This is a genomic window from Sulfitobacter sp. AS59 (assembly GCF_038899995.1).
Taxonomy (GTDB): Bacteria; Pseudomonadota; Alphaproteobacteria; order Rhodobacterales; family Rhodobacteraceae; genus Sulfitobacter.
Genome location: NZ_JBBMQK010000001.1, coordinates 283,552 through 341,222, shown reverse-complemented (window position 1 = coordinate 341,222; position 57,671 = coordinate 283,552). Strand labels below are relative to the sequence as shown.

At 57.3% G+C, this 57,671-nt stretch carries 52 protein-coding genes and 3 tRNA genes (2 of these 55 only partly in view); 38 read left to right on the top strand and 17 right to left on the bottom strand.

All coding sequences use genetic code 11. The annotated features are described in order from the left end of the window. Positions 1–942: the 3' portion of an RsmB/NOP family class I SAM-dependent RNA methyltransferase gene (locus WNY39_RS01705; protein ID WP_342843539.1), read on the top strand. It extends 216 nt beyond the left edge of the window; 942 of the gene's 1,158 nt are visible here — the last part of the coding sequence; its start codon lies off the left edge, out of view; the stop codon is at positions 940–942. Between the two features lie 133 nt (positions 943–1,075). Next, entirely contained in the window at positions 1,076–3,340 is a 2,265-nt protein-coding gene (locus WNY39_RS01700) for an ATP-binding protein (protein WP_342843538.1), read from the top strand. On the opposite strand, the gene WNY39_RS01695 is transcribed toward WNY39_RS01700, so the two are convergent. Continuing rightward, positions 3,341–3,934 (bottom strand): gamma-glutamyl kinase, encoded by a 594-nt coding sequence (locus tag WNY39_RS01695; protein WP_342843536.1) that lies wholly within the window; start codon positions 3,932–3,934, stop codon positions 3,341–3,343. 206 nt (positions 3,935–4,140) lie between these two features. Here WNY39_RS01695 and recA point away from each other — a divergent pair, with 206 nt between their 5' ends. The 3 genes from recA (at position 4,141) to WNY39_RS01680 (ending at position 8,292) form a co-directional block, all read left to right on the top strand. Continuing rightward, complete coding sequence (gene recA / locus WNY39_RS01690; protein ID WP_341234522.1) at positions 4,141–5,211, top strand: recombinase RecA; 1,071 nt, start codon at positions 4,141–4,143, stop codon at positions 5,209–5,211. A gap of 131 nt (positions 5,212–5,342) precedes the next feature. Beyond that, on the top strand, positions 5,343–8,000 hold the full coding sequence (gene alaS, locus WNY39_RS01685) for an alanine--tRNA ligase (RefSeq protein ID WP_342843533.1): 2,658 nt from the start codon (positions 5,343–5,345) through the stop codon (positions 7,998–8,000). Positions 8,001–8,004: 4 nt separating this feature from the next. Beyond that, positions 8,005–8,292 (top strand): DUF1330 domain-containing protein, encoded by a 288-nt coding sequence (locus tag WNY39_RS01680; RefSeq protein ID WP_342843531.1) that lies wholly within the window; start codon positions 8,005–8,007, stop codon positions 8,290–8,292. Between the two features lie 191 nt (positions 8,293–8,483). On the opposite strand, the gene typA is transcribed toward WNY39_RS01680, so the two are convergent. The 7 genes from typA to WNY39_RS01645 form a co-directional block, all read right to left on the bottom strand. Beyond that, complete coding sequence (typA, locus tag WNY39_RS01675; protein ID WP_342843529.1) at positions 8,484–10,304, bottom strand: translational GTPase TypA; 1,821 nt, start codon at positions 10,302–10,304, stop codon at positions 8,484–8,486. Positions 10,305–10,432: 128 nt separating this feature from the next. Next, positions 10,433–10,762 carry an SMR family transporter gene (locus WNY39_RS01670; protein WP_341234518.1) on the bottom strand — a complete coding sequence of 110 codons (330 nt, stop codon included), beginning with the start codon at positions 10,760–10,762 and terminating at the stop codon, positions 10,433–10,435. Positions 10,763–10,898: 136 nt separating this feature from the next. After that, positions 10,899–11,507: a YitT family protein gene (locus WNY39_RS01665; RefSeq protein ID WP_341234517.1), complete on the bottom strand. Its 609-nt coding sequence runs from the start codon at positions 11,505–11,507 to the stop codon at positions 10,899–10,901. Between the two features lie 137 nt (positions 11,508–11,644). Further along, on the bottom strand, positions 11,645–12,859 hold the full coding sequence (locus WNY39_RS01660; RefSeq protein ID WP_342843526.1) for an NADP-dependent isocitrate dehydrogenase: 1,215 nt from the start codon (positions 12,857–12,859) through the stop codon (positions 11,645–11,647). A 91-nt stretch (positions 12,860–12,950) separates the two neighbouring features. Beyond that, positions 12,951–13,532 carry an HD domain-containing protein gene (locus WNY39_RS01655; protein ID WP_342843524.1) on the bottom strand — a complete coding sequence of 194 codons (582 nt, stop codon included), beginning with the start codon at positions 13,530–13,532 and terminating at the stop codon, positions 12,951–12,953. Beyond that, positions 13,529–13,768: a hypothetical protein gene (locus tag WNY39_RS01650; protein ID WP_342843522.1), complete on the bottom strand. Its 240-nt coding sequence runs from the start codon at positions 13,766–13,768 to the stop codon at positions 13,529–13,531. Before WNY39_RS01650 ends, WNY39_RS01655 begins: the two co-directional genes overlap by 4 nt. Beyond that, entirely contained in the window at positions 13,768–14,421 is a 654-nt protein-coding gene (locus tag WNY39_RS01645) for an alpha/beta hydrolase (RefSeq protein ID WP_341234513.1), read from the bottom strand. Before WNY39_RS01645 ends, WNY39_RS01650 begins: the two co-directional genes overlap by 1 nt. Before the next feature lie 177 nt (positions 14,422–14,598). Here WNY39_RS01645 and WNY39_RS01640 point away from each other — a divergent pair, with 177 nt between their 5' ends. From WNY39_RS01640 to WNY39_RS01590, 11 genes are all read left to right on the top strand, one after another. Continuing rightward, entirely contained in the window at positions 14,599–15,060 is a 462-nt protein-coding gene (locus tag WNY39_RS01640) for an Rrf2 family transcriptional regulator (RefSeq protein WP_341234512.1), read from the top strand. 96 nt (positions 15,061–15,156) lie between these two features. After that, complete coding sequence (locus tag WNY39_RS01635; protein WP_342843521.1) at positions 15,157–16,224, top strand: aminotransferase class V-fold PLP-dependent enzyme; 1,068 nt, start codon at positions 15,157–15,159, stop codon at positions 16,222–16,224. A 19-nt stretch (positions 16,225–16,243) separates the two neighbouring features. Continuing rightward, complete coding sequence (gene sufB / locus WNY39_RS01630) at positions 16,244–17,764, top strand: Fe-S cluster assembly protein SufB (protein ID WP_342843520.1); 1,521 nt, start codon at positions 16,244–16,246, stop codon at positions 17,762–17,764. A gap of 5 nt (positions 17,765–17,769) precedes the next feature. Next, positions 17,770–17,961, top strand: coding sequence for a hypothetical protein (locus WNY39_RS01625; protein WP_342843519.1), 192 nt, complete (start codon positions 17,770–17,772; stop codon positions 17,959–17,961). Beyond that, entirely contained in the window at positions 17,951–18,838 is an 888-nt protein-coding gene (locus WNY39_RS01620; protein ID WP_342843518.1) for a polysaccharide pyruvyl transferase family protein, read from the top strand. Before WNY39_RS01625 ends, WNY39_RS01620 begins: the two co-directional genes overlap by 11 nt. A 91-nt stretch (positions 18,839–18,929) precedes the next feature. Continuing rightward, positions 18,930–19,685, top strand: coding sequence for a Fe-S cluster assembly ATPase SufC (gene sufC / locus WNY39_RS01615; RefSeq protein ID WP_342843516.1), 756 nt, complete (start codon positions 18,930–18,932; stop codon positions 19,683–19,685). Then, the gene (locus WNY39_RS01610; RefSeq protein WP_342843514.1) at positions 19,685–20,968 is read left to right on the top strand and encodes a SufD family Fe-S cluster assembly protein; all 1,284 of its coding nucleotides are present in this window, start codon (positions 19,685–19,687) and stop codon (positions 20,966–20,968) included. Before sufC ends, WNY39_RS01610 begins: the two co-directional genes overlap by 1 nt. Then, on the top strand, positions 20,968–21,453 hold the full coding sequence (locus WNY39_RS01605) for a YIP1 family protein (protein ID WP_342843512.1): 486 nt from the start codon (positions 20,968–20,970) through the stop codon (positions 21,451–21,453). Before WNY39_RS01610 ends, WNY39_RS01605 begins: the two co-directional genes overlap by 1 nt. After that, on the top strand, positions 21,450–22,028 hold the full coding sequence (locus tag WNY39_RS01600; protein ID WP_342843510.1) for a Yip1 family protein: 579 nt from the start codon (positions 21,450–21,452) through the stop codon (positions 22,026–22,028). The genes WNY39_RS01605 and WNY39_RS01600 overlap by 4 nt, the downstream gene beginning before the upstream one ends. A 13-nt stretch (positions 22,029–22,041) precedes the next feature. Then, a complete protein-coding gene (locus WNY39_RS01595) occupies positions 22,042–23,262 on the top strand; it encodes a cysteine desulfurase (protein ID WP_342843509.1) in 1,221 nt (406 codons plus the stop codon). Positions 23,263–23,350: 88 nt separating this feature from the next. Next, a tRNA-Arg gene (locus WNY39_RS01590) sits at positions 23,351–23,427 on the top strand. An 11-nt stretch (positions 23,428–23,438) separates the two neighbouring features. On the opposite strand, the gene WNY39_RS01585 is transcribed toward WNY39_RS01590, so the two are convergent. The 4 genes from WNY39_RS01585 to WNY39_RS01570 form a co-directional block, all read right to left on the bottom strand. Then, positions 23,439–25,703 (bottom strand): response regulator, encoded by a 2,265-nt coding sequence (locus WNY39_RS01585; RefSeq protein WP_342843507.1) that lies wholly within the window; start codon positions 25,701–25,703, stop codon positions 23,439–23,441. A gap of 368 nt (positions 25,704–26,071) precedes the next feature. After that, positions 26,072–27,151, bottom strand: coding sequence for a dihydropteroate synthase (locus WNY39_RS01580; RefSeq protein WP_342843506.1), 1,080 nt, complete (start codon positions 27,149–27,151; stop codon positions 26,072–26,074). A 24-nt stretch (positions 27,152–27,175) separates the two neighbouring features. After that, positions 27,176–28,105, bottom strand: coding sequence for a methylenetetrahydrofolate reductase (locus WNY39_RS01575; RefSeq protein ID WP_342843505.1), 930 nt, complete (start codon positions 28,103–28,105; stop codon positions 27,176–27,178). 43 nt (positions 28,106–28,148) lie between these two features. Further along, positions 28,149–28,445, bottom strand: a complete 297-nt coding sequence (locus WNY39_RS01570; protein ID WP_342843504.1) for a virulence factor — start codon at positions 28,443–28,445, stop codon at positions 28,149–28,151. A gap of 263 nt (positions 28,446–28,708) precedes the next feature. Between WNY39_RS01570 and WNY39_RS01565 the strand changes: the two genes are divergently transcribed. The 11 genes from WNY39_RS01565 (at position 28,709) to WNY39_RS01515 (ending at position 38,549) form a co-directional block, all read left to right on the top strand. Next, entirely contained in the window at positions 28,709–29,824 is a 1,116-nt protein-coding gene (locus WNY39_RS01565; RefSeq protein WP_341234499.1) for a Ppx/GppA phosphatase family protein, read from the top strand. Beyond that, complete coding sequence (locus WNY39_RS01560) at positions 29,824–30,648, top strand: RlmE family RNA methyltransferase (protein WP_342843503.1); 825 nt, start codon at positions 29,824–29,826, stop codon at positions 30,646–30,648. The genes WNY39_RS01565 and WNY39_RS01560 overlap by 1 nt, the downstream gene beginning before the upstream one ends. A 237-nt stretch (positions 30,649–30,885) precedes the next feature. Further along, positions 30,886–33,747, top strand: a complete 2,862-nt coding sequence (locus tag WNY39_RS01555) for a monovalent cation/H+ antiporter subunit A (RefSeq protein ID WP_342843502.1) — start codon at positions 30,886–30,888, stop codon at positions 33,745–33,747. A gap of 1 nt (position 33,748) precedes the next feature. Next, positions 33,749–34,105 carry a Na+/H+ antiporter subunit C gene (locus tag WNY39_RS01550; RefSeq protein ID WP_342843501.1) on the top strand — a complete coding sequence of 119 codons (357 nt, stop codon included), beginning with the start codon at positions 33,749–33,751 and terminating at the stop codon, positions 34,103–34,105. After that, positions 34,102–35,745, top strand: a complete 1,644-nt coding sequence (locus WNY39_RS01545) for a monovalent cation/H+ antiporter subunit D (RefSeq protein ID WP_342843499.1) — start codon at positions 34,102–34,104, stop codon at positions 35,743–35,745. The genes WNY39_RS01550 and WNY39_RS01545 overlap by 4 nt, the downstream gene beginning before the upstream one ends. 1 nt (position 35,746) lies before the next feature. Continuing rightward, the gene (locus tag WNY39_RS01540; protein WP_342843497.1) at positions 35,747–36,238 is read left to right on the top strand and encodes a Na+/H+ antiporter subunit E; all 492 of its coding nucleotides are present in this window, start codon (positions 35,747–35,749) and stop codon (positions 36,236–36,238) included. Next, entirely contained in the window at positions 36,235–36,504 is a 270-nt protein-coding gene (locus WNY39_RS01535) for a K+/H+ antiporter subunit F (RefSeq protein WP_219580533.1), read from the top strand. The genes WNY39_RS01540 and WNY39_RS01535 overlap by 4 nt, the downstream gene beginning before the upstream one ends. Next, positions 36,497–36,859, top strand: a complete 363-nt coding sequence (locus WNY39_RS01530) for a Na+/H+ antiporter subunit G (protein WP_341234493.1) — start codon at positions 36,497–36,499, stop codon at positions 36,857–36,859. Before WNY39_RS01535 ends, WNY39_RS01530 begins: the two co-directional genes overlap by 8 nt. Before the next feature lie 164 nt (positions 36,860–37,023). Then, positions 37,024–37,100 (top strand) — tRNA-Asp (locus WNY39_RS01525). Positions 37,101–37,281: 181 nt separating this feature from the next. Continuing rightward, a tRNA-Asp gene (locus WNY39_RS01520) sits at positions 37,282–37,358 on the top strand. 267 nt (positions 37,359–37,625) lie between these two features. Beyond that, positions 37,626–38,549: a hypothetical protein gene (locus WNY39_RS01515; protein WP_342843493.1), complete on the top strand. Its 924-nt coding sequence runs from the start codon at positions 37,626–37,628 to the stop codon at positions 38,547–38,549. A 236-nt stretch (positions 38,550–38,785) separates the two neighbouring features. Here the strand turns inward: WNY39_RS01515 and WNY39_RS01510 are convergent, their stop codons facing one another. After that, positions 38,786–40,162 carry a M20/M25/M40 family metallo-hydrolase gene (locus tag WNY39_RS01510; protein ID WP_342843491.1) on the bottom strand — a complete coding sequence of 459 codons (1,377 nt, stop codon included), beginning with the start codon at positions 40,160–40,162 and terminating at the stop codon, positions 38,786–38,788. A 445-nt stretch (positions 40,163–40,607) separates the two neighbouring features. Here WNY39_RS01510 and hemA point away from each other — a divergent pair, with 445 nt between their 5' ends. The 5 genes from hemA (at position 40,608) to WNY39_RS01485 (ending at position 46,140) form a co-directional block, all read left to right on the top strand. Then, complete coding sequence (hemA, locus tag WNY39_RS01505; protein WP_342843489.1) at positions 40,608–41,831, top strand: 5-aminolevulinate synthase; 1,224 nt, start codon at positions 40,608–40,610, stop codon at positions 41,829–41,831. A 120-nt stretch (positions 41,832–41,951) separates the two neighbouring features. Further along, positions 41,952–43,187 carry a RodZ domain-containing protein gene (locus tag WNY39_RS01500; RefSeq protein ID WP_342843487.1) on the top strand — a complete coding sequence of 412 codons (1,236 nt, stop codon included), beginning with the start codon at positions 41,952–41,954 and terminating at the stop codon, positions 43,185–43,187. Positions 43,188–43,263: 76 nt separating this feature from the next. Then, positions 43,264–44,385 (top strand): flavodoxin-dependent (E)-4-hydroxy-3-methylbut-2-enyl-diphosphate synthase, encoded by a 1,122-nt coding sequence (gene ispG / locus WNY39_RS01495; RefSeq protein WP_342843485.1) that lies wholly within the window; start codon positions 43,264–43,266, stop codon positions 44,383–44,385. A gap of 64 nt (positions 44,386–44,449) precedes the next feature. Next, positions 44,450–45,604: a DNA cytosine methyltransferase gene (locus WNY39_RS01490; RefSeq protein ID WP_342843484.1), complete on the top strand. Its 1,155-nt coding sequence runs from the start codon at positions 44,450–44,452 to the stop codon at positions 45,602–45,604. After that, positions 45,601–46,140: a GIY-YIG nuclease family protein gene (locus WNY39_RS01485; RefSeq protein WP_342843483.1), complete on the top strand. Its 540-nt coding sequence runs from the start codon at positions 45,601–45,603 to the stop codon at positions 46,138–46,140. The genes WNY39_RS01490 and WNY39_RS01485 overlap by 4 nt, the downstream gene beginning before the upstream one ends. Before the next feature lie 123 nt (positions 46,141–46,263). Here the strand turns inward: WNY39_RS01485 and WNY39_RS01480 are convergent, their stop codons facing one another. After that, on the bottom strand, positions 46,264–47,022 hold the full coding sequence (locus WNY39_RS01480) for a DsbA family protein (RefSeq protein ID WP_342843481.1): 759 nt from the start codon (positions 47,020–47,022) through the stop codon (positions 46,264–46,266). A gap of 140 nt (positions 47,023–47,162) precedes the next feature. On the opposite strand from WNY39_RS01480, the gene WNY39_RS01475 reads away from it, so the two are divergent. From WNY39_RS01475 to WNY39_RS01455, 5 genes are all read left to right on the top strand, one after another. Then, positions 47,163–48,305, top strand: coding sequence for an aminotransferase class I/II-fold pyridoxal phosphate-dependent enzyme (locus tag WNY39_RS01475; protein WP_342843479.1), 1,143 nt, complete (start codon positions 47,163–47,165; stop codon positions 48,303–48,305). A 68-nt stretch (positions 48,306–48,373) separates the two neighbouring features. Further along, positions 48,374–49,588, top strand: coding sequence for an N-acetylmuramoyl-L-alanine amidase (locus WNY39_RS01470; protein WP_342843478.1), 1,215 nt, complete (start codon positions 48,374–48,376; stop codon positions 49,586–49,588). Positions 49,589–49,717: 129 nt separating this feature from the next. After that, positions 49,718–52,273, top strand: coding sequence for a penicillin-binding protein 1A (locus tag WNY39_RS01465; protein WP_342843477.1), 2,556 nt, complete (start codon positions 49,718–49,720; stop codon positions 52,271–52,273). 99 nt (positions 52,274–52,372) lie between these two features. Continuing rightward, positions 52,373–53,497: a peptide chain release factor 2 gene (gene prfB / locus WNY39_RS01460; RefSeq protein ID WP_342843475.1), complete on the top strand. Its 1,125-nt coding sequence runs from the start codon at positions 52,373–52,375 to the stop codon at positions 53,495–53,497. A 143-nt stretch (positions 53,498–53,640) separates the two neighbouring features. Further along, positions 53,641–55,044, top strand: a complete 1,404-nt coding sequence (locus WNY39_RS01455) for an amidase (RefSeq protein ID WP_342843473.1) — start codon at positions 53,641–53,643, stop codon at positions 55,042–55,044. A 4-nt stretch (positions 55,045–55,048) separates the two neighbouring features. Here the strand turns inward: WNY39_RS01455 and WNY39_RS01450 are convergent, their stop codons facing one another. From WNY39_RS01450 to WNY39_RS01440, 3 genes are all read right to left on the bottom strand, one after another. Then, complete coding sequence (locus WNY39_RS01450; protein WP_342843472.1) at positions 55,049–55,267, bottom strand: hypothetical protein; 219 nt, start codon at positions 55,265–55,267, stop codon at positions 55,049–55,051. Next, on the bottom strand, positions 55,255–56,412 hold the full coding sequence (locus tag WNY39_RS01445) for an aromatic ring-hydroxylating dioxygenase subunit alpha (RefSeq protein ID WP_342843470.1): 1,158 nt from the start codon (positions 56,410–56,412) through the stop codon (positions 55,255–55,257). Before WNY39_RS01445 ends, WNY39_RS01450 begins: the two co-directional genes overlap by 13 nt. 103 nt (positions 56,413–56,515) lie before the next feature. Beyond that, positions 56,516–57,310 carry a helix-turn-helix transcriptional regulator gene (locus WNY39_RS01440; RefSeq protein ID WP_342843469.1) on the bottom strand — a complete coding sequence of 265 codons (795 nt, stop codon included), beginning with the start codon at positions 57,308–57,310 and terminating at the stop codon, positions 56,516–56,518. Positions 57,311–57,508: 198 nt separating this feature from the next. Here WNY39_RS01440 and WNY39_RS01435 point away from each other — a divergent pair, with 198 nt between their 5' ends. After that, positions 57,509–57,671: the 5' end (the start) of a hypothetical protein gene (locus WNY39_RS01435; protein WP_342843467.1), read on the top strand. It continues 173 nt past the right edge of the window; 163 of the gene's 336 nt are visible here — the first part of the coding sequence; its start codon is at positions 57,509–57,511; its stop codon lies off the right edge, out of view.

The following is a 57,671-nucleotide window of genomic DNA, read 5'->3' as shown; positions in this document are numbered from 1 at the left end:
ATTGGTCTGTTGCGTGCGCAAGATGCTGACCTTGATGGTCTTTTCAACGGGGTGGGGCATGCGCCTCAGCCCCTAACCGAGGCAGAGCATGAACCCTCGGCCGAGGCTGATGAGGCAACGCTGTGGAACTTGCCAGACTGGATTATTCCGCAGTTCAAAGCATCGCTTGAGGGCCGCGCTAAGACCGTGGCCCTGGCGCTTCAGGCGCGCGCGCCGATCACGCTGCGGGTCAATACGGCCAAAACCACGCCAAGCGCCGCAGCGGCAGCATTGGCAGCGCAAGGTGTAGAGACGCGGGCCAACCCGCTGGCTGGAACCGCACTGACGGTGACGGCCGGTGAGCGTAAAATTCGTAACTCTGACAGCTATTTAGACGGGGCGGTTGAACTGCAGGATGCATCCAGCCAAGCCGTTGTCACCGCCATGCCAAATGGTGGCCGGGTACTGGATTACTGCGCGGGCGGTGGTGGAAAATCACTGGCGCTGGCTGTTGATCCGGCAACGGAAGTCACCGCCCATGACATTGACCCCCGGCGCATGCAGGATCTGCCAGCCCGTGCTGCGCGTGCTGGCCGTTCCATTCGCCAGATTGAAACGGATGATTTGAAAAATGAAACGCCTTTCGATGTGGTTCTATGCGACGCGCCATGTTCCGGCAGCGGGGCATGGCGGCGCTCGCCCGAAGGGAAATGGACCCTATCTGCCACGCGACTTCAAGAGTTGACCGCCATACAGGACAGTGTTTTGGACGATGCAACGGCGTTGACCGCCCCGAACGGATGTTTGGTTTATGCGACATGTTCGGTGCTAACCTGTGAAAATGAAGATCGGATTAACGCGTTCCTCCAGCGTCATCCTGATTGGTCCGTCGGATTTCAAAGACGGTTTGATGTAAATGACGATGGCGACGGATTCTTTACAGCGCACTTGAGGCGAAACTAGAACTGTGTATTATCAACCTATGCGTGTTTTTCGGGTTGTCATGAGCACATTCACACTACCTTAACCTTACTGCACGTAGATCGATTGCAAGTTCTATGTGGCGGGAGGGCCGTTTTTGTCAAAGCCGAACAGCGTGGCACAAGTTAGGCGCAAGCGGTTGCTGATCGTTGTTTTCGCTGCGATTGCTGCGGCTATTGCGGCGCAGGTGTCGCAAAACCATTCCCTGAGCGTTGTTTTTATGGCGGCTGCTGGTGCTTTTTTAAGTGTCGCTGCAATTGGTTTTGTTGCCGACGTCGTGTCGGTTAACCGGCGCGGCAAGGATCAGCGGGCGATCGTTGATTTTATCGCCAATGACGCCAGCCCAAGTGTATTTGCCACCGACGACGGGGTGGTGACGGCGCAAAACTTGGCCGCTGCGGCGCTTTGCAAGGTTAAACCGGCCAAAACCGTGACGTCATTTCTGTCAAGTCAATTCGCGAACCCGTCGGCCATTGTGTTCCGTCTGCAAGATCGCGCTGCGAAAAACGGTGCGGCGCGCGAGGATATCGTGACGCGGTCCGGCCATGTGCGTCTTTCTTTGCACCGGGTTGCTGACGGGTTTTTGTGGCGGGTGGAAACCATTCAGGAAAAAGGCCCCGCGCGGTCGCGTGATTATGAACAATCCTTGCCGATGATGATGGTCGGCCGGTCCGGTGCCGTGTTGTTCATGAACGAAGCGTCTCGGGGGCTTATTGGCAGCCGGGTCAAGACGCTGGACCGTGTGTTCAAAACATTGCCGGTGGCCCATGGCGATCTGGCCGAAGTCATGACCGCCGATGGCGAAATGACCATGTTGATCGGAGAGCTTGAGGCAGGAGCGGGGCGTAAGGCCTTGTATTTATTGCCTGCCCATGCGCCGCGGTCACAGGATGCGGAATGGCGCGGCTTTCATGAATTGCCCATCCCATTGATCAAGATCGCGCCAAATGGTGCAGTGTTGTCGTATAATCAGATGGCCGCAAATCTGGTCGGGCCGGGGTTGCAGCCTGACGCGCTTTTGGCGACGCTGATGGAAGGGTTGGGGCGGTCCATCAATGACTGGCTGACCGAAACGCTCGACGGGAAATTGCTGCAAAAATCCGAATTCTTGCGCCTAAAACGGGATGACCGAGAGGCATTCGTTCAGGTCACGTTAAGCCTTGTGACGGATCAGGGGGTGCCTGCATTAATTGCCGTTTTGAATGATGCCACGCAGTTAAAAACGCTCGAGGCGCAATTCGTGCAAAGCCAGAAAATGCAGGCGATCGGGCAATTGGCCGGCGGCGTTGCGCATGATTTCAACAACCTTCTGACCGCGATTTCTGGTCACTGCGACCTTTTGCTGTTGCGCCATGACCAAGGCGATCCGGATTATAGCGATCTGATCCAAATTAACCAAAATACCAACCGCGCGGCCGCGTTGGTGGGGCAATTGCTGGCCTTTTCCCGCAAGCAGACGCTGCGGCCGGAAACGCTGGATCTGCGCGATACGTTGGCCGATTTGACGCATCTGTTGAACAGGCTTGTGGGGGAAAAGGTGACCCTAAGCCTAAGCCACGATCCGGTACTAAAGCCCATACGCGCCGATAAAAGGCAGCTGGAACAGGTTCTTATGAACCTGGTCGTTAATGCGCGCGACGCGATGCAAGACGGCGGAGAGATCAAGATCACGACCGAATGCTTGGACCTGAACGCGCCGCTTTCGCGCGACCGTGTGACCGTGCCGCCGGGCCAATATGTAACCTTGCAAGTTGCCGACGAAGGCGTGGGCATACCCGAGGATAAACTACAAAAGGTGTTTGAGCCGTTTTACACGACGAAACGCACGGGCGAGGGGACGGGTCTGGGGCTGTCCACGGCCTATGGGATCATCAAGCAATCAGGCGGTTTTATCTTTATTGATAGCACCGTCGGCGTCGGAACGGTCTTTACGCTTTATTTTCCTGTGTTAACAAGAACCATGACACAGACCCCGGATAAAACGGTCGCCCCAGCAGCGACGGCCACGAATTTCGACGATGGTATTATTTTGCTGGTCGAAGATGAAGCGCCGGTTCGGGCCTTTGCGAGCCGCGCCTTGCGGATGCGGGGTTACACGGTGCTTGAAGCCGAATCTGCGGAAATGGCGCTAAAAACCCTTGAGGATGAGACATTGAATGTCGATGTGTTCGTCACGGATGTGATCATGCCGGGGATGGACGGGCCAAGTTGGGTGCGTGAGGCGCTGAAAGACCGGCCAGGCGTGCCCGTCGTGTTCGTTTCAGGCTATGCGGAGGATAGTTTTGGCGCGGAACAAACCGCCATCCCAAATTCTGTTTTCCTGCCCAAGCCGTTCTCTCTGACTGATCTGACGAATACCGTCCACAGCCAGATGCGCTGATCAGGGAATGGAATCGTATAGCGCAAACTCCTCGTGAAATTTGCGGCGAAACCGTTGTTCCACGTCGGGTGACAAGGTTAATTCCATCTGGGGCGACACATTTTCTCGTTTAAGATCAAAGGTGACACCGAGCCGGTCAGATAGAAACGCCTGCAACCTGGCCTGATCTTCATATCTGAAATAATGGGTAATGTGCGTGCCGTTGGGCTGTGCAGCCATAAAATTTAGCTGGCTGCCCACATCTGCGAACCCAGGTTTTTTGCCCTTCATATAGGCCAAGATAAACTCGTCAAAGCTGATGTCGAAAGTGGCGTTTGGTTTGCCCTGCATAAAGGGCCGCTGGCGATAGCGATACCAACTGCCCAGCCAGCTGATCGGCTCGCGCATGACGGCCATCAGCTCCATCTCGGCGTCGCATACCTTTAAAAACATTGGCCGAATGAATCGGTTGTATCGATAGACGGGCGCATGTTTCAGCATCGGTGGTTCCGAAATAACCATATCCGCCCGCGGGGCCAAAGCGGTCTCATAAGCGGTGGACCCCGTCTTGGGGACCGATAAAAAAGCAAGCCGTTCTTTAAAGAAAACAAGCATATAGACGATATCCCACGTTTAGTTCCTACGGCCCGGCCATTGTAAATCTGATGTTAATCACTTCGGATAAAAGATGGAATATGAAACAAATAGATTGAAATGTTCTGCTTTTGGTCTCATATGGAACATATAAAGAACAAAACCCGATTGGCGCATGCAGCGATTGCGGCTTCGACACCACTGTGACAGTAAAGGGATACCCTCAAATGGCAACGGCAGATCTTTTGACAATGGACAACAAGAAACAAGCTGAAAAGCAAAAAGCCCTTGATAGCGCGCTGGCACAGATTGAACGCCAGTTCGGCAAGGGGTCGATCATGAAACTGGGTGCCGAAGGTGCCATTCAGGACATTAAATCCAGCTCGACCGGCTCTCTTGGTCTTGATATCGCGCTTGGCATTGGCGGCCTGCCGATGGGCCGGATCATCGAGGTTTACGGTCCTGAAAGCTCGGGCAAGACCACGTTGACGCTGCATTGCGTTGCTGAGCAGCAAAAGCAGGGTGGCGTCTGTGCGTTCGTCGATGCGGAGCACGCGCTTGATCCGCAATACGCCAAAAAACTTGGCGTCGACATTGATGAATTGCTGATCTCTCAGCCGGACACTGGCGAGCAAGCGCTTGAAATCGTTGATACTTTGGTGCGTTCAGGCGCTGTTAACATGGTTGTTGTCGATTCGGTTGCAGCGCTCACACCGAAATCCGAGCTCGAAGGCGACATGGGCGACAGCTCCGTCGGGGTTCAGGCGCGGTTGATGTCGCAAGCGATGCGGAAACTGACCGGCTCGATCTCTCGGTCGAACTGCATGGTGATCTTTATTAACCAAATCCGGATGAAGATTGGCGTGATGTTCGGCTCCCCCGAGACGACATCAGGCGGCAACGCGCTGAAATTCTACTCCTCTGTGCGGCTTGATATTCGCCGGATCGGCGCGCTTAAGGATCGTGACGAGGTGGTCGGGAACGCCACACGGGTCAAGGTCGTAAAAAACAAGGTCGCAGCGCCGTTCAAACAAGTTGAATTCGACATCATGTATGGCGAAGGCATCTCGAAAATGGGCGAGCTTTTGGACCTCGGCGTCAAGGCTGGCGTGGTTGATAAATCGGGATCATGGTTCAGCTATGGCGACGAACGGATCGGGCAGGGGCGTGAAAATGCCAAAACCTTCCTGAAAGAAAACGAGGCCATGGCGATGGAGATCGAAGACAAAATCCGCGCTGCCCATGGGCTTGATTTCGATGGATCCGAAAAAGACGATATCGATATTCTCGAGGCGTAAGCCGGTTTTGAATAGCAATTACGGGGCGTGCCACTGGGCGCGCCCTTTTTCGTTTGGCGGAACGGTGGACAGTGCCCCGCCGCAAGGCTATTTGAGGGCAACACTTTTTTGCCCCTCGAAAGGCCCCGCATATGAAGACGCTAAACGATATCCGATCCACCTTTCTGGGTTACTTTGAAAAGAACGGGCACTCCGTTCAGCCCTCCAGCCCGCTGGTGCCGCGCAACGACCCCACATTGATGTTTGCCAACTCGGGCATGGTGCAGTTCAAAAACCTGTTCACCGGCGTCGAAACCCGCGATTACAAACGCGCGACCACGGCGCAGAAATGCGTACGGGCCGGCGGCAAACATAACGATCTGGACAATGTCGGCTATACGGCGCGTCACCATACGTTCTTTGAAATGTTGGGAAATTTCAGCTTTGGCGATTATTTCAAGGCCGAGGCGATTGCATTTTCATGGGAGCTGATCACCAAGGAATTGGGGATCGATCCCAAGCGGCTGTATGTCACCGTTTACCATACCGATGACGAGGCTGCGGACATCTGGAAAAAGGTCGCAGGCCTGCCCGATGACCGCATCATTCGCATCGCAACCGATGACAACTTTTGGATGATGGGGCCGACCGGTCCTTGCGGTCCGTGCTCCGAGATTTTCTATGACCACGGCGATCACATCTGGGGCGGCCCTCCCGGTTCTCCTGAAGAAGACGGCGACCGGTTTGTTGAGATCTGGAACCTCGTTTTCATGCAATACGAGCAGTTCGAGGATGGCACCCGCAAGCCGTTGCCGAACCAGTCGATTGATACGGGCATGGGAATTGAACGTGTCGCGGCCTTGTTGCAGGGTACCAATGACAACTATGCCACGGACCTGATGCGCAACCTGATTGTTGCCAGTGCCAACGCGTCGAACACCGACCCCGACGGGCCGGGCAAAACCCACCACCGCGTGATCGCCGATCACCTCCGGTCGACCTCGTTCTTGATCGCCGATGGTGTGATGCCTGCAAATGACGGGCGCGGTTATGTCTTGCGCCGGATCATGCGTCGGGCCATGCGCCACGCGCATTTGCTGGGTATCCAAGACCCGCTGATGCATCGTTTGGTGCCAGAACTGGTCCGCCAAATGGGCGGGGCCTATCCTGAATTGGGTCAGGCGCAGTCGCTGATCACCGAGACGCTCTTGCTTGAAGAAACCCGTTTCAAGAAAACCCTGGACCGTGGCCTCAAGCTGTTGGACGACGAATTGCGCGATCTGCCTGCCGGTGAAAACCTGTCGGGTGCGGCGGCGTTCAAGCTTTATGACACCTATGGTTTCCCCGTCGACCTGACCCAGGACGCCCTGCGCGAAAAAGACCGCGGCGTTGATCTGGACGGCTTTAACGAAGCGATGGACAAGCAAAAAGCACAGGCCCGCGCGGCGTGGTCCGGCTCTGGCGAGGCGGCAGATGCGACCGTTTGGTTCGACGTGGCCGAGGCCGGCGGCACCACCGACTTCTTGGGCTACGACACAGAGACCGCCGAAGGTCAGATCGTGGCATTGGTCCAAGACGGGGCCCAAGTTCAGACGGCTAAGGCCGGCGATAAGGTGCAGATTGCCCTGAACCAAACCCCGTTTTATGCCGAAAGCGGCGGGCAGGTGGGCGACACCGGGATCATCAAGACCGATAGCGGCAGCGTCTCGGTCACCGATACGCGCAAAACGGCTGGCGTCTTCATCCATTTCGGCGACGTGGTCGAGGGGACAGTGACCCCGGGTCAGGCCGCCGTGCTGGATGTGGATCACGCCCGCCGCACGGCCATTCGCGCCAACCACTCCGCCACCCATCTGCTGCACGAGGCCCTGCGCAACGCGCTTGGCGATAAGGTTGCGCAGCGCGGGTCGTTGAATGCGGCGGATCGTTTGCGCTTTGACTACAGCCACAATCACGCGATGACGCCGGATGAAATTTCGCAAGTTGAACAGGAAGTGAACGCCTATATCCGCCAGAATGCCCCTGTTGATACCCGGATCATGACGCCGGATGATGCCCGCGCTTTGGGCGCACAGGCGCTGTTTAGCGAAAAATACGGTGACGAGGTCCGCGTCGTGTCGATGGGCCGCGAGGCCGGGTCGGGCAAGGGCGCGGACAAAGAAACCTATTCGCTCGAACTTTGTGGCGGTACCCATGTGCGCCAGACCGGCGACATCGGCGCGTTTGTGATCCTTGGCGATAGCTCCAGCAGTTCTGGCATCCGCCGGATCGAAGCCTTGACCGGTGACGAGGCGCTGAGCTGGTTGCGCGCTCAGGAAAGCACCTTGTCCCGCGTGGCCGCCGAACTGAAAACCTCAACCGCCGATGTGCCCGACCGCGTGCGTGCCTTGATGGATGAACGCAAACAGCTGGCCAATGAGGTCGCGCAATTGCGCCGCGAACTCGCCATGTCCGGTGGCGGGTCCACCGCTCCCGAGGCGCGCGATATCGGCGGGATCAAATTCATCTCGCAGGTGCTGTCTGGTGTGACGGGCAAAGACCTGCCGGCGCTGGTGGATGAATATAAGTCCAAGCTGGGCAGCGGCGTCGTGCTGCTAATCGCCGATGCCGATGGCAAAGCCGCTGTTGCCGCCGGTGTTACCTCTGATCTGACTGCCAACACATCTGCCGTTGATATCGTCAAGGCCGTGGTCGCCGAACTGGGCGGCAAGGGCGGCGGTGGCCGTCCGGATATGGCGCAAGGCGGCGCAAAAGACGTTGCAAATGCTGACGCAGCCATCGCGGCTGCCGAAGCCATCTTGAAAGGATAACCCCATGCCAGCTCTCTGGATCGCCCATGTTACCGTCACCGACGAAGACGCTTACGGCCAATACGCCAAACTCGCGGGCCCTGCGATAGCAGACCACGGTGGCAAGTTTCTGGCCCGTGGCGGGCGCTTTGTGCAGCTTGAAGGCAAAGAACGCCCGCGCAATGTCGTCGCCCGCTTCCCCTCGCTAGAAGAAGCCGTCGCCTGCTACAATTCGCCTGCCTATCAAGAGGCGCTAAGCCACGCCAAAGACGCGTCTGAGCGTGAATTGATGGTTGTCGAGATCGAAGACTGATCTGAGGCCCCACCAGTCCCAAAATTCACCATAGGCCCGCCTCGGCGGGCCTTTTGGCGTTTCAAGCACCTGCGCACGACCGCATATCGCCGTCACAAGGCACAACAAAAAAAGAGGGCCGCAAAGCCCCCTTTTCCAAATGGTCTAAAATCCCGGGGGTCCGGGGGCTGGCCCCCGGTCCGGCATTTAAATCATGCAGACTTCGACATCCGCTTGCGCTCATGCGGGTCAAGATAGCGCTTGCGCAGACGCACGGCGTTCGGCGTCACTTCCACCAGCTCGTCATCATCAATATAGGCAATCGCCTGTTCCAGCGTCAGCGTGACTGGCGTGGTCAAACGCACAGCTTCATCCGTACCGGATGCACGCACGTTGGTCAGCTGCTTGCCCTTCAACGGGTTCACTTCCAGATCATTCTCGCGGCTGTGTTCACCAATGATCATACCTTGATAAACGGCTTCCTGAGCACCGATAAAGAATTTACCACGGTCTTCCAGCTTCCACAGCGCGTAAGATACCGACGTGCCATTCTCCATGGAGATCAGAACACCAGCGCGACGGCCGGGAATGGCACCTTTGTGCGGAGCCCAGTCGTGGAATACGCGGTTCAAAACGCCTGTACCGCGGGTGTCGGTCAGGAATTCACCGTGATAGCCGATCAGGCCACGCGATGGCACCAACGCGATGATGCGGGTTTTACCGGCACCGGCGGGCTTCATCTCGGACAGTTCACCCTTGCGGGGACCTGTCAGTTTTTCGATCACGGCACCGGAATATTCATCATCCACGTCGATGGTGACTTCTTCGATGGGCTCAAGACGCTCGCCGTTCTCGCCTTCGCGGAACAGAACCTGAGGGCGCGATACCGACAGTTCAAACCCTTCACGGCGCATGTTTTCGATCAAAACACCCATTTGAAGTTCGCCACGACCGGCGACCTCGAATGCTTCACCACCGGGGGTGTCGGTGACTTTGATCGCGACGTTGGATTCGGCTTCTTTCATCAACCGGTCACGGATGACGCGGGATTGAACTTTCTTACCGTCACGACCCGCAAGCGGGCTGTCGTTGATGCCGAATGTGATCGTAATTGTGGGCGGATCGATCGGCTGCGCGGGCAGGGCGGTGTCGACGGAGGTCGCCACGATGGAATCGGCCACGGTCGCCTTGGTCATGCCTGCGATCGATACGATGTCACCGGCTTCGGCAACCTCAATTGGTTGCTGCATCAGACCACGGAACGCCATGATTTTGGTCACGCGGAAGTTTTCGATCAGCTTGCCGTCACGCGACAGCGCCTTGACCTGCTCGCCTGTTTTCAACTGGCCGGTTTCAACGCGGCCTGTCAGCATACGGCCGATGAACGCGTCAGCGCCCAAAGTGGTGGCCAGCATGGTGAACGGCTTGTCGATGTCTTTCAGCTGCTTGGGGGCAGGGACGTGCTTGACGATCAGGTCGAACAGGGCCGTCAGATCTTTGCGCGGGCCGTCCAGTTCCATATCGGCCCAGCCGTTGCGGCCCGACGCGTACATGTGTGGAAAGTCGAGCTGTTCGTCATTCGCACCAAGGCTGGCGAAAAGGTCGAAACATTCGTCCAGTGCGCGGTCGGGTTCCGCATCGCCTTTGTCGACCTTGTTCAGGACAACGATTGGGTTCAGGCCCAGTGCCAGTGCTTTGGACGTCACGAATTTTGTTTGTGGCATCGGGCCTTCGGCCGCGTCAACCAGCAAGACAACACCGTCAACCATCGACAGGATACGTTCAACTTCGCCACCGAAATCAGCGTGGCCTGGGGTGTCAACGATGTTGATCCGCAGGCCTTTCCACTCAACCGATGTCGGTTTGGCGAAAATTGTGATGCCGCGCTCGCGCTCCAGATCGTTGCTGTCCATGGCGCGTTCAGTGGTCGCCTGGTTTTCACGGTAGGTGCCGGATTGTTTCAAAAGTTCGTCTACCAGCGTCGTTTTGCCGTGGTCAACGTGAGCGATAATTGCGATGTTGCGCATGTCCATTGGGGTATGCCTTTGATAGGAAAGAGGGCCGCGCGCACTGTTGCACCGCAGCATTTGCGCCGCGCATACCGTGGTGCGCGCCAGAAAGCCAGCCCTAATACCAATCCAAACGGTCGGTTCGGCGGGATTTAGTGCGTTGTGGTGTTCGAAAACAGGTGGATTACCAAAATACCCGCGACGATCATGAGCAATCCGATCACGGCGGGGAAATCCAGTTTTTGACCGAAGATAACGTAGCCGATCCCCGCGATGCACACGATCCCAAGGCCGGACCAGATCGCATAGACAATGCCCACCGGCATCACCTTGAGCGCGAGCGCCATGAAGTAGAACGAGATCAGATAAAATATCACCACCCCGACCGACGGCCACAGCCGCGTGAACTGTTGCGAAGCCTGAAGCGCCGTGGTGCCCATTGTCTCGGATACAATCGCGATCAACAACCAAAGGTAATGCATTGTGTTCAAATCCTTTTAGCTTACGGGGTGCCGGGCGGCGTTCGGAAATTGCCGAAGGTTCGCGGGGTCTTGTCCCTAGTCCTGAAGAATTTTAACGAGAATGACCAGCCCTTTGGTCGCGCAATTTTAGGTGGATCTAGGCCGCGATATAGCGGTCCCTGCGGTGGTTGAATGTGATGATCAGGTTCAGCACCACAGCCCCCAGCAGCGAATAGATCACGACCGAAGCGGGGAACAGGAACAGGGCCACGGCAAAGATCACAGCATCGGTGATCAGCTGCACCCAGCCCGCCTTGAAACCGGTGGTGTCCTGTACCAGCAGCGCGATGACGCCCAGCCCGCCCAAGGACCCGTTGTGCCGGAACATCGCCAGCAGGCCGAGGCCTACCAATGATCCGAAAATCACCGCGCCCAAGGCAGGATCAAGTCTTTCTATCGTAAAGCCCAAGGGCAGCAATGTCGTCACCACGGATAAAAGCGTGACCGAGATCAGGGATTTGATGGTGAATTCCAGCCCAAGCCGTTTGTAGGCGATAAAGTAGAACGGCAGGTTTATGGCGAAAAACACCAAACCAAAGGAATAGCCGCTGAGATAGGCGATGATCACAGCCAAACCGGCGGTCTGTCCGGTGATCAACCCGACCGAGGTCAGAACATGCATGCCCAGCCCGCATAGAAACACCCCAAGGCTAAGGCCTTGGATATCGTCGGTCAGATTATGGTCGGGGCTTAGCGGCTTTTTCATCCTTTTGAGATAGGACAGGTATGTTGACCTGTCTAGGGGCGCGCGCGCAGTTTATGCCGCGTTGCAGCGATACGTCGCGTAAATCTGCTGAACTGCACAAAAAAAGGGCCACACCGACTGGCGTGGCCCTTACTGGATCAGCCTTTGAGGGCGTTGTTCAGGTTCTCGTCTACCTTTTCAAGGAAGCCCATTGTGGTCAGCCAGCCCTGATCGGGCCCGACCAACAACGCGAGATCCTTGGTCATAAAGCCTGATTCCACCGTATCAACGACCGTTTTTTCCAGCGTCTCGGCAAAACGAGTCAGCGCCTCGTTGCCATCCAGCTTGCCGCGGTGCTTGAGCCCGCCTGTCCACGCATAGATCGACGCGACGGAGTTGGTCGATGTCTCCTCGCCCTTTTGGTGCTGGCGATAGTGCCGTGTGACGGTGCCATGGGCGGCCTCTGCCTCGACCGTGTTGCCATCGGGGGTCATCAGAACGGATGTCATCAACCCAAGCGAGCCGAACCCTTGGGCCACGGTGTCAGACTGCACATCCCCATCATAGTTCTTACAAGCCCAGACATAGCCGCCGTTCCATTTCATCGCACAGGCCACCATGTCGTCGATCAAACGATGTTCATAAGTGATGCCAGCCGCTTTGAATTTGTCAGCGAATTCAGTCTCGTAGATATGCTGGAACAGCTCAAGAAAACGACCGTCATACTGCTTGAGAATGGTGTTTTTGGTGCTCAGATACACCGGCCAGCCCAGGTTCAGGCCATAGTTCATCGACGCGCGGGCGAAATCGATGATGGATTTATCAAGGTTGTACATCGCCATTACGACGCCCGAATCCGGTGCGTCAAAGACTTCACGCTCGATCTCGGTGCCGTCTTCACCGACGAACTTCAACGTCAGCTTGCCCTTGCCGGGGAATTTGAAATCGGTGGCTTTGTACTGGTCGCCAAAGGCGTGACGGCCCACGACAATCGGCTTGGTCCAGCCGGGCACAAGGCGGGGTACGTTTTTGCAGATGATCGGCTGGCGGAAAATCACACCGCCCAGAATGTTGCGGATCGTCCCGTTGGGGGAGCGCCACATCTCTTTCAGGCCGAATTCTTCGACGCGCGCCTCGTCCGGGGTGATGGTCGCGCATTTAACGCCGACGCCATATTCCTTGATCGCATGGGCGGCATCGATGGTGATCTGGTCGTTGGTCTCGTCGCGGACCTCCATCCCCAGATCGTAATATTTAAGATCGATGTCGAGATAGGGCAGGATCAGCTTTTTCTTGATGAAATCCCAGATGATGCGGGTCATTTCATCGCCGTCGAGTTCGACAATCGGGTTGTCCACCTTGATCTTGGTCATGGGTGTTCGGTTCCTTTGGGGTTGGCTATCGATGGCTGGTCTATCAACATTGGTGTGTGCAGCATCAGGGTAAAAGTAAAGTAAATCAGATTTATGTATGTGCGGCAAACCATGCAGAAACGCGGGTCCGGACAAAGCGCCAGAGCCCCGGCGCGCCTGCTTTGATCTTGGTGCCGACTTTTTCGATGAACTGGTCCTCGGTCACATTGTATTCAATCCAGCTGCCGCCACCAGCGGCTAGGTTTTGAATGGGGGGCTGAAAGCGGTCAAGGGATTTGGCAAACTGCGCGGTTGGGGTTTGGTTGGCTTCAAATTCTTCCCAAGTTGCGCGCAGATCGGTGCCCAAGTCATTGGGAAGAAGGCCGAATATACGATCCGCCGCTGCTTGCTCCTGCACTTCCATATTAGAGATGTCGTGGGAGCCAAAGATCGGATTATCGCCCGCGTCGATCTCAACAAGATCATGCAGGATCAGCATTTTGATCACGCGGGTGATGTCCACGTTAGGCCCGGCCTGATCGGCCAGCACCAAGGCGTAGAGCGTCAAATGCCAGCTGTGTTCGGCGGAATTTTCAGACCGCGACGCATCACAGAGCAATGTTCCGCGCATGACCGACTTGAGTTTGTCCGCCTCGTTTAGAAAGGCGATTTGCTGCTCAAGTCGTTCTGTCATGGTCGGGGGGTCCTTGCTTGGTGGGCGGCCAGTGTCTTTTGCAGAAAGGCGCGGCCCTGTTCTGTCGCCATGTGAGTGCGAATGGCTGTCAAAAACGCCTCTTCCATGGTTTGGGAGGACGCCCCGAGAACGGAAGCGACCTCCATAAACAGGCGCTCGTTTCCGGTCTCGTGCTGAACGGACAGACATTCTTCGGCCAGTTGATTGGCCATGTCTGTGACGTTCTGCTCTGCCATTATCGTGTTGTCTCGGTCAGGCGGCGTTTGACGTAATCTGTCGTCGACGTGATCAGCGTATCCATATGCGGCTCTTCAAAGAAGTGGCCGGCACCCTCGATCTCTTGGTGGGTGATGGTGATGCCTTTTTGCTCGTGCAGCTTATTGACCAGATTAACCGTGTCCGCAGGCGGTGCGACGCGGTCAGCCGTGCCATTGATCACCAAACCCGAAGCCGGGCAGGGCGCGAGGAAGCTGAAGTCATACATATTGGCAGGCGGTGCGACGGAGATAAAACCGGTGATCTCGGGGCGGCGCATCAAAAGCTGCATGCCGATCCAAGCGCCGAACGAGAAACCCGCAACCCAGCAATGCTTGGAGTTGTTGTTCATCGATTGCAGGTAATCCAGCGCAGACGCGGCATCGGACAATTCGCCGATCCCCTGATCATATTCGCCCTGGCTGCGGCCAACGCCGCGGAAATTGAACCGAAGAACGGTAAAGCCCATGTTATAAAATGCGTAGTGCAGATTATACACGACCTTGTGGTTCATGTTGCCGCCAAACTGTGGGTGCGGGTGCAATAGAATGGCAATCGGCGCGTCGCGCTCTTTTTGTGGGTGGTAGCGGCCTTCGAGGCGGCCTTCGGGTCCGGGAAAAATAACCTCGGGCATGGGCATCCCTGCTTTGGGTCCTAAAGGTGCAGCGGTATAGTTGACGAATTCGCTAAGCTACCTTAGAACGGTTCTAACTTGTTTGATCCCAGCGTTTCTGGGTGTCAGGCATTGCACTTAGGCATTTCAGGCGTCGCCGTCAATCAAACAGGCGATTTTGACAAAGGGATCATTGCGATGAAGCTGTCAACCAAAGGACGGTATGCCATGGTGGCACTGACCGATATAGCGTTGCAACCCGGTGGGGCATTGGTGTCCTTGGGCGATATCGCCGAACGGCAGTCGATCTCTTTGCCCTATCTTGAGCAGCTTTTCGTCAAGCTGCGCCGGGCCGGGCTGGTGTCATCTGTGCGGGGTCCGGGGGGCGGGTATCGCCTTGGCCGGCCGGCATCTGACATTCGGGTGGCCGATATTCTGGTGGCTGTCGATGAAAAGGTCGACGCCATGCATGTGGGCGCGGGCGCGTCGGGCGGATCGTCGGGCAGTCGCGCGCAATCGCTGACCAACCGTTTGTGGGAGGGGCTAAGCGCGCAGGTCTATGTTTTCTTGCACCAAACGCGTTTGTCCGACGTGGTGGCCAACGAGCTGGCCCCATGCCCCGCGGTGCCGAACCTGTTTGCCGTCGTGGACGAGGAATGAAATTAAAGGCCGCGCTAGCGCGATTCCTTTTTTGATAGAAGATGAGGGACGCTGTCCCTCAAACTCCCTGGGATTTAGGACCATTTGGAAGCTGCTGTGAGAGTGTATCTGGATCATAACGCGACCACGCCTCTGCGGGCCGAAGCGCGGGCTGCGATGATTGCTGCGATGGATGTCGTTGGTAACCCGTCCAGTGTGCATTCCGAGGGCCGCGCGGCCAAGATGCTGGTGGAACGCGCCCGCGCGCAGGTGGCGCAATTGGTTGGGTGTAAAACCACGCAGGTGATTTTTACCAGCAGTGCGACCGAGGCGGCAGCTTTGGCTGTGGCCCAGAAGGGGCGGCATGGCGGTGTTTTCGGCGGGCTGGCGACGGAGCATGATTGTTTGGGCGTCTGGAGCGAGGTTGGCATTGATTTGGCGTCTGGCGATTTTGCGGGGGCCGGTTTGGTCGCGATTTCAGCGGCAAATAGCGAGACGGGGATCTTGGGGGATGCGGGCCGGGTGATTGGCAGCACGGCGCAATATTCTACCCTGTGTGACATCACGCAGTTGGCGGGCAAAATGCCTGTGCGCTATCAGGTCGAGACGCCATCCTATGCGATTTTATCGGCCCATAAGATGGGCGGGCCAAAGGGCGTTGGTGCCTTGATCAACTTTACCGCCAATGACCCCGAGCCGATTTTGCGGGGCGGCGGTCAGGAAATGAACCGCCGGTCAGGGACGGAAAATATCATCGGGATCGCGGGATTCGGGGCGGCGGCAGAGGCGGCGGGCCGGGATGTTGATGCTGGACGTTGGGAAGCGGTGGCGGCGCTTAGAAATAATCTGGAGCAGGCTATTGCGGCCGCGTCGGAGCAGACTATTTTTGTAGGCAAGGACCTGCCGCGCTTGCCGAACACCACCTGCATGTTGACCCCCGGTTGGAAGGGCGAAACGCAGGTGATGCAGATGGATTTGGCGGGGTTTGCAGTTTCGGCAGGATCAGCCTGTTCGAGCGGTAAGGTAAAAGCCAGCAAGGTCTTGCAAGCCATGGGATATAATGACACCGACGCCGCAAGTGCGATCCGTGTGTCATTGGGCCTGGAGACAACACAAGAAGATGTGCAGCGCTTTGCAGAAGCCTGGGCAATGAAATTCGAGAAACATCAGATGCGGGCGGCGTGATGCCCGAAGCGAGAGGAATATGAGCTTGGACACGACAATTGTAAAAGAAGGCGTCGATCAAGAGACAGTTGATGCGGTACGCGAAGTTGGCGGTGCCTATAAGCACGGCTGGTCCACTGATATCGAGATGGATTATGCGCCTCTGGGCTTGAACACCGATATCGTCAAGCTGATCTCGGAGAAGAACGAAGAGCCCGAATGGATGACGCAGTGGCGTCTGGACGCCTACGCTGTCTGGCTGACCAAGAAGGAGCCTGACTGGGCGATGGTAGATTATCCCGAGATCGATTTCCAGAACCAGTATTACTATGCGCGGCCCAAATCGATGGCGGTCAAGCCGAAGTCGTTGGATGATGTCGACCCCAAGCTGCTGGCGACCTATAAAAAGCTGGGTATTCCGTTGAAAGAGCAAGCGCTTTTGGCGGGTGTAGAAGGGGCCGAAGAGCTGACAGATGCGCCGCGCAAAGTGGCTGTGGATGCGGTGTTTGATTCCGTTTCCGTTGGTACGACCTTTCAAAAAGAGCTTAAGGCCGCTGGCGTTATCTTTTGTTCGATTTCCGAGGCGATCCGCGATCACCCCGAGCTGGTGAAGAAATACCTTGGCTCGGTCGTGCCGGTTAATGACAACTTTTACGCTACGCTGAACTCGGCCGTGTTTTCCGACGGGTCGTTTGTGTACGTCCCACCGGGCGTCCGTTGCCCGATGGAACTGTCCACCTATTTCCGCATCAACGCGGAGAACACCGGCCAGTTTGAACGCACGCTGATCATCGCCGACAAGGGGTCCTATGTGTCCTACCTTGAGGGCTGTACCGCGCCGCAACGCGACGAGAGCCAGCTGCACGCCGCCGTGGTCGAGATCATCATCGAAGAAGACGCCGAAGTGAAATATTCGACCGTTCAAAACTGGTACCCCGGTGATGAAAACGGCAAGGGCGGTATCTATAACTTTGTGACCAAGCGCGCCGATTGCCGTGGTGATCGGGCCAAGGTGATGTGGACGCAGGTCGAAACCGGGTCTGCCGTGACGTGGAAATACCCGTCCTGCATTCTGCGTGGCGACGATAGCCAGGGTGAGTTCTATTCCATTGCTATCGCGAACAACATGCAGCAGGCCGATACCGGCACCAAGATGATCCACCTGGGCAAGCGTACCAAGTCGCGCATTGTGTCCAAGGGGATTTCTGCCGGTAAAGCGCAGAACACCTATCGCGGGCTGGTGTCGATGCACCCCAAGGCCAAGGAATCGCGCAACTATACCCAATGTGACAGCTTGTTGATCGGGTCCGATTGCGGGGCACACACTGTGCCTTACATTGAGGTCAAGAATAACAGCAGCCGGGTCGAGCACGAGGCCACCACATCCAAGGTGGACGACGATCAGCTGTTCTATTGCCGTTCGCGCGGGATGGACGAGGAAGAGGCCGTGGCGCTGGTGGTAAACGGGTTCTGTAAGGACGTGTTGCAAGCCTTGCCGATGGAATTCGCGATGGAAGCCCAAGCGCTTGTGGCGATTTCCCTCGAAGGTTCGGTTGGATAAGCCAGATGATGCGTAAACTGACATGGGACGTGGCAATCGCCGCTGTGGTGTTCTGGGTGTTGATCACCTTTTTCAGAGCGGGTGGCATTTCGATCGAGGCGTTTAAATCGACGCTTCCTTCGGTGCTGATCTTTGCGATGATTTATGCCGCGATCCGTGTCGCTTTGGTGGTTTGGCGCAAGGGGAATGACGAATGATCCTGATAGCAACACAAACCATCGAAGGGCGCATGATGACGGTCTCAGGCATGGCGGTGCGGCCGGTCTGATGAACGCTGTGGTCGATACCAACCCCTTGTCCCTGCAGTGGTGGAAGGCGGTCCCGAATTTCGGGGACGCGATCAGCCCTGTGGTGGTGGCCCATGTGTCGGGCCGCAACGTGGTACATGCAGGTGTCCACAAGGCCGAGCTTTGGGGCATTGGGTCACTTTTGCAGGTGGTCAAGCGGGCCTATACTGCGCCAAAAGACCTACGTCCGGTGGTGTGGGGCACGGGGCTTTTGCATGCGGTGAATGGTACCGAGTTTACCAAAAATGTGGATATCGCGCTGCTGCGTGGCCCGATTACCGCCGCTTTGCTGAATATTGAAATGTCGCGCTTTGGCGATCCGGGGCTGGTGATCAGCGATGTTTGGCCACACGACCGCGCGTCCAACGGCAAGATCGGGATCGTGCCACATCATTCGTTGATGGATGATCCGGCGTTGGCCGCGTTGCTGGACAGCGATCCGAAATACCAACTGATCGACCCTCGGGGCGACGCCCAAGATGTCTGCGCTGCCATTGCGGCTTGCGATCATATCTTTGCGTCGTCTTTGCATGGGCTGATCGTGGCCGATGCTTATGGCGTGCCGAACACGTGGCTTGCCCCTCTGGGCCAGTCGCGCCTGAAATACCTGGATTATGCTGCCGCCGTCGGGCGCGCCATGCCGGCCCCCGTGATGATCAAGGATATTCCGATGATCGATCTGCCAAAACCGGGGGCCGCACTACCTTATCAAGCGGGCATTGATGCCTGCAAAGATGCCGTTTATGCAAGCTTTCCCAAGGCGTTACGCGCCGGAGGTGATGCATGAGCCACCCAAACAAAAGCGCCGCCATCGCGGACTTTTCATTCACCCTATTCACTGTCATTGCAGCGCAAAAGCGCAAGAAAAGGAGCCTCCCATGCTGAGCATCAAAGGCCTGAAGGTCAAACTCGAAGACGAAGACAAGCAAATCCTTAAAGGTGTCGATCTTGAGATCGAAGCCGGTAAGGTACACGCGATCATGGGCCCCAACGGCTCTGGTAAATCGACACTGTCCTATGTGCTGTCCGGCAAAGACGGCTACGAAGTGACAGGCGGTTCTGCCAGCCTTGAAGGTGTTGATTTGCTGGAGATGGACCCCGAAGAACGCGCCGCTGCCGGCCTGTTCTTGGCGTTCCAATACCCCGTTGAAATCCCTGGTGTGGGCAACATGACCTTTTTGCGCACCGCTGTGAATGCACAGCGCAAGGCCCGTGGCGAAGAAGAAATGTCTGCGGCCGAGTTCCTCAAAGTCGTGCGTGCCCGTGCGAAAGAGCTGAAGATCGACGCGGATATGCTGAAACGTCCGGTCAATGTCGGATTCTCGGGTGGCGAGAAAAAGCGCAATGAAATCCTGCAGATGGCCATGCTTGAGCCAAAGATGTGCATTCTGGATGAAACCGATTCCGGTCTGGATGTCGACGCGATGAAACTGGTGGCCGACGGCGTGAACGCGCTGCGCACCGAAGGGCGCGGTTTCTTGGTCATCACCCACTACCAACGTCTACTGGACCACATCAAACCGGATGTCGTACACATCATGGCAGATGGCCGTATCATCAAAACCGGTGGTCCTGAACTGGCGCTGGAAGTCGAAAACAACGGATATGCGGATATCCTTGCCGAGGTGGCGTAATGGCCGAAGCAGCTGTAAAACAAACCCCGACCGACGCGATGATTGCGACGCTCGACATGCCCCAAGGCGGGTGGTCGGACGCTGCACGTCGCGATGCGCTGGCGCGGGTGCAGGCCATGGGCTTGCCAGGGCGGCGCGACGAATACTGGAAATACACGCGGCCAGATACGCTTGTTCAGGCGCAGGCGGTTCCGGCCGCATTGCGCGACAGCGACGACACAGTGTTGTTTGGCGATGTGGACCGGCTGAAAGTCGTGTTCGTGGATGGTGTTTTTGACGCCGAAGCATCCGATGATCTGGCGCTCGAAGGGATCACGATCGAACGCCTTGCCGATGCGAACTCTGATCTGCATTGGGCGCGTGACCTCTATGGCGTGCTGGAAAACAACGGTCAGAACCCTGTACCGCGCCCCTTGGCCGCGCTGAACACGGCCTTTGCCGCCGATGGTGTGTTGATCCATGTGACGGGCAAACCGTCCAAGCCGGTTAACATCATCTATCGCCGCACATCGACCACAGCCGACGCGATGCTGCACCACTGCATCAAGCTGGACGCCGGGGCCGAGATGACCTTGCTGGAAAATGGCCCGGTCGCCGCGCGCTTTAACGGGGTGCTTGAGGTTGAAGTCGCTGACAAAGCCGCCTTCCACCACGTGCGCGCCCAAGGCCGCGATCATGAACAACGTGCCGCCACGCATATTTTTGCGCGTCTTGGCACGGAATCGACGTTCAAATCCTTTACCCTGACCGCCAATGGCGTGATGACCCGCAATGATTGCGTGATTGAACTGACCGGCGATGATGCGGCGGCCCATGTGGCGGGCGCTTGTGTCGGTGATGGCAGTGATTTCCACCACGATGACACGATCTTTATCACCCATGACGCTGTGAATTGCGAAAGCCGTCAGGTGTTCAAAAAGGTGCTGCGCAACGGGGCCACGGGCGTTTTCCAAGGCAAGATATTGGTCAAAGCCGGGGCGCAAAAGACCGATGGCTATCAGATCAGCCAGTCGTTGCTGTTGGATGAAGATAGCCAGTTCCTCGCCAAGCCCGAGCTTGAGATTTACGCCGATGATGTGGCCTGTTCGCACGGCTCGACCTCTGGCGCGATTGACGAGGATGCGTTGTTTTACCTGCGTTCGCGTGGGGTACCGCATAGTACGGCGACCGATCTGCTGACCTTGGCATTCTTGGCCGAAGCAGTGCTGGAAGTCGAAGACGAAGCCCTGCGTGAAGAGGTTACAGGTCGCCTTGCATCGTGGCTTGAGCGGCACGCGGCCTGATGACGGCAACGCGCGACATCGTTGTCAGTTATCGCAACCCGGTGGCCGTGATTTCGCGGCTGCTGGGGCAGGGCACCCGAGAAGATCGTAACCTGATCTATCTGATGGTGGCCTGCCTGATCTTTTTCGTCGCACAGACCCCACGTCTGGCCCGCGAGGCGTTCATTGATGGCACAGAGCTGAACATGTTGCTGGGGGCCGCGCTGATGGCGTGGCTCTTTATTGCGCCGCTTTTGCTATATGGCTTGGCGGCTGTGACCTATCTGGTGTTGAAGCTACTGCGTGGCAATCCAACCGGCTATTCCACCCGACTGGCGCTGTTTTGGGCGCTGTTGGCCTCCAGCCCGCTGGTCTTGCTACACGGTCTGACGGCGGGGTTCATCGGACCCGGCATTGAATTGCAGATCGTCGGCCTGATCTGGCTTTGCGTATTTTTGTGGTTTTGGATCAGTGGTTTGCGGGTCGCATATGGACAATCAAAATGAATCTATCTGATCTGCGCTTTTATCTGGCCGAACTGATCGTTCTATCGGTGCGCGATCCGCGCAAGGCGGCAGAACAAATTATGGGCTGGCACCTGAGCCGCGACATATTGTGGACGGGCCTCGCATTGGCGGCCGCGGTCAACACCTTGGTCTTTTCGCTGAGTGTTATGCTGCAACCCTCTGCAGCGATGCCGATGTTTTTCGCCAGCCCTCTGGCGATTTTTCTGTTGCTGGCAGGTGTCTTGGTCATCACCGTTCACGGGCTGTATTGGACCGGACGGGCCATTGGCGGCACGGGGGGATTAAGCGACGTTCTGTCGGTCATCCTGTTTTTGCAATTTCTTAGAATACTTGCGCAAATCATAATCTTCGTGGTGATGTTTGTGGCCCCAAGCCTGTCTTTCCTGTTGTCGGTGGTGACAGGCATTCTGGGGATCTGGATTTTGGCAAATTTCATCGCCGCCGCCCACAGGTTTGATAGTTTGGCCCGCGCAGTGGGAACCTTGCTGATCTCCATGGCCGTGATCGTGCTGGGGCTTAGCTTTCTTTTGTCCATAATCGGCATCTTCGCCTAAGGAGTAGCGCCAAATGTATGACGTCAACAAAATCCGCAGCGACTTTCCGATCCTGTCACGCACAGTGAATGACAAACCGTTGGTTTATCTGGACAACGGGGCCTCCGCGCAAAAGCCGCAGGTGGTGATTGACGCGATCAGCCATGCCTACAGCCATGAATATTCAAATGTTCACCGTGGCTTGCACTATCTTTCTAATCTGGCGACTGACAATTACGAATCCGTGCGCGGGACCATCGCCAAGTTTCTGAACGCGGCAGATGAAGACGAGATCGTGTTCAATTCGGGCACGACCGAAGGCATCAATCTGGTGGCATACGGCTGGGCCATGCCCAATTTCCAACCAGGTGATGAGATCATTCTAAGCGTGATGGAGCATCACGCGAATATCGTGCCATGGCATTTCCTGCGTGAACGTCAGGGTGTGGTGATCAAATGGGTCGATGTGGATGCTACAGGCGCGCTGGATCCGCAGGCCGTGTTGGACGCGATCACGCCCAAGACCCGGCTGATTGCAGTGACCCATGTGTCAAACGTGCTGGGCACGGTCGTGGATATCAAAGCGATCACCGCAGGTGCCCATGCTAAGGGCGTGCCGGTTCTGGTCGACGGGTCCCAAGCCGCTGTGCACATGCCGGTGGATGTGCAGGATCTTGGCTGTGATTTCTACGCGATCACCGGTCACAAGCTTTATGGCCCATCGGGGTCTGGCGCGATCTATATCAAGAAATCCCGCATGGCGCAGATGCGCCCGTTTCTGGGCGGCGGCGATATGATCCGCGAAGTCACCAAAGACAATGTGATTTACAACGACGCTCCGATGAAGTTCGAGGCGGGCACCCCCGGCATCGTCCAGACCATCGGCCTTGGCGTGGCGCTTGATTACATGATGGGCGTGGGGATGGAGAACATCGCCGCTCACGAGGCCAGCTTGCGCGACTATACGGTGAAACGTCTGGCAGGTTTGAATTGGGTTCAGGTGCAGGGCACAACGCCAGATAAAGCCGCGATTTTCAGCTTTACGCTGGACGGGGCAGGGCATGCCCACGATATATCGACCATTCTGGATAAAAAGGGCGTTGCCGTGCGCGCCGGCCAGCATTGCTGTGGCCCGCTGATGCAACATCTGGGCCAAACCGCCACCTGCCGCGCGTCCTTTGGCATGTATAACACCGAAGCCGAGGTTGACACGCTGATCGAGGCGCTTGAACTGGCACACGACCTGTTCGCGTGATGTCGTAAGGGTTTCAGGCCAACGGGTTTGAATTGGCTTAATTTTGTAATTGCAGGGGGCGGCGTGCCTAGCTATACCGCCCCTAGACGGACCCATAGCTCAGCTGGATAGAGCGCTGCCCTCCGAAGGCAGAGGTCGCTGGTTCGAATCCAGCTGGGTTCACCATTCTCCCGATATTATGTGCGATGTGTCTTTTCGGGCCCTTGTTTGCTATGCATCGACAGCCCCTTATTGACCGCCCGCACAAGGTCCTCCCGTCGAACGGGTTTCATCAGTCGGATATCTTCTGGTCGGAGGCCATTGCCGTGGACTGTCGCCTCGCTCGCATAACCCGACATGAACACGACAGGGAGATCGGGGCGCAATTTCCGCAGTGCTTTTGCAAGAGTTGTCCCCTGCAATTCCCCGGGCATGACGATATCCGTCAGCAGCAAGTCGATCTTGGGCTCAGAGGTGAAAATCTTGAATGCAGCGTCACCTGAGGTCGCTTGAATGACGCGATAGCCAAGTTTCGTCAGTGTCGTCTGAAGGGCCGTCAAGACGTCTGAATTATCCTCAACCAACAAGATGGTCGGGCCGCTCTCTACATCGATCTGAACGACTGGGTCTTGCGGTGCCGGCACGTTGACTTTGGCAACCTCGGAGGCCCTGAAATACAGTTTGAACGTGGTTCCAACCCCCAATTCAGAGTACACGCGAACCATGCCTTTGGATTGCGTCATGAACCCTTCAATCATCGAAAGCCCCAATCCAGATCCCGACCCAACAGGCTTGGTTGTGAAAAAGGGCTCGAAGACGTGTTTCAGGTTTTCGGTTGAGATGCCTTCGCCAGTATCACTGATGGCGACAAGCACATATTGACCGGGCTCGACCTCTTCATCGCGCAATTCCACATAGTCATCATCAATGATGACATTCGTCGTCTCAATCGTCAGGTTTCCGCCGTCTGGCATCGCGTCACGGGCATTCAAAACGAGGTTCAGAATACCTGCTTCAGCAGAGCTTGCATCGATCTCAGTTTCCCAAAGCCCGTCCAGAAGGGAGGTTTTGACGTCAATATTTGATGGTATCGTGCGCCCAATCCAATTTTTCATGTTCCGGATAAGGCTGTTGAGATCAACCGTTGTGGGTTCCAGCTGTGCCTTCCTTGCAAAGCTCAGCATGTTTCGCGTCAATTCAGCGCCCCGCAACGTCGAGGTGATGCTGTTGTTCAAAAGCTCCTTTTGATCCGCATCGGTAATCTCATCTTGAAGAAGCTCAAGATTTCCCAAGGTCACGGCGAGAAGATTATTGAAATCATGCGCAACACCACCTGTAAGATTCCCAATGGCATCCATTTTTTGACTTTTGAAAAGCTGCTCTTGGAGACGCTTTGTGTCTGTGATGTCTTGGCCAACGACCTCGTAAAGGTCGCACTCTTCATCTGATGCGTTGATCGGAGAGAAGATTTTTCGGAGCGTGCGAATTTCCCCATCAGGCATCACGTACCGCAGCTCACTAATGGCAGATTGCATTCCGTAAACCGTGTCCCGATCTGCAATGGCTTTCTGGCGGTCGTCAGGGTGAACGATCTTTCCGATCATATCGTCATCAATATCAAGTGACAAAATGTCGTCGACCTTCAGCCCGTGCATTTTTGCATAGGCTTCATCGCAGTCCACAATCTTGCCTGTTTTTCTATTGGAAACGCCGTAGCCAAGCCCGGCAAGCTCAGCCGAATGCGCGATTTGCGAATTCGTCCGGCTGAGCTGTTCATCTTTCTGTGCGATGCTTTTTATGATGTCGCTGCTTGACCTAAGCAGCGTGCCCCAATTGAAAACGTTCTGTTTCAAATATTCTGAGAACCGCGTTGGAGAGATCACATAGAAGGTCAAAATTGCCATACTATACGCAGTAGCGGTCAGCAGCTTGCCTGTCAGGCCGCCCGCGACCATTGCAATGACCTCTTTCGACGTGCCGAAAGCGATAAGAGGAAATGCAATGCCGTCTAGGCAAAGAATTGCAATGAATACGATTAAGTAGGCGATCAACCCTAGAATTGGCGACTGTGTGGCCCGCTTTATCAGCTCAAAAACATAAAGCATGATGCCCAATGCCAGAACGATCAACGTGCCACCTAAAATGATGAACGGGATTGATGTTGCAAACAGCGCGGCAGACGTACCATGCGGGTTAAGTGTGTCCGGAGAGGACAGGGTATCTGCGACCACAAACATCAGTAATATGTTGAATACATTCACCGCGACGACGAGGAAAACAATCCGTCGCAATACGAATATGTCGCGCTCTACCAGCACGAACAAAACCGAGGTCATCATGAGGGCGCCATATGCGAGGTTCCCGCCGCTGACGACAATTCCGTCGGCAATAGGCAGTGAATACAAGTTCCCCAAAAACCCACCAATGACCAAGATGATCGATAGATAGGCGTAAAAGAACACAGCGCGATATGGCTTGGGTATGAACGTTATTACCAACGCAAACCCAGAGAATAAGCACACGTGTATTGCAAATGGGAAAATCAAATTGCTTCCTATCGTTTAACTAGGCCACCAACTCTATCACAAGTTATATGCGATCAGCTATAGGTAGAGCATTTGATGATTTAGGGTGTATTGCAAGGGCATTTGGCTTTTTGAGATATGCCGTAACGGTTAAGTTTTCGTTAAGACTCTTTTGGCTCAATTGTTTTAAGCCACGGATCATTCGCGCATCGTGGCCCGTCATAATATGCGGGTACCCACAATGAAAACCCCTGAAAGACCATCGTCCATCAGGGGCTTTCCACATCAAATCATCGCGCGGAACCTTACCCCCGACGGCGTCCGCCGACACGACCTGCGCGGCCGCGGCCTTCTTGGCCGGCTTTGGGGGCGACTTTGTTGAACTTGATCCATTCGGTGCCGTTCGGGTCGCGATCATAAAGGAAGTTGGCAGCGCGGATGGCTTCCATTTCCTTGCCGGGGGTCGCTTTGGTGGACCCCAGACCGAACAGCGTCACGAATGTTTCGTCGTCGATGTCTTCGGGCAGGATGATGCCAGCGGCCATGATCAGGGCCTTGTGTTCCGCGATTTTGGTCTGGTTCACGGGCAGGGTGATCGGGTTCATGATCGCCGATGTCATGCCCGCGCCCATGGCCATTGGCAGGAACGCGTTGTTGATGCCGTGACGGTTGGGCAGGCCAAAGCTGATGTTTGACGCACCGCAGGTGGTGTTGACGCCCAGCTCCTCGCGCAGGCGGCGCACAAGGGTAAAGACCTGATGGCCTGCAGTCGCCATCGCACCGATGGGCATGACCAGCGGGTCAACGACGATATCATGGGCGGGAATGCCGAAATCAGCGGCGCGTTCCACGATCTTTTTGGCGACGTTGAACCGCACATCGGGGTCTTCGGAAATGCCGGTGTCATCGTTCGAGATCGCCACCACCGGCACGTTGTATTTTTTGACCAGCGGCAGAACCAGCTCAAGGCGTTCTTCCTCGCCGGTGACGGAGTTCAGCAAGGGGCGCCCTTCGGCAGCGGCCAGACCGTTTTCCAGCGCACCGGGAACCGAGCTGTCGATGCACAGCGGAATGTCTACGACGCGCTGTACGACCTCGATCAACTGACGCATCAGCGTGGGTTCGACAAAGTTGTTATCCGCATAGCGGGGGTCTTCGGCCATTTTATTCGAGAACACAGCGCCCGAGTTCACATCGAGGATATTCGCACCCGCCGCGGCCTGTGCAATCGCGTCCGCCTCGACGCGGCTGAAATCGTCGCGCTCCAGCTCTTCGGCCAGGATCTTGCGGCCGGTGGGGTTAATGCGCTCTCCAATAACGCAGAAGGGCTCGTCAAAGCCGATGATCGCTGTTTTAGTTTTGGATTCGACGACGGTTCTGGTCATGGTTCTTCTTTCAGTTAAACGCGTTCAGACGGCGTTGGCAGGTCGGGCAGAAGCCCCGCCGTTTTCAATGGCCCAATTGGCATTCGTCTTAATCCCGCCCAGCGGAAAGAAATGCACATTGGTGATGTTAAAGTCGGGGTTGGCGGCCTTGTGGGCGGCCAGTTCGGTGATCACGTCCGTCGGCTCGTAGGGGAGCAGCAGCTTGGTCACGTCCATCGCGCGCTTTTGCAGCACTTTCAACGACGGGCCGACACCACAGGCGATGGCGAATTTGATCAGGGTTTGCAGCTTGGCCGGACCGGCGATGCCGATGTGGATCGGCAGATCGATACCTGCTTCTTTCAGGCTGTCCGCCCATTCGATGATCGGCTGGGCCTCGAACGCGAATTGCGTGGCGATGGCCATTTTGGCGTCGGTCCGTTCTGAGAAGCCCTGCTTCCAGCGCAGCGCATCATCGACGCGCAGACGGGTGCCGTCAGTGTCGATGTCGCGGTTGCCTTCGGGGTGGCCTGCGACATGCAGCCGTTCAAACCCGTGCTTGTCAAACAGGCCTGTGTCCATCAACTGCATTGAATCGCTGAAATCACCGTGGGGTGTTGTGACGCCACCGGCCAGCAGCAGCGCTTGTTTCACGTCCGCCTCGCCCTGATACATGGCGATCCAGTTTTCCAGCGTCGCCTTGTCCTTGATGATGCGCGCCGGCATGTGCGGCATCACCTTGAAACCGTCCGCGTTCAGACGCGCAGCGGTGGCGACCATGTCTTCGATGGGCGTGCCTTCGATATGGGCGATATAGACACGGGTACCTGCGGGCAGCAGATCGCGGAAATTCTCTACTTTCTCGGCGGTGCGGGGCATCACCTCGATGGAATAATCCTGCAAGAACGCCTCGACCGCCGGGTTGGGCATGTCGGGGGCAGGGACTTCTTTGCGTCGAAAGTTGAGAAGGGCCATGAGCGTGTCTTTCATGAAAGGGATCAACGGGGGGACATTGGGGCTAGGCCCATCCGTCTTTGGCAATCAGCGCCTTGATGCGGTCGCGGTCGTATTCGGCGTCAATGCGGGCGGCTTCGGCATCGGCGACGGCGTCGGGATCGCCCTCGACCGTATAGGGGGATGCCTTGCGCCATTCGGCCAGATAGTCATCTGACCCGTCGGCACCGATCTTCATGGCGGCACGGTCAATCGCTTGTTCAAACCGTTCGGGCAATGCCCGTTTCGATCCGCGACGGCCCTTGCCGACAATCACTTGGGCAGGAATATCACGCCAATAGACGATGGTTACTTCTGGCATGGTCGATTCCTTTGACTGCACTAGCGTTTTTCTAGCGGTTGTTGATCTGTCCACGTCGCCGTTTTTCGACACTCAAAACGGCGTCTGCGACGTCATTACAGTACACAGGGCGGCCCCAAGGGGCGAGGGGCGCGCGCCCTCATAATTCTCAAGATGGTTGTGAGGTAGATTGCATAAAGCGGCGTTCACGTCGGCGTTTCCCGCTTGCCCCTAGCCCCAAGAAACACTACCTTCAGGGCAACTCGTAATGAAAGGCGCAAACCATGGCGCCACAGCGTCCCAAAGGTGCGGGCGCGCTCGATACACCGCCGGCTCTGAGCCCCGCGCCAGTTCCGCCCAGATCGACCGAACTCTATGCGGCCCTTGATCTGGGCACAAATAGTTGTCGCATGTTGATCGCTCAACCCAAGGGGAGCGGTTTCCATGTCGTCGACAGTTTCTCGAAGTCCGTCCAGCTTGGGGCGGGGCTTGAGAAGACCGGGCGATTGTCGCGCGGATCGATGACGCGCACCATTCAGGCATTGCGCATCTGTCAGCAGAAACTGCGCCGCAACAAGGTGCGCCGGATGCGTCTGGTCGCGACCGAAGCGTGCCGTCGTGCCAGCAATGGCGCGGAGTTTATGGCGCGTATCCAGCGCGAAACCGGCCTCAAGCTTGATATCATCAAACCCGAGGAAGAAGCCCAATTGGCCGTGATCTCCTGTGCGCCTTTGGTGAACCGGAAAACCCATAACCTGCTGGTGGTCGATATTGGCGGCGGGTCGACCGAACTGGTGTGGATCGACATCTCGAAAGTGCCCAAGGCCGATCGCGCGCGGTCGATCATGCGGTTGCACGGCGGGTTTCATCAGGCCAAGACCAATGTCCCCGAGGCCCGCGTGGTCGATTGGATCAGTGTGCCCTTGGGCGTGGCCACCTTGCGCGATCAGTTTTCTGACGTCGAAGACGACGCCGCGCGTTTCGCGCTGATGAGCTGGTTCTTTGAGGAAAACCTGACCGACTTTACCCCCTATCAATCCACGCAATCGCAAGATCATTTTCAGATCGTCGGCACATCAGGCACGGTCACCACTGTCGCTGCCAGCCATTTGGGGCTAAAGCGCTATGATCGGACCAAAGTTGACGGGTTGCGGATGAGCAGTGCCCAGATCGACAAGGTGATCCATTCCTATCTGGCGATGGGCCCGGGGGGGCGACGTGCCGACCCGCGTATTGGCCAAGACCGACAGGCGTTAATCATGTCAGGGGCTGCGATCTTGCAGGCCTTGATGCGGTGCTGGCCGACAAATAGATTAAGTGTTGCAGACCGTGGTCTGCGCGAGGGGCTGCTATACGCCCAGATGAGCGCGGATGGCGTTTTGGAAGAAGGACCAAGCTGATGGTTAAAACACCAACGGGCAAGACCCCGACAGGCAAGACACCAACCGGTAAAACGCCAACGGGCAATACCTCGGGCGGCAAAACCCCAACCGGCAAGAACACATCAGGGCGCGGGCAACGCGACCTGAAGGTCAAGGTAAAGTCGGCGCGCGGGCGCAAGCTAAGCTCAACCCGGTGGTTGCAGCGTCAGTTGAACGACCCATACGTGAAACGCGCCAATGCCGAAGGGTATCGTGGCCGCGCCGCCTATAAGATTATGGAGCTGGATGACAGATTCCGGTTTCTGGTGCCCGGTGCGCGCATCGTCGATTTGGGCGCTGCCCCCGGTGGCTGGTGTCAGGTCGCGGTGAAACGCTGCAATGTGCTGGGCGAGAAAAAGGGCAAAAACGTCGGCACCATTCTGGGTATCGACCTGCAAGAGATGGAACCGATTGCGGGCTGCGAGCTCCACGTTCTTGATTTCATGGAAGATGACGCCGACCAAATCGTTAAGGATTGGTTGGGCGGCAAGGCCGATGTGGTGATGTCTGACATGGCGGCGTCCAGTTCGGGACACAAACAAACCGACCACAATCGCATCATCGCGCTATGCGAGGCCGCAGCCTATTTCGCATTCGACGTGCTCGAAGAAGGCGGCACCTTTGTCGCCAAGGTTCTGGCCGGTGGGGCCGAGGGTGATCTGCAAAAGCTGCTTAAGCGTCGTTTTACCAAAGTGTTGAACATCAAGCCGCCAGCAAGCCGTCAGGACAGTTCCGAAAAATTCGTGGTCGCCACGGGCTTTAAGGGGCAATTGCCCGAGGATGAGGGCGACGCTCAACGGTGACGCATCCAAGGTCGCGGCGGGGTGGTGAAATCCACTCCACCGCCTGATTTTTGCACCAAGCAGGCCCATCGCCCCTTTAATTCGCAAGCCGTTACCCTATCTCGGATTATCGGCTGTTTGATGCGTGATGGACGTCGCGTATAGGCGACATAAAAATCGTCGAAAAAACGACGATTTGGTCGGAAAACTGTCAATTAGGGCTGGTTGTTTTGCCCCCCCTCGCTGATAATTGCGGCCATGTCTTTATTTTTGATCATTGCCCTCCCGTTTCTTGGCGCATTGCTGCCCGGTCTGATGATTCAGGCTGGTCGCCAAAGCTGCTTTATCATGACATTTCTGGTGACGGCCTCGGCCTTGATCGGGCTTGCAACCCACGCCCCCGCCGTTCTGGCAGGCGAGGTGGTGACCGCGCAGCTGAACTGGCTGCCGTCGCTGGGTCTGAACGTCAATCTGTTCCTTGATCCCTTGGGGCTGATGTTTGCGGGGCTGATCCTGGGGATTGGCCTGCTGATCATCACCTATGCGCGGTTCTATCTGTCGCGTGATGATAATATGGGCGAATTCTATACCTACCTGCTGCTGTTCCAGGGCGCGATGGTCGGGATCGTTCTGTCTGACAACATCCTGATGTTGCTGGTTTTCTGGGAACTCACCTCGCTGTCATCCTTTCTGTTGATCGGGTTTTGGAAACATACGGCTGATGGGCGCCAAGGCGCGCGGATGGCGCTGACTGTCACGGGCATGGGCGGTCTGGCGTTGATCGGCGGCATGCTTTTGCTGGGGCAGATCGCGGGCAGTTATGATCTGACCACCATCCTGGAAAACCGCGAGCTGATCCAAGCATCGCCGCTCTATGTGCCTGCGCTGATCCTGATCTTGGTCGGTTGTTTCACAAAATCCGCGCAGTTCCCGTTTCATTTCTGGTTGCCCCACGCGATGGCAGCCCCGACGCCGGTGTCGGCCTATCTGCATTCGGCCACCATGGTTAAGGCAGGCCTGTTCCTGATGGCGCGGCTGTGGCCGGTTCTGTCTGGTACGGACCTTTGGGTGATTTTGGTCTGCTCTGCCGGTTTGATCACCATGGTCTTGGGGGCGGTGATTGCGCTGTTCAAGGATGACCTTAAGGCGCTGCTGGCGTTTTCGACCGTGTCGCATCTGGGGCTGATTACGTTCCTTTTGGGGACGGGCACCGCCTTTGGCGCGATGGCAGCGGTGTTCCACATCCTGAACCACGCGAGCTTCAAGGCGGCCTTGTTTATGACGGCCGGGATTGTCGATCACGCGGTGCACACCCGCGATATGAAGCGGCTGGGGGGGCTGCGCCGCCTGATGCCGCTGACCTTTGCCGTGGCGACGATCGCGGCGCTGTCGATGGCGGGGATTCCGCTGCTTAATGGCTTCCTATCCAAGGAAATGATGCTGGAAGAGGCCTATCACACAACGCTGTTCGGCTCGCCCTATCTGGTGGCCGCGGTGGCAACGCTGGGCGCGCTGTTCTCGGCGGGGTATAGTTTTCGCTTTGTCGCCCATACGTTTTTGGGCCCGGTGCGCGATGATTATCCTGACACGCCCCATGATCCGCAGGTCGGTTTGTTGCTGCCACCTGCGTTGCTGATCATTCCGGTGATCCTGATCGGTGTCGCACCGTTTCTGGCTGAACCATTTGTAAAAATCGTGACCCAAGCGGTGATCGGCAATGCGGCCGTCGTCCCTGATGCGCATTTCAAAATCTGGCACGGGCTGGTGCCTGCGCTGTGGATGTCGGTGATCGCCGTGGTCGGTGGCCTGATCCTGCTGGCGGCATTTGCCCCGCTGGCCAGACTGTGGGCCGCCACACCGCGCCCCGAGGCCAAGGATATATTCGACCGGATCATCGCGGCGGCTGTATCGCTTGCCTATGTGGTTGCGGAGCGTTTGCACAACAATTCCTTTACCCGCTATGCCGCGATTTTCACCGCGACGGTGATCGCCATCGGCGCGCATGCGTGGTTCACGGGTGTGAATGCGGCCCCGACGCGTGACATGCTGTCGATCACGCCGGTTGGGTTTGCGGGTTGGTTGATGCTGATCCTTGCGACGGCGTTCTTGGTCACTGTCCACCATAACCGTCTGGCGACGCTGATCTTGATGGGCGTGATTGGCTTGATGGTATCGGTCGGGTTTAACTATTTCTCGGCCCCCGATCTGGCGCTCACACAAATCTCGGTCGAGGTGGTGACGATTGTGCTGTTGCTGCTGGCGCTGAACTTTTTGCCCAACGTGACGCCGGTGGAATCGACTGCGGGGCAACGCACCCGCGACATTATTCTGGCACTGGCGGGGGGCGTCGCGGCCATGGGGCTGACCTATGCGATGCTGATGTCCGATTTCCCGATCACGTCTATTTCGGAATACCACTTGGCCAATTCCTATAAGGGTGGCGGCGGCACCAATGTCGTGAACGTGATCCTCGTTGATTTCCGTGGCTTTGATACCTTTGGCGAAATCATCGTGCTGGGGATCGCGGCACTGGTGATCTATGCGCTGACCGAAACCTTGCTGGCGGGGCCTGTGCGCGCGCGTCTGCTGAACCGTGGATACGAGGAAGCCCGCGCGGGCGATGCACACCCGCTGATGATGGTTGTGCTGACCCGCGTGTTAATGCCGCTGGTTCTGATGGTTGGCGTCTTTATCTTCCTGCGCGGTCATAACGAACCAGGTGGCGGCTTTATCGCCGGTCTGGTCGTCGCGATTGCGGTGCTGATGCAATATATGGCCAGCGGGTTCAGCTGGGCAGACCGCCGCCAGCGCTATCCCTATCACGGGATCATCGGGGCAGGGGTGCTATGTGCAGGCCTGACCGGCATTGGTGCATGGTTTGCGGGCGCACCGTTCCTATCCTCGGCCTTTGGCTATTTCCGCATCCCCCCGATGGAGGAGTTCGAACTGGCCACCGCCATGGGCTTTGACCTCGGCGTATTCTTGGCCGTTGTCGGTGCGGTGATGCTGTCGCTGGAAAGCTTCTCGCGGCTGGGACGTCGCGCCGGGATCGAAGAAAGCGATTATGCCATGGATATCGACCCGTCCCGTACCGAAACAGTAACGGGAGGGGAGAGCTGATATGGAGCTTCTTGTTGCCACAGCCATCGGCGCTTTGACCGCTGCGGGTATCTATATGATCCTGCGTTTGCGCACCTTCCCCGTGATCATCGGCACATCGTTGCTAAGCTATGCGGTGAACGTGTTTTTGTTCGCCTCGGGCCGGTTGGCGTTGAACGCACCGCCCGTTTTGCGCGACGGGGTCGAGGTCTATACCGACCCGCTGCCCCAAGCGCTTGTGCTGACCGCGATTGTGATTTCGTTCGGCATGACGGCAGTGATCGTGATGATCGCGGTCGGGTCTTACCTAAGCTCGGATGACGATATGGTGAATGACCCCGATGCCCACGCGGATCAAGCCAAGGAGGAAGCGGCATGACCCATTGGCTGATTCTTCCTATCTTGGTGCCAGCCATGTTGGCGGCGCTGCTGGTTCTGGTGGCGCGGTATCACCTGACGATCCAGCGGGTCTTCTCGGTTGCCGGATCATTGGTGTTGCTCGCCCTGGCGCTTGGGCTGTTCTGGCAGGCATCAGATGGCACCGTAAGTCTGTATTTGCTGGGCAATTGGTCCGCACCGTTTGGCATTGTGTTGGTCGCTGACCGTCTGTCGACCTTGATGGTGCTGCTGACCTGTGTGCTGGCCTTGCCTGTTTTGCTGTATGCAATCGGGTCGGGCTGGGACCAGCGCGGACAGCATTTTCATCCGCTGTTCCAGTTCCAGCTTATGGGCATCATCGGGGCCTTTCTGACCGGCGATATGTTTAACCTTTTCGTGTTTTTCGAGGTTCTGTTGATCGCATCCTACGGGTTGATGATCCACGGGGGCGGGTCACGGCGGCTGCGGGCAGGGACGCAATATGTGCTTTATAACCTGCTGGGGTCGACCCTGTTCCTGTTTGCGCTTGGTTTGCTGTACGCCGAGACAGGCACGCTGAATATGGCCGATCTGGCCGTGCGTGTGGAAACGCTGGATGCGGCCAATAGCGCCGGTATCCGCGTGGCCGCGGTGTTGTTGCTGATGGTCTTTGCGGTTAAGGCGGCGATCTTGCCGCTGCATTTCTGGCTGCCTGCCAGTTATTCCGAGGCACCAGCACCGGTTGCCGCGCTGTTCGCGATCATGACCAAGGTTGGTGCCTATTGCATCATCCGCGTGTTCACCCTGGTCTTTCCCCCTGATCTTGAGATCACCCAAGGCCTGTTTGATCAGTGGTTGATCCCGGCGGCGTTGCTGACGGTGGCATTGGGCATGGTGGGTGTACTGGGGGCCAAGGGCGTTGGCCGTTTGGTCGCCTTTTCCGTTATCGGGTCCATGGGGATGTTGCTGTCCGGCGTTGCGGTGTTCACGCCCACGGGTGTGACGGCGGCGCTGTATTACGCGATCCATTCCACCTTTGCGGCTGCTGCGCTGTTCTTGCTGGTCGATGTGATCCGCTCGCGCCGCGGCGACGCAGGCAGCAGCTTTGACGTGGCCCCGCCGATTGTGGGCGGTGCGTTGGTCGCTGGCATGTTCTTTGTCGCGGCAATTGGCATGACGGGCCTGCCACCGCTGTCGGGTTTTGTCGGCAAGCTGCTGATCTTGGATGCGGCGCGGTCCTCTGACCTCATGTGGTGGATCTGGGGCACCATTCTGATCGGATCGCTGGTTGCCATCGTCGGATTTGCCCGCGCGGGCAGCGTGGTGTTCTGGAAGGCGCATCAGCCCGTCGATACGCCACCCGAAGAAACGGCAGAGCCTGAGCTGCAGACAACATCGGTACTGCCCATGGTATCCATCGGCGGATTGTTGGCGTTGCTTGTGGCCATCACGGTCGGGGCAGGGCCGGTTACCCGCGTGCTGTCGGACACGTCAGAGCAACTGTTCAATCCCGAAAGCTATATCGCGGTGGTGCTGACCACGCCGGGCAAAGTGATCAAGGACTACCACGGTGAGGCCGATCACGGCGACGACAGCCATGGCGATGACGGGTCATATGGGTCTGACGCCGTAGCCCCCGCAGCCACGAAAAAGGATAACTGATATGCGCGCACGTCTGTTTCCACATCCCCTGTTGACCGTATTGCTGGCCATCGTCTGGTGCGTCTTGGTTAACGAGGTCAAGCTGGGCACCGTGGTGTTCGGTATCATCCTTGGCCTGCTGATCCCCATTGTCACCGCCGCCTATTGGCCCGACCGCCCACCCGTCGGCAGACCGATCAAGCTGGTCTCCTATCTGCTGCTGGTGATGTGGGATATCCTTGTCGCCAATGTTGTCGTGGCGATGATCGTGCTGTTCAAAAGCAACAAGAACATGCGCCCGCACTGGGTGGTCATCCCGCTTGACCTGCGCACCCCTGAGGCGATTACGATGCTTGCAGGCACCATCACCCTGACACCGGGCACTGTCAGCGCCGACCTGTCAGAGGATGGCAAAGCGCTGCTGGTCCACGCATTGGACGCCGAAGACCCCGACGCGGTGCGCGATGACATCAAACAGCGCTACGAGCGCCGACTAAAGGAGATTTTCGAATGATCCTGATGGCTTTGAACTTTGCATTCGTCGCGGTGGCCCTGTCACAGCTTTTGGCGATGCTGCGCCTTGTCAAAGGGCCCTCGACCGGGGACCGCATTCTGGCGCTGGATACGATGGTGATCAACGCAATCGCGATGATCATCCTGCTGGGCATGCGCCTTGGCACACAGGTATATTTTGAAAGCGCGATGATCATTGCGATGCTGGGCTTTGTGTCCACCGTCGCCATCGCGCGCTTTGTCTTGCGGGGTGATATCATTGAATGATCTTGGCATAATAACCGAAGTAATCGTCGCCGCACTGCTGGTGATTGGCGCGTTTTTTACGCTGGTGGGGTCCATTGGGCTGATCAAGCTCGACAATTGCATGTCGCGGCTGCACGGCCCGACCAAGGCATCGACCTTGGGGGTAGGGGCGTTGCTTATGGCGTCGGTGGTCTATTCCTTTCAGTCCTCCGACGGGTCCGTGCATGAAATCCTGGTGATGGCGTTCCTGTTCGCCACAGCGCCCATTTCGGGCAACTTTATCGCCAAGGTGAACATGCACCGCCTGCGCAGCAACAAAGAGGCGCTACCGCCACCGCCCAAAGACCATGTCTGGGGCACATACTCCGAAAAATAATCCACGGCCCGCAGCGAAAACTGCGGGCTTTTTTCTGCGCTGTCGGGGGCAATGAAATTATTTTTGCCAAAACCCGATATCTGGTTAAAACCCCGCTTGACGGGGGCAGGGCCAGACCCTATGACCACCCAACGCTTTGAAGTTTACGACAAAGCGTGCAGTGGGCGGTTGTAGCTCAGTTGGTTAGAGTACCGGCCTGTCACGCCGGGGGTCGCGGGTTCGAGTCCCGTCAACCGCGCCACCGCTGCATTTTTCAAACATGCGCAGTCAGTTCATCCCCAAACGGGGGTGCTGACCGCGTGCGTTTTATGCTTTTGCCACCTGCCGCAATGGCCTGCGCGGCGGCATAAATATATTCCTGACATATCGACGCGTTAATCACTTGACCCCTGCGCGCCCTTGGCCTATTCCGCCCCCATCGCGCGGTTGTAGCTCAGCTGGTTAGAGTACCGGCCTGTCACGCCGGGGGTCGCGGGTTCGAGCCCCGTCAACCGCGCCACTATCTTCCCACGCGTTGGGTACGAAACGGACCACCCCTCGGGTGGTCTTTTTCGTTTGGGGGGGGGAGAGTTCATATCCGCCGATATAACGAAGTACTGCATGATGTAGGGCGCGTGGACACTGTGCGTTGGTTAGGTCTAAGGGGGCGGAAAGAGGTCATTCTCTACAGGGCCACATTTTATTTCTCAGATCACTGGGTAGCTTTGGGCTACCTGCGTTTCGTAGGGGTAGTGTATTTCTAGTGGTTCTCACTATATGTTGGGGTATGGAAAAAGAATCTGGTGAAATCCAGATACCGCAAGACCTTCCCACTAAGAGAGCACCGGTTGGATGGTTTGAAAAAAGAATCCCGGCTCGCGGGCTCAGTCTAAGCCTTGATGACGTGAAAGTGCTTTATCAAGAGCTTAGCGTGATCAATCGCAAATTCGGCGAGAGCACTATTTCGAGCTTACCTAAAGACCCAAAGATGTCTGATGAGGAGTGGGGACGCTACAAATCTTTTTTACTTGAGGACGCGTTCTGTCTCACAGTCTCGATTTCGGGGGATGAGGACCAACAATTGTACGGAGAAAATGCGGAAGTTTTTGAAAGCGATAATCTCCCGCACCCAATCCAGAAAATCTATTTCAACAACATCACCGCATGGCAGCGGCATGCGCAAAATACCAGACCGCAAAACTCAATCGAAGTCGACTTGGATTTTTCCAAACCACCGCTTCTGGACCCGTTTTCTGTTCTATCTGAACCGACTCCTAACTCGAGTAATGTTACAGTACGTGCAGATGACATGACTTTCTATAAAGCGGCACGGCAAGTCGTCGACACCAAACTCGCAAAACACCGCACATGGTATTCGGCAATCCATCGATCATTCGCTTACGATATGGGTGTGTGGTTGCTCGCCTTGCCGGCAGGTTTGGTAATTGCCACATACTATATGGATCGTTGGCTACCGATTGGTGGCGATCTGGACGCATTTCGCTGGGCGTTCTTCCTATATGCGCTTGGTATTGTGGTTCTCGGATACCGATTCCTGTCCGGATACTTGAAATGGGCTTTTCCGGTTAATGTCTTAACTGAAAACAATGACAAAGGCCTTCGGCATCGAATTGCACTTGGCGGAATACTTATATGGTTAAGTTACAAGGCCGCCGATTCAATCTACGCTTTGGTGCCGTTTGCACCCTGACAGTCAACCTCCGCTTCGGAGAAAGCTGCTCTGCAGCATGTCACGCCTCCCAAGGTTAGAAGCGCCAGTTTGTGTCTACCTTCCGAATAGCGGTTTTGTACGAAACCCTAACAGAAGGGGGGATCGTGCCAGTATGAGCGATGTGATGGGGACCGGTAATGTCAATACTGCAATTGGGCAAAGTCGTTTAATAGGGGCGGCGCAGCCATCACGCACACCACCCCCGAGCATCCTTCTTACGTCAAAGCGTCCAGTATCCGTGCCCAGCTGCGGATGCCCTTATGAAAGCTTTCCATGTCGTATTTTTCATTCGGGGAATGGATTGCGTCGTCGTCTTTGCCAAAGCCGATCAGCACCGGCGTTGTGTCCACGATCTCTTGAAAATGCCCCGCAATCGGGATCGACCCGCCGCAGCCGATATAGGCGGCGGGGATGTTCCATTCTTCGGTCAGCGCGTTGCGGGCTTTCTCGAAGGCGGGTTTGGTCGTCTCGAACACCGATCCACCGCTGGTGCCGTGGTCTTTGAAGCTGACTTTGCAGTCGACGGGCAGCATGTCGGTCACCATTTTGCGGAAACTCTCGCGGATGGCGACGGGGTCTTGATCGCCGACCAGACGAAAGCTGATTTTCGCGTGGGCTTCGGACGGCAGCACGGTTTTAAAGCCCGCGCCGGTATAGCCGCTCCACATCCCGTTGACCTCGCAGGTGGGGCGCGACCACAGCATTTCAATCGGCATGCGGTCTTGTTCGCCCGCGGGCTGTGACAGGCCCACATCGCCCAGGAATGTCGCGTGATCAAAGGCAAGGCCCTGCCACTGCGCCTGAATATCGTCGGGCAGTTCCGGCACGCCATCATAGAAACCGGGCACCGTGATGCGGCCCGTGTCGTCATGCAGCGAGGCGATGATTTTCGCCAGCACCCGCGCCGGGTTGATCGAGATGCCGCCATACATGCCCGAATGGAGGTCCAGATCGGGACCGGTGATGGTAATCTCTTCGCCCAGCAACCCGCGCAGCATGGTGACGATGGACGGCACTTTGGATTGGAACATGCCGGTGTCGCAGATCATCGCGTAATCCGCTGACAGTTCTTCGGCGTTTTCTTGCATGAAGGGGACCAGCGAGGGCGAGCCGGATTCTTCCTCTCCCTCAAGGAACATCGTGATGCGGCAGGGGAAATCACCGTTAACGGCTTTCCAAGCGCGCAGGGCCTCGACGATGGTCATCAGCTGGCCTTTGTCATCCGCCGCACCACGCGCCCGGATCACGCGGCCCTTTGCCGTGTCCTCAATCGCGGGGTCAAAGGGGTCACGGTTCCACAGCTCAAGCGGGTCAACGGGTTGCACGTCGTAATGGCCGTAAAACAGGATATGAGGCTTGTCCGCTGGCCCGTCCACATGGCCCACTACCATCGGGTGACCGGGGGTCGCGCGTTTGGTGGTGGTGATTCCGATGGCGTTCAGATCATCGACCAACCAATCGGCGGCGCGGTCACAATCGGCCTTATAGGCTGGATCGGTCGAGATCGACGGGATGCGCAGCAGTTCGAACAGACGGTCAGTTGCGGCATCCAGATCGCTGTCGATCTGGGTCAGAACATCACTTAGCGGCATGGGAGAAACCTTTCATATGCATGGAGTTTGCCGCGACCGTACCAGCGCGCCGCGCAGTGTCTAGGGGGGCAGGGGCGTTGCATGGGCCTGTGGCCGGATAGAAGAGCGGGAATAAGTTGCGCGGCCAGTTCGGGCACGGCCCGCCTGATTCCTTGGTTAATGGCGCTGTTTACCATCAGTCTTAAGTTGATTTTCGCGTGGCGGCATTAAATCAACGTCATTCGCCGACCTAATTCTATCCACGTTAACTTGATTTCGATCAACCCATGCAAGGACAAGGGGCATAGGAAGGCCATATGAAAAGGCCTAAACGAATACCTGCGACAATTGAGACAGATTAAGGCATTGAAACGAAAGTGTTAGAACTGTATTCATTCTAAAACACGAATATGGCGACTGGGTCCTACGCCTTTAAGGCCCGGTCGAGTGTTAGGAGGAAGGCGCGATGGATTACACCAAACAGCTTGAACAGGCGATTGATCGTCTGCACGAGGAAGGGCGCTATCGCACCTTTATTGATATCGAGCGCCGCAACGGGCAATTTCCACACGCCGAGTGGACGCAGCCCGATGGCGAGAAAAAAGACATCACTGTTTGGTGTGGCAATGATTACCTTGGGATGGGGCAAAACCCTATCGTGCTCCAAGCCATGCACGAAGCACTAGAAAACACTGGGGCAGGGTCCGGCGGCACGCGCAATATTTCAGGCACCACCATTTACCATAAACGTCTTGAGGCCGAGATCGCCGATCTGCACCACAAGGAAGCGGCTTTGCTGTTCACCAGCGCCTATATCGCCAATGACGCGACCCTCAGCACGTTGCCCAAGCTTTTCCCGGGCCTGATCATCTATTCCGATGCGTTAAACCATGCATCGATGATCGAAGGTGTACGACGCAACGGTGGGGCGAAACGCATTTTCCGCCACAACGATGTTGATCACCTGCGCGAATTGATCGCGGCGGACGATCCTGCCGCGCCAAAGTTGATTGCATTTGAATCAATTTACTCGATGGACGGTGATTTTGGCCCGATTGAGCAGATTTGCGACCTTGCAGATGAGGTTGGCGCGTTGACTTACATCGACGAAGTGCACGCCGTGGGCATGTATGGCCCGCGCGGCGGCGGTGTTGCGGAACGTGACAACCTGATGCACCGTCTGGACATCATTAACGGTACTTTGGCCAAGGCATACGGTGTGATGGGCGGCTATATCGCCGCGTCCGAGAAAATGTGCGACGCGATCCGTTCCTATGCACCGGGCTTTATCTTTACCACGTCATTGCCGCCCGCTGTGGCCGCAGGGGCGGCGGCATCTGTCGCCTATTTGAAGACCGCGCCCGAGCTGCGCGAGAAGCACCAACAGCAGGCCAAGATACTGAAACTACGCCTGAAAGGGTTGGGCCTGCCGATCATTGATCACGGCAGCCACATCGTGCCGGTCATCGTCGGCAACCCTGTGCACACCAAGATACTGTCGGATATGCTGCTTGAGCAGTACGGCATCTATGTGCAGCCGATCAATTTCCCAACAGTGCCCCGCGGGACAGAGCGTTTGCGCTTTACCCCGTCGCCTGTCCATGGCCCGCGCGAAATGGACGGTCTTGTTCATGCAATGGACGGTTTGTGGTCGCATTGTGCGCTGAATCGTGCCGAATTAGCCGGATAAATACGTTTTTTCTTCGTAGCCCGTTGATTTGTGTTAAGGATAACGCAAGAAACAACACATCTCGAATCGTGAAAACGGCCCGAGAAAGTGGAGCAGGCACGAAAACGACGGGACGTAGGTATGATCGGGCGTTGGGTCTCCAAGGCAAATGAGGACGAGCAAGTAGAAGCCCGCGGCTTCGACGCGTATGAGTTGCGCCTAGGTGACTTGATGCGCGGTGAGCGGGCGACGATGGGCAAATCCCTGCTTGATGTCCAACGCGAATTGCGGATCAAAGCGTCCTATATTGCTGCCATCGAAAATGCCGATCCTGATGCGTTTGACACGCCCGGTTTCATCGCCGGATATGTCCGGTCTTACGCGCGTTATCTGAACATGGACCCCGACGAGGCCTTCGCGTCTTTTTGTGCGGAGTCCGGCTTTTCTGTTGCGCATGGTATGTCCGACAAGGCATCCGTGATCAAAAAGACGCCCCGCGAAGAGCGCTTGATGCGCAAGGCGGAAAGCGACATTTTCAACCGTCCCGCCACACCCTTTACCCCAATGGGCGACAGCCTGCTCAGCCGGATTGAACCGGGTGCATTGGGGTCTGTGCTGGTGTTGGTGGCGTTGATCGGCACAATCGGCTTTGGCGGCTGGAGCGTGCTGAAAGAAGTGCAGCGCGTGCAGGTAACGCCGGTTGATGAAACACCCGTGGTCCTGTCCGACCTTGACCCGTTGGAAGGGGCGCTGAGCCCTGCGCCCAAAACATCGTCTAACGTTGTCGTGGCGCAGGATTTGACTGTGCCGCGCACGGATGCGCTGGACCGCTTGTACCGTCCCGCAGCCCTTGATGTACCTGTATTGATCGCACGTGACGCGCCGATTGCATCGATTGACCCGCACACCGTTGGCAGTTTTGTGCCGCCCGCGATGAACGATCAAGTTATTGCCGGCATCCCGTCGACCGGTGCCACGGCTGATCCTTCTTTCGTTGATTTCGCGATGCCGCAGGTTGTCGAAGATGCGGCACCCGAGCTGCGTTTGGTTGCCGCTTACCCGTCGTGGGTCCGCATCCGCGCCGCAGATGGCAAGGTGATCTTTGAAGGCATCATGAACAAGGGCGACAGCTGGGACGTGCCAGCAACGCAGGAACCGCCCATGCTGCGGACTGGCGAATCCGGTGCGTTGTATTTTGCCATGGACGGTCAGTATTACGGCCCCGTTGGCGACCGCGGCACTGTGACGTCGAACCTGCCGTTGCAGCGTCAGGCCGTCGCCGATCTGTATCAACCGGCCTTGCTGGAAGAAAACTCGGCCCTTGCGACAATGGTTGCCGAACTTCAAAACGCCACGACAACAAGCCCCACAGAATAGGCCACTTGCCATTGCAAGCGGGGCTGCGGCTGCATAGGTTGCGGGCAACGCTGATCTATTGCCAAAGGTGCTGTCCATGTCGCTGAATCACATCCGTCCTTGGCGAAATATTTACCGCCGGAAATCCCGTCAGATCATGGTTGGTAACGTCCCCGTGGGTGGCGACGCGCCGATTTCGGTGCAGACCATGACCAACACGCTGACGACCGACATCAAAGGTACCGTTGCGCAGATCCAAGCGGCCGCAGAGGCGGGGGCCGACATCGTTCGCGTGTCCGTCCCGGACGAGGCATCGTCGAAGGCGCTCAAGGAAATCGTGCGCGAAGTATCGGTGCCCATCGTTGCCGACATCCACTTCCACTATAAACGCGGGATCGAAGCCGCCGAAGCGGGGGCCGCCTGCTTGCGCATTAACCCTGGCAACATCGGCGATGAAAAGCGCGTTAAGGAAGTGATCAAAGCCGCGCGCGATCACAATTGTTCCATTCGGATTGGTGTGAACGCTGGGTCGCTGGAACGCGATCTGCTTGAGAAATACGGCGAACCTTGCCCCGATGCGATGGTCGAAAGCGGTTTGGACCACATCAAGATCCTGCAAGACAATGACTTTCACGAGTTCAAGATTAGCTGCAAAGCCTCTGACGTGTTCATGGCGGCTGCTGCATACCAACAGCTCGCCGAAGCGACCGACGCGCCGATCCATCTTGGTATTACCGAGGCAGGCGGGCTGATCAGCGGCACGGTCAAATCCGCGATTGGCATGGGGAACCTGCTGTGGATGGGCATTGGTGACACGATCCGCGTGAGCCTCTCTGCCGACCCGGTCGAAGAAGTCAAAATGGGCTTTGAAATCCTCAAATCCCTCGGCCTGCGCCATCGTGGCGTAAACATCATCAGTTGCCCGTCATGTGCGCGGCAGGGGTTTGACGTGATCAAAACCGTCGAGGCATTGGAAAAGCGGCTTGAGCATATCAAAACCCCGATGAGCCTGAGCATCATCGGCTGCGTGGTGAACGGCCCCGGAGAGGCGCTGATGACCGATGTCGGCTTTACCGGTGGCGGCAACGGGTCGGGCATGGTCTATCTGGCGGGCAAGCAGAGCCACAAGCTGGGCAATGAAGGCATGATCGAACATATCGTCGAACAGGTCGAAGCCCGCGCCGCCGTGATCGAGGCCGAAAAGCAAGCGGCAGAGTGATGCGGCGCGCCTCGGATGGCGATTTAGCCATCGACACGCAAAACCGCATTTCATACTAATAGCTATGGCTGAAACCCCCGATCATCCCCCGAAATACGCTGAATTTTTCTGCGGCGGCGGGATGGTGCGTGCTGCGTTGCAAGACCGTTGGGATTGCGTGCTGGCCAATGACATTGATGCGATGAAATGCAAGGTTTACGGGCAGAACTGGGGCACCCAAGGGCTGCATGAATGCGATATCGCGGCCCTTGATGATGCGGTTTTACGCGAACAGATCGACCTTTATTGGGCGTCCAGCCCCTGTCAGGATTTCAGCCTCGCGGGCAAAGGGCGTGGGTTGTCGGGGGCGCGCAGCGGTGTATTTTCCCATTGGGCGGAAAAGATCACTGTGGCGATCAAGGCTGGGTTCGCCCCGCGTATCATCGCCTTTGAAAACGTGGTCGGGTTGGTGTCGCGCAATGGGGGCGCTGATCTGAACACCGTCCTCGCGACCTTTGTCGGCCTTGGCTACAAGGTTGGCGCGCTCGAGATTGACGCACGCCGTTTCCTGCCGCAAAGCCGCCCCCGGTTGTTTGTGGTTTGTGTGCGGAACGATATTGATATCACGGGCCTGACGGTGCCCAAACCGTCGCACGCGTTTCACGGCAAAAAGTTGCAAAAATTTCTGGGTGCCGCGACGCGGCCGGTTCGGTCAAACTGGGTGTGGTGGAAGCTGGACGATGCGCCCGCCGCCGATCACGCGTTAGATGATGTGCTGGAAAAACGCGCGTCGATGCCTTGGTTTTCCGAGGCCGACACAGACCGCCTTATGACCCTTATGTCACCCCCAAGTCTTGAGCGTTTGCGCGTCGCCCGCAAGGCGGGGCGGACCGTGGTCGGTACGATCTACAAGCGCGGGCGGCCAGACGCGGATGGCAATGTGCGCCAACGGGCAGAGCTGCGCACAGACGGGCTGGCGGGCTGCTTGCGCACACCTGCGGGCGGATCATCGCGCCAAATTCTGTTGTTTATCAAAGGCAACAGTACCCGTGCCCGGCTCGTTTCCTCGCGCGAGGTCGCGCGGCTGATGGGGCTGGCGGACAGTTACCGGATGCCTGACACCTATAATAACGCCTACCGCGTGGCGGGCGACGGCGTGGCCGTGCCAGTGGTGCGATACCTTGATCACGCGCTATTCACGCCGATCCTCGCGCGCCGCAGTCTGGAAGCGGTGGCATGACCACCGCGCAAAGCTTTCGGGGTAGGGCGCTCAGCGCGTTGACCAATCAAATTGGCGTTTATGCGTTGTGTGATCTGGACCAGCAGCCGATTTACGTGGGCCAGTCGGTCGATGGCATTCGCACGCGGGTGCGCCGGCATCTGACCTCGGCCCGGTCGGATGTAATTGCAAACCGGCAGATTGATGTGTGGGAAATCGCCTATGTCTGGGCGTGGCCCGTGGACAGCAAAGCAGAGGTCGAACCGCTGGAACGCGCGATTTTTGCCCATTACGATGCCGAGCTGCCGCTGATGAATGGCAAGGCCATGGTGCCGGGCGAGGGTGCTGTAAACTGGCCGGAAAAACAGATCGCCCAAGTGATCGAGGAGGAGGAGCGGCAATCGCGTCTGATCCCGTCAAACCGGTTGCCCCGTCAGATCAAGCAATATGATCTGTTGGTGGATTATATCCTGACGGTGAAAGAGGCCCCGCATCTGAAACGGTCGCTTGATGCCCATTTTGCGCGGATGGTCCGCTATCATCAGCGGTTCTTGTGAGGGGGCCGATGAGGTGGTCGCGCCACTTGATGTGACGCATTAAGTTGAGCCCGCAACCATATGATTAGTATCAATAAACCTGCACATCCACCAAAGCGACGGCCACGCAGGCCAAGGCCGTCTTCAGCCGCGCTTTTCTTCCATGATGGCTTTCATCTGATCATAAGGCAGATAGCCGCGCAGCAATTCGTCTTGCATGACGAATGTGGGCGTGCCGGAGATTGAAAGCACCTGCGCCAAGGCGCGGGTTTTAGCGATCTCTGCGGTCACCTCTGCACTGTCCATCTTTTCGGTGATGGCGTCGGCATCCAGATCAAAGCTTTTGGCCAAGCGGCCCAACGAGGTCGGCGTGATATCCCCGTTAAAGCTCATCAGCGCGTCGTGGATTGATTTATAGCCCTCGTCGCCCGCGACCAGCTTGGTCGCAATTGCAAAGCGCGAGGCGACCATGGATTGCTCGCCCAGGATCGGCAGTTCTTTGACAATAAAGCGGATGTTGCCGTCGCCGTTCACCAGTTTCTCAACTTCGGAAAACGCTTTTTTGCAGTACCCGCAACGGTAATCCATGAATTCGACAATGGTGATATCGCCCTCGGGGTTGCCACCCACATAGGAATAGCCGTCGTTAAAAATCGCGTCGGCATTGTCGGATACCAGATTGAAATCCGCTTGGGCCTGCGCCTCGGCCTCTTTGGCTTGCAACTGATTCACCGCTTCCATGATCACGTGGGGGTTTTCCATCAGATAGGCGCGCACCTCGACGCCGAACTGCACACGCTCTGCGTCGGTCAATTCGGTCAAATCCATGGCTTGCGCGGACCCGCCAAGGGCCAAGGCCATCATTGCGCCGGAAAAAAGAGAAGAAGCGATCGCTTTGGTCATCTTGGAAATACTCACTGTTGTTGCGCAGCCCTTGGGCGGCTTTGGCACAGGTGGTGCGCGATTTTCGGCCATCGCACAAGGGTTGACGGCACCAACGCGGTGCGGTGAAAGGTCATTGCCCCAAGTTTAGGATTAAGCCCATGCGCATTTCAACCCGTTCTCAGGTCGATCCCTTTATCGTGATGGACGTGATGCAAGCCGCATCGGCCGCCGAAGCCGCTGGCCGTCACATTATTCACATGGAAGTCGGGCAACCCGGAACGGGCGCGCCGTCGGGCGCGACTGCTGCCTTGGCCAAGGCGATGGATCAGGGTTCGTTGGGCTACACGGTTGCCTTGGGCCTGCCAGCCTTGCGGGCGCGCATCGCGCAGATGTACGGCGAATGGTACAATGTCGATCTGGACCCGAACCGCGTGGTGATCACGTCGGGGTCTTCGGGCGGGTTTATCCTTGCCTTTACCGCGCTTTTTGACACCGGTGACAAGGTTGGCATCGGCGCGCCGGGGTACCCCAGCTACCGGCAGATCCTTAGGGCATTGGCGTTGAACCCCGTCGATTTGCCCACATCACCCGATAATCGTTATCAGCCTGTTCCGGCGGATTTCGCCGGTATGGACCTGAAGGGGCTGTTGGTCGCGTCGCCCGGAAACCCCACCGGAACAATGCTGGATCGCCCGTCAATGAAGGCGCTGATCGAGGCGACCCAAGGGCAGGGCGCGTCGTTTATCTCGGATGAGATTTACCATGGCATCGAATACGAGAAAAAGGCCGTCACCGCGCTTGAGATCACCAATAATGCCTATGTGATCAATTCGTTTTCCAAGTATTTTTCCATGACCGGCTGGCGGGTTGGCTGGATGGTTGTCCCCGAGGACCACGTGCGCGTGGTCGAGCGTATTGCGCAAAACATGTTCATCTGCGCGCCCCACGCCAGTCAGGTTGCGGCCCTTGCCGCGATGGAATGTGAGGACGAGCTGCAAGCCAACATGGATGTGTACCGCGCCAACCGGACGTTGATGATCGACGGCTTGCGTGCTGCGGGCTTCACCAGCTTTGCACCACCAGACGGGGCGTTTTATGTCTATGCTGATGTGTCCGGTATCACCGATGACAGCCGTGTTCTGGCGCGCGATATCCTTGATCGGGCAGGTGTGGCCGTCACGCCGGGCTTGGATTTTGATCCCGTTCGCGGGCATCAAACCTTGCGGTTCTCCTATGCGCGCAGCACCGCGGATATCGCCGAAGGGGTTGCACGGCTCAAGGCCTATATGGCGGCGCGCTGAAAGGCTGGTCGCGCGGGTGCGCAGGTGATAGATTGCCCGCAAACACCACGATCAGAACGGTGACAGGCATGCGGTTTTTCCCCCTATTGGCGACGCTTTTGGCGTTTGCACATCCGGTATCGGCCCAAGAGCTGACGGCGCTGGCCCGCGTTGACCCGGGCCCAAGCGAGATTTCGGATGGTTGGTTTGGCAGTACCACACTGACGCTGCATTTAAGCCAAGGGGTGCCGTTTCGGGTGTTCCTGCTGGATGATCCTGCCCGCCTTGTTGTGGACTTTCGCGAGGCGGATTGGTCGGGCGTCAAAACCGCTGATTTGCTGACAGAACCGGGCAATATCAGTGATTTACGCTTTGGTCCGTTTCAGCCCGGTTGGTCGCGGCTGGTGGCTGATCTGGCCAAACCGATGCTGCCGCGTGAGATTGGGATGCCGGTGGACAGCGGATCGGGCAAAGCCACGCTTGAGATCACGCTAAAGCCGGTCGAGCCTAGCGAATTTGCCGGTGCGGCCGGTGCGCCCACCGATCCCGCGTGGACATTGGCGCTGGCGGCACCGCCCAGACCTGCCAAGCCGCAAGGCGAAGACCGGTTTTTGGTCATTCTCGATCCGGGCCACGGCGGCGTTGATCCGGGGGCCGAAAACGATGGCATCCTTGAGAAAGACCTGATGCTGGCCATTGCGCACGCCCTGCGCGACACGTTGAAACGGGACGGCATTGACGTGATGATGACCCGCGAGACGGATATGTTTGTGGCGCTCGAAACCCGCGTCGCGATCGCGCATCAGGCCGAAGGGGATCTGTTCATCTCGCTGCACGCCGACAGCCTGCAACAGGGCGGCGCAAAAGGGGCCACGGTCTATACCCTGTCGGAGGAGGCCAGCGACACCGCCACCGAACATCTGGCGGCGCGCCACAACCGGTCTGACATTATCGCGGGGGCTGATCTGACCGGATCGGATGATCAGGTCGCGGGCATTTTGCTGGATCTGGCACGTCAGGAAACCGAACCACGGTCGGTCGCGGCGGCGAAAACGCTGGTGGCCGGCATGAAGGCCGCAGGCGGGCCGATGAACAGCCGTCCCTTGCGCAATGCGGGGTTTTCGGTGCTGAAATCAGCCGATATTCCGTCGGTCCTGATCGAGGTCGGGTTTCTAAGCAACGACCGTGATATGAACAACCTGCGTGATCCGGTCTGGCGGGCGGTAATGGTGGCAGCGATTGCCGATGCGATCAAAAAATGGCGCGATCAGGATGCGGCCCTTAAGCCGTTGATCCGCCAGTAACCCTTGGTGTGATACCCGCGTATCGCCTGCGCGGGTTATCGCCAAACGCCCACCGCATCGTGTTTTGACGATTCCAATTCGCCCGCGTATAGACGGGTTAACCAACAGCCTTGCAAGGGACTGCCACACGTGTTTCGTTTAATCCTATCCTTCTTTGGGGGTATTTTCACCACCCTGACCATGGGCATCGGCATGGTTGTTTTGACCGTCGGGGCGGTATTTTGGATGTATGGGCGTGACCTGCCCAGCCACGAATCCCTTGCACAATATACGCCGCCAACCATCAGCCGGATTTATTCCGGTCAGGGGCGTTTGATTGATGAATTTGCCAAGGAACGGCGTCTGTTTGCACCCGCCGACACGATCCCGCCGCTGATCAAACAGGCGTTTATTTCTGCCGAAGACAAGAATTTCTATACCCACGAGGGGTATGATTTGCGCGGCATCGGCGCCGCTGCGGTGGATGCCGTGCGCACGCGCGGCAAAGACGTGCGCGGGGCGTCGACGATCACCCAACAGGTCATGAAGAACTTTTTGCTGTCGGGGGACCGCCGCGCCGAACGCAAGATCAAGGAAATCATCCTTGCCGCCCGACTTGAGGAAACCCTGCCCAAAGAGAAAATCCTTGAGCTGTACCTGAACGAGATTTTTCTAGGTCAGAACTCATATGGCGTCGCCGCCGCCTCGCAGACTTATTTCAACAAGACGCTCAGCGAGCTGGCCCCGCACGAGGCCGCATTTCTGGCGTCCTTGCCCAAGGCCCCGTCGGATTACCATCCGGTGCGCCGCAAGGATCGCCTGATGCAACGCCGGAATTTCGTGCTGCGCGAGATGAAGGAAAACGGCTATATCACCCAAGCGGTCTATGAAACCGAGGTGGCACAGCCATTGCGGTCGGTTCAAAATGGCGACTTTGAAAGCTTTAAGGCCGAACTGCCGCCGCGCGATTATTTTACCGATGAAATCCGCCGCCAACTGTCCGAGAACTTTGGCGAAGGCGAGTTTTTCACCGGCGGTCTGACCGTGCGCGCCACCATCGACAACGAAATGCAGCCCATCGCGGCGCAGGCCTTGCAGCAACAGCTGGAGGAATATGATCGCGGCGTCGGCATCTGGCGCGGCACGGGCAAGACGATCCCCGCCGATCAGTTGACGGACGAGGCAACATGGCGCGAGGCGTTGGCAAACATTCGGGTGTCGCGCGACGTGGTACTGGAAAATCCGTGGTATCCTGCCGTTGTCCTGAATGTGGGCGGCAGCGATGCGCGGATCGGTATCGAAGGTGTGCCGGAAACCGCCGAAGGCCACTTTATCACCGCCAAGGACGTGCAATGGGCGCGCAAACAGCTAAGTGACGGTAAATTGGCCGGCAAAGCAAAGGTTGCGGGCGATCTGCTAGAGGTCGGCGATGTGGTGCTGGTGCGCCGCATGACATCGGACGATGACGGGTCGTTCATCCGCTGGACCCTGCGCCAAATCCCCGAAGTGCAGGGCGGTTTTGTCGCGATGGACGTAAATACCGGCCGCGTGATCGCCATGCAGGGCGGGTTCTCGTATCAGGCGTCGGTGTTCAACCGCGCCACCCAAGCGAAACGCCAACCCGGTTCCAGCTTTAAACCCTTCGTCTATGCGGCAGCGCTGGACAGCGGCTATACCCCGGCGACCATCGTGGTGGATGCCCCGATCGAGATTAACACACCCCAAGGCATGTGGCGGCCACGCAATTCGTCGAATAAGTTCTATGGCCCCACGCCGCTGCGCACGGGTATCGAACAATCGCGGAACCTGATGACCATCCGTTTGGCGCAAGAGGTCGGCATGGACGTTGTCGGCGATTATGCCGAACGCTTCGGTGTTTATGACAGCCTGTCGCCGGTTTTGGCCAACGCCTTGGGATCGCAGGAAACCACGCTGTATCAGATGGTGTCGGCCTATGCGATGTTCGCCAATGGCGGTGAACGGGTGGCCCCAACCCTCGTGGACCGTGTGCAGGACCGCTATGGCCGCACCGTCTATAAACATGATCAGCGCATTTGTAATGATTGCCAATTGGCCAGCCTTGATCCCGGCGTTGCCCCGCGAATTATTTCGAACCGCGAACGGGTGATGGACCCGATCACAGCCTATCAGCTGACCTCGATGATGAAGGGGGTTGTGGACCGTGGGACTGCGAGCGGGTCGATTAAGCTGCCCGTGCCGATTGCAGGTAAAACCGGTACAACCAATGATGCCAAAGATGTTTGGTTTGTGGGCTTTTCCAGCAATATCGTGGCGGGCTGTTATATCGGTTTCGACAACCCACGATCCTTGGGAAAACGTGCCTATGGTGCGGGGATGTGCGGCCCGGTTTTCCAACGCTTCATGAGCGAAGCCATCACGAAATACGGCGGCGGCGCGTTTGAGGTGCCTCCGGGCGGTAATTTCATCAACATCGACCGTTTCACCGGTGCGCGCTTGCCCGATGATGAAAGCGGGCCGAATGTGGTGGCGGAATACTTCCGTGATGGCGAATTGCCGATCTTTGGTATTACCTTCGATGGCGGCTTTGCCATGGGGTCGGACCTGCCGCTGTTCGAGGAAATCAGCAATGGGGGTGGCCGGTCGGTCACGACATCAACCGGCAAAAAGGCGGTGGTTGGCCCCAAAGCCAGCTTTGGCACGATCAGTTCCGGCGGGCTTTACTAGCGATCCCATCGCCAAACGCTTGCCCATGCAGCACGGCTGGTCTATCTCATACGCGGCCCCGGCATTTCGGGGCCGCAGTTAATTTAAAGGGCACAAACGATGCGCGCAGAGGCACAAAATACAGCAGATCAGATCAGCAAGTCGCTGGAGCTGTTGGCACAGCGTTTGAACGTCGAAACGGCACCTTATCGTCTGGAAGAATTCAACGCGCGCGTCGAAGACCCCAATCTGTGGGATGATCCCGACGCCGCGCAAAAGCTGATGCGGGAACGGCAGGCCTTGGTGGATTCCATGGCGACCTATGACGGCATCAAGCAAGAGCTGGCCGACAACGTCGAGCTGATCGAAATGGGCGAGATGGAAGACGACGCCGAAGTCGTCGCCGAGGCCGAAGCCGCGCTTAAGGCGCTGGCAGAGACCGCCGCGCAAAAAGAGCTTGAGGCGCTGCTGAACGGCGAGGCGGACAGCAATGATACTTTCCTTGAGATCAACGCAGGGGCCGGTGGGACCGAGAGCTGCGATTGGGCAAATATCCTTGCGCGGATGTATGTCCGCTGGGCCGAGAAAAAGGGCTATAAGGTTGAACTGCAATCCGAGAGCCCCGGCGAAGAAGCCGGTATTAAATCGGCGACCTACAAGATCAGCGGTTTGAACGCCTATGGCTGGCTGAAATCGGAATCAGGCGTGCACCGTCTGGTGCGGATCAGCCCGTTTGATTCGGCGGCCAAGCGCCATACGTCGTTCAGTTCAATCTGGGTCTATCCCGTGGTGGACGATAATATTGAGATTGACGTGAACCCCAGCGACATCCGCATCGATACCTATCGGTCTTCGGGCGCGGGCGGTCAGCACGTGAACACCACGGATTCGGCTGTGCGCATCACCCACCATCCCACCGGGATCGTGGTGACGTCATCCGAGAAGTCGCAGCATCAAAACCGTGACATCGCCATGAAGGCGCTGAAATCGCGCCTGTATCAAATGGAGCTGGATCGCCGCAACGCTGCGATCAACGAAGCCCACGAAAACAAGGGCGATGCGGGGTGGGGCAACCAGATCCGGTCCTATGTCTTGCAGCCTTATCAAATGGTCAAAGACCTGCGCACGAATTACGAGACATCCGATACCAAAGGTGTTCTGGACGGCGATCTGGACGGGCTGATGGGCGCGGCGTTGGCCTTGGCCGTGTCGGGCAAAAGCCGGGCCGAAGCGCAAGCCAGCTAAGCGGCGAGGGGGCGCTGCCCCCGGCCTGCCGGCCACCCCCGGGATATTTAAGAGCCAGAGAAGCCGAAGGGTGCGTCCCTGCGGGGGCTTGCGTCTGGTGTGCCGGGCGCGTCTGATGGCGCAAAAGCAGGGGGGCAGTTGGCTTGGACATTTTAAACATGGGGGCCTTGGCGCAATCCGAGGCCTTGGCCGAGGGCAGCCTGACTGCAGTGGCGTTGATGGAAGCCACACTGGCGCGGATCGAAGCGGTGAACCGGCAGGTTAATGCGATCGTATCACTGCGCAGTGCAGACGTGCTGATGGCAGAGGCACGGGCAGCGGACGCGGCCCCGCGCAGCGGCTGGCTGCATGGCATTCCCATGGCGATCAAGGATCTTGCGGATGCCAAGGGTTTGCCGACCTCGATGGGGTCGCCCTTGTTCGCGGGGACCGTAGCGCAGAAAGACAGTGTTGTTGTCGGGCGATTGCGCGCCGCCGGGGCCATCATCATCGGCAAGACAAACACGCCGGAATTCGGCTTGGGCAGTCACACGTTCAACCCTGTGCATGGCGCGACCTGCAACCCCTATGATCTGGCGAAATCCGCCGGCGGGTCATCGGGCGGTGCTGCGGCGGCTTTGGCCTGCGGGATGGTCAGCGTTGCGGATGGGTCTGACATGATGGGCAGTTTGCGCAACCCGGCGGGGTGGAACAACGTCTATGGGATGCGGCCCAGTTGGGGCACCGTACCGGGGGAGCCTGAGGGCGATATGTTTCTGCACCAGTTGTCCACATCCGGGCCGATGGCGCGGACACCGCGGGATTTAGCAGCCTTGCTCGACACGATGACGGGCGCAGACCCGCGACAGCCATTAGGGACCAGCCCAGACGCCACCTTGCCCCAGATCGGCGGGCAGACGGCGGGTTTGAAGATTGGATGGTTGGGCGATTGGGGTGGTGCCTTTCCCTATGCGGATGGGATCACGGCACTCAGCGAGGCTGCGTTGGAGCAGTTTGGCGATTTGGGGCATGAGGTGTCGGATGTGCCGCCGCCCTTTGATGCCGCGGCCATGTGGGACGCTTGGATTACCCTACGCTCCTTTGCGGTGGCTGGTGGGTTGGGCGCGCTTTTTGAAGACGCGGATCAGCGGCAGCATTTGAAACCTGCCGCCCTGTGGGAGGTTGAGCGTGGGCTGGCGCTGAGCGCGCGGGATGTGCAGCGCGCCAGCGAGGTCCGGTCGGCGTGGTATCGTGCGGCGGCTGATCTGTTTAATACGGTGGACGTCTTGGTTCTGCCGTCGGCGCAGCTGTGGCCCTTTGCCGTGGAGGACGTCCATCCGACCGAGATTGCCGGACAGCGCATGGATACCTATCACCGCTGGATGCAGGTGGTGGTGCCTGCCAGTTTGATCGGGCTGCCGGTGGTGAATATACCAGCAGGTTTTGGCGCGGCGGGTTTGCCTGCAGGATTGCAACTGATCGGGCGGCCGGGCAGCGATGCGCAGTTGCTAGGGCTGGCGCAGCACTGGCAAGAGGCGACCCATTGGCCGCAAAGACGGCGGCCGTGACCCGCTAAAGCGGGGTTTCCCGGCCTTGGGCGACAAGCTGCGCGCGCAGATGTGCTGCGTCGCGATGACCGGTTTCCAGCGCGAAAATATAGGCGTGGGTCAGATAGAACCCTGCGGCATCAGGGTCATCGCTATGGGCTGCTGCGTCCGTGTACAGGGCCACCAATGCGGCGTGATCGCAGGCCTTATGGGCCGCCAGCAGCCGGTCGTTCAGATCGCGCATGGCACCGCGCGGTGGTTTTCAAGCTGGGACGCGACCCAGTCATGAAACATATGCGTGGGGCCATCCATCGCAGGAGAGAACCGGCCGCCGTCGAATTGAACCGCATGGCGCCCGCGCTGCATCCCTTCGACGACAAAGATGTCTTCCTCGAACACCTGTTTCCATTGATCGGTATTGCGCGCCCGCAGGTCAGGGTCGGTCGTCGCCGCCGCATAATACAGATGGATTTTTTCGGTGGTCTTTTCGGGGCCTTCGGGCACCAGAATGATTGCGAATGTGTGATCGCGGTGCACGCCCAGCAGAACGTTGGGATAGGCGGTCACATATTCCGCCGCCGTGTCCCATTTGTCGGAAAGACCGGCGAAGTCGGGGAATTTTTGCCCGTCGTCACCGGCAAGCTGGCGATAGACCTGCGTCCCTTGGCCCGAGTATTTCCCCGCCATTTCAATGTTATAATGGTCCTCTAGCCGGGAATAGCTATTCAGGCCGGGATGCACCCAAGGCAGGTGATAGCTTTCGCAATAGTTTTCGACCGCCAGCTTCCAATTGCAATTTACGCTCAGCTGAAAGCGGCTGTCGGCACCGCCGTGATGCAGCGGTTTGGCAAATTCTGCCCACCGCGCGATCAGATCGGCATTGGCCTGTTCAAACGGGGGGGCCGTGCCCGAGATGTTGATCCACACCACATCCATCCAGACATGGCTGCGAATTTCGATGAGGCCCAGCAGATCACGATCAATACCGGGGTGCACATTGAGCCCCGGACCGCCGACATGCGGTGTAGAGACAAGCCGCCCTTCGGTGCTGTAACACCAACTGTGGTAGGGGCAGCGGATTGCCCCTTCGATCTTGCGCGGGGCATCGACAAGGATCATGCCGCGATGCCTGCAGGTGTTTTGAAAGACCCGAACCATGCCGGATTTATCCCGCAGCACCAGCAGGGGCATGCCTAGAAAATCAAGCGGGACCGCGTCGCCAACAGCGGGGACATCCGATGCGGTGGCAAGGCCGGACCAGTTTTTGAACAGGACGGCCTCGCGTTCCTCGGCAAAAAGCGCGGGATCGATGTAATGTGCGTTGCTCAGGCCGTTTGCCTGATCGATGGGGCGGCGCACCTTGCTCAGATCGGTATGGGGCATGTTCATGACGCTCTCCTTGCTGGTGGGTCAAGGGTAGCGGCAATGTGCGGGTTTGAGCGTGCAATTAGCGACCTGTTTTTCACGGCTGCGACATGGCAGGGGTGTGGGTTTACGTGAAATCCTCGTCCGGACGCAGCAAACGTTGATGAAACACTTCCAAGTCCTGTATCGCATGAAAGCCCTTGCTGCGCGCCGCTTGCAGCACGCTTTGCGTGTCTTGCGACAGGTATTCATAGACCAAACGGGTCACGCGCATCCCGGCAGCGCCTTCGGGGATCGTTCGCGTGGTATAGCCCACCCAAAAGTTATTCCCAAAGGACGCGACACGGCCCAGATAGTTGAAAGACGAGGTCATGGCGTTCCTGCGGCCCGCGATGATCGCCAACCCTTCCTCCTGCGGCAGGACAGCGCCCCTGAATTCGCGGTATTCGGGGGCGGTGGGCAGGCATTGCATCCGCATGGCTTCCACCGTCTCGTAGCCGCGCAGATACGTGGCCTCGCCCTTGCGAAACACATAGACGAGGCCAATGACGAACACGTCCCGGTCAATGAAACTGCGCCTTGAGAAGCGGTAAAACCCGCTGGGAAAGACGGTTTCGGGGATGCCCGTCGTATCGGCCATGAGAAAGTCGTTCATATAGTGGCCCAAGGTGGGCGCGGGCCGCTTGACGATTTGATCCAAGGGTTCCAGCATTATCCGCGCATCTAGATCGAAATAAGCGCAAATGCGTGCTAGAATATCCGGCCTGGGAAAGCTTTGACCGGACAGGTAGCGGTTGAATTGGGTTCTGTTTATTCCAAGTTCGCTGGCAAGCACGGTGATGGATGGCTGATCCTTGGACAATAGCCGCAGATTATCACCAAAAACTGATCTGATCGTTGCAGGGTTCTTTAAGTCGACCATTCTCCATCCCTTGATGCCCCTTAGGTTGTATCAATTGTATATTGTTTACAAGTCACATGTGGTTAATGGCGCATTGACGCTAATCAGCGTCAAAACCGGCTGCGAACGACACAAAATGAAAGATCAAAAAAATCGACAAACCATTGAATTTTGGCGATAACCCAACCGAAGATAGAAAAACGTGTGGAGTGATCTATAATGTACGGTGTTGTCCTGTGGAGCGATGTTTCAGACAAAAAAGCCGTCTTTTGGTGCGAGGATCATGGCGATTTGGCCTATTTCGGCGGATCGCAGGACTGCCAGAACGTCACATTTGACGCTGGTGACCTTGTTGAATTCGACGTGACGTTGAATAGCAAGC

Bases quoted from the DNA above. Each gene is read 5' to 3' on its own strand.
- WNY39_RS01695 (WP_342843536.1), bottom strand. From the start codon at position 3,934: ATGCTTGTTTTCTTTAAAGAACGGCTTGCTTTTTTATCGGTCCCCAAG.
- recA (WP_341234522.1), top strand. From the start codon at position 4,141: ATGGCAACGGCAGATCTTTTGACAATGGACAACAAGAAACAAGCTGAA.
- alaS (WP_342843533.1), top strand. From the start codon at position 5,343: ATGAAGACGCTAAACGATATCCGATCCACCTTTCTGGGTTACTTTGAA.
- WNY39_RS01680 (WP_342843531.1), top strand. From the start codon at position 8,005: ATGCCAGCTCTCTGGATCGCCCATGTTACCGTCACCGACGAAGACGCT.
- typA (WP_342843529.1), bottom strand. From the start codon at position 10,304: ATGGACATGCGCAACATCGCAATTATCGCTCACGTTGACCACGGCAAA.
- WNY39_RS01670 (WP_341234518.1), bottom strand. From the start codon at position 10,762: ATGCATTACCTTTGGTTGTTGATCGCGATTGTATCCGAGACAATGGGC.
- WNY39_RS01665 (WP_341234517.1), bottom strand. From the start codon at position 11,507: ATGAAAAAGCCGCTAAGCCCCGACCATAATCTGACCGACGATATCCAA.
- WNY39_RS01660 (WP_342843526.1), bottom strand. From the start codon at position 12,859: ATGACCAAGATCAAGGTGGACAACCCGATTGTCGAACTCGACGGCGAT.
- WNY39_RS01655 (WP_342843524.1), bottom strand. From the start codon at position 13,532: ATGACAGAACGACTTGAGCAGCAAATCGCCTTTCTAAACGAGGCGGAC.
- WNY39_RS01650 (WP_342843522.1), bottom strand. From the start codon at position 13,768: ATGGCAGAGCAGAACGTCACAGACATGGCCAATCAACTGGCCGAAGAA.
- WNY39_RS01645 (WP_341234513.1), bottom strand. From the start codon at position 14,421: ATGCCCGAGGTTATTTTTCCCGGACCCGAAGGCCGCCTCGAAGGCCGC.
- WNY39_RS01640 (WP_341234512.1), top strand. From the start codon at position 14,599: ATGAAGCTGTCAACCAAAGGACGGTATGCCATGGTGGCACTGACCGAT.
- sufB (WP_342843520.1), top strand. From the start codon at position 16,244: ATGAGCTTGGACACGACAATTGTAAAAGAAGGCGTCGATCAAGAGACA.
- WNY39_RS01625 (WP_342843519.1), top strand. From the start codon at position 17,770: ATGATGCGTAAACTGACATGGGACGTGGCAATCGCCGCTGTGGTGTTC.
- WNY39_RS01620 (WP_342843518.1), top strand. From the start codon at position 17,951: ATGACGAATGATCCTGATAGCAACACAAACCATCGAAGGGCGCATGAT.
- sufC (WP_342843516.1), top strand. From the start codon at position 18,930: ATGCTGAGCATCAAAGGCCTGAAGGTCAAACTCGAAGACGAAGACAAG.
- WNY39_RS01610 (WP_342843514.1), top strand. From the start codon at position 19,685: ATGGCCGAAGCAGCTGTAAAACAAACCCCGACCGACGCGATGATTGCG.
- WNY39_RS01605 (WP_342843512.1), top strand. From the start codon at position 20,968: ATGACGGCAACGCGCGACATCGTTGTCAGTTATCGCAACCCGGTGGCC.
- WNY39_RS01600 (WP_342843510.1), top strand. From the start codon at position 21,450: ATGAATCTATCTGATCTGCGCTTTTATCTGGCCGAACTGATCGTTCTA.
- WNY39_RS01595 (WP_342843509.1), top strand. From the start codon at position 22,042: ATGTATGACGTCAACAAAATCCGCAGCGACTTTCCGATCCTGTCACGC.
- WNY39_RS01580 (WP_342843506.1), bottom strand. From the start codon at position 27,151: ATGACCAGAACCGTCGTCGAATCCAAAACTAAAACAGCGATCATCGGC.
- WNY39_RS01575 (WP_342843505.1), bottom strand. From the start codon at position 28,105: ATGGCCCTTCTCAACTTTCGACGCAAAGAAGTCCCTGCCCCCGACATG.
- WNY39_RS01570 (WP_342843504.1), bottom strand. From the start codon at position 28,445: ATGCCAGAAGTAACCATCGTCTATTGGCGTGATATTCCTGCCCAAGTG.
- WNY39_RS01565 (WP_341234499.1), top strand. From the start codon at position 28,709: ATGGCGCCACAGCGTCCCAAAGGTGCGGGCGCGCTCGATACACCGCCG.
- WNY39_RS01560 (WP_342843503.1), top strand. From the start codon at position 29,824: ATGGTTAAAACACCAACGGGCAAGACCCCGACAGGCAAGACACCAACC.
- WNY39_RS01555 (WP_342843502.1), top strand. From the start codon at position 30,886: ATGTCTTTATTTTTGATCATTGCCCTCCCGTTTCTTGGCGCATTGCTG.
- WNY39_RS01550 (WP_342843501.1), top strand. From the start codon at position 33,749: ATGGAGCTTCTTGTTGCCACAGCCATCGGCGCTTTGACCGCTGCGGGT.
- WNY39_RS01545 (WP_342843499.1), top strand. From the start codon at position 34,102: ATGACCCATTGGCTGATTCTTCCTATCTTGGTGCCAGCCATGTTGGCG.
- WNY39_RS01540 (WP_342843497.1), top strand. From the start codon at position 35,747: ATGCGCGCACGTCTGTTTCCACATCCCCTGTTGACCGTATTGCTGGCC.
- WNY39_RS01535 (WP_219580533.1), top strand. From the start codon at position 36,235: ATGATCCTGATGGCTTTGAACTTTGCATTCGTCGCGGTGGCCCTGTCA.
- WNY39_RS01515 (WP_342843493.1), top strand. From the start codon at position 37,626: ATGGAAAAAGAATCTGGTGAAATCCAGATACCGCAAGACCTTCCCACT.
- WNY39_RS01510 (WP_342843491.1), bottom strand. From the start codon at position 40,162: ATGCCGCTAAGTGATGTTCTGACCCAGATCGACAGCGATCTGGATGCC.
- hemA (WP_342843489.1), top strand. From the start codon at position 40,608: ATGGATTACACCAAACAGCTTGAACAGGCGATTGATCGTCTGCACGAG.
- WNY39_RS01500 (WP_342843487.1), top strand. From the start codon at position 41,952: ATGATCGGGCGTTGGGTCTCCAAGGCAAATGAGGACGAGCAAGTAGAA.
- ispG (WP_342843485.1), top strand. From the start codon at position 43,264: ATGTCGCTGAATCACATCCGTCCTTGGCGAAATATTTACCGCCGGAAA.
- WNY39_RS01490 (WP_342843484.1), top strand. From the start codon at position 44,450: ATGGCTGAAACCCCCGATCATCCCCCGAAATACGCTGAATTTTTCTGC.
- WNY39_RS01485 (WP_342843483.1), top strand. From the start codon at position 45,601: ATGACCACCGCGCAAAGCTTTCGGGGTAGGGCGCTCAGCGCGTTGACC.
- WNY39_RS01480 (WP_342843481.1), bottom strand. From the start codon at position 47,022: ATGACCAAAGCGATCGCTTCTTCTCTTTTTTCCGGCGCAATGATGGCC.
- WNY39_RS01475 (WP_342843479.1), top strand. From the start codon at position 47,163: ATGCGCATTTCAACCCGTTCTCAGGTCGATCCCTTTATCGTGATGGAC.
- WNY39_RS01470 (WP_342843478.1), top strand. From the start codon at position 48,374: ATGCGGTTTTTCCCCCTATTGGCGACGCTTTTGGCGTTTGCACATCCG.
- prfB (WP_342843475.1), top strand. From the start codon at position 52,373: ATGCGCGCAGAGGCACAAAATACAGCAGATCAGATCAGCAAGTCGCTG.
- WNY39_RS01450 (WP_342843472.1), bottom strand. From the start codon at position 55,267: ATGCGCGATCTGAACGACCGGCTGCTGGCGGCCCATAAGGCCTGCGAT.
- WNY39_RS01445 (WP_342843470.1), bottom strand. From the start codon at position 56,412: ATGAACATGCCCCATACCGATCTGAGCAAGGTGCGCCGCCCCATCGAT.
- WNY39_RS01440 (WP_342843469.1), bottom strand. From the start codon at position 57,310: ATGGTCGACTTAAAGAACCCTGCAACGATCAGATCAGTTTTTGGTGAT.